46 protein-coding genes and 2 tRNA genes (2 of these 48 running past the window's edge) are annotated in these 57,671 nt (G+C 59.8%); 34 read left to right on the top strand and 14 right to left on the bottom strand.

Translation table 11 applies throughout. The features are described from left to right. Both ppc and BLW36_RS15455 read left to right on the top strand, forming a co-directional pair. Positions 1–1,735, top strand: partial view of a phosphoenolpyruvate carboxylase gene (ppc, locus tag BLW36_RS15460; protein WP_091390804.1) — the 3' portion only. Its footprint begins 929 nt before the window's first position; 1,735 of the gene's 2,664 nt are visible here — the last part of the coding sequence; its start codon lies beyond the left edge, outside the window; it ends in the stop codon at positions 1,733–1,735. 270 nt (positions 1,736–2,005) lie between these two features. Beyond that, positions 2,006–6,253 (top strand): hypothetical protein, encoded by a 4,248-nt coding sequence (locus BLW36_RS15455; protein ID WP_091390801.1) that lies wholly within the window; start codon positions 2,006–2,008, stop codon positions 6,251–6,253. Between the two features lie 103 nt (positions 6,254–6,356). On the opposite strand, the gene BLW36_RS15450 is transcribed toward BLW36_RS15455, so the two are convergent. Both BLW36_RS15450 and BLW36_RS15445 read right to left on the bottom strand, forming a co-directional pair. Then, positions 6,357–6,443: transfer RNA gene (locus BLW36_RS15450), tRNA-Leu, on the bottom strand. A gap of 184 nt (positions 6,444–6,627) precedes the next feature. Continuing rightward, positions 6,628–6,714: transfer RNA gene (locus BLW36_RS15445), tRNA-Leu, on the bottom strand. 246 nt (positions 6,715–6,960) lie between these two features. Here BLW36_RS15445 and rnr point away from each other — a divergent pair. Both rnr and rlmB read left to right on the top strand, forming a co-directional pair. Beyond that, positions 6,961–9,648, top strand: coding sequence for a ribonuclease R (gene rnr, locus BLW36_RS15440; protein WP_091390799.1), 2,688 nt, complete (start codon positions 6,961–6,963; stop codon positions 9,646–9,648). Between the two features lie 12 nt (positions 9,649–9,660). Then, complete coding sequence (gene rlmB / locus BLW36_RS15435) at positions 9,661–10,416, top strand: 23S rRNA (guanosine(2251)-2'-O)-methyltransferase RlmB (RefSeq protein ID WP_091390797.1); 756 nt, start codon at positions 9,661–9,663, stop codon at positions 10,414–10,416. Between the two features lie 217 nt (positions 10,417–10,633). Here the strand turns inward: rlmB and BLW36_RS15430 are convergent, their stop codons facing one another. Both BLW36_RS15430 and BLW36_RS15425 read right to left on the bottom strand, forming a co-directional pair. Continuing rightward, a complete protein-coding gene (locus BLW36_RS15430; RefSeq protein ID WP_091390785.1) occupies positions 10,634–11,341 on the bottom strand; it encodes a 2OG-Fe(II) oxygenase in 708 nt (235 codons plus the stop codon). 107 nt (positions 11,342–11,448) lie between these two features. Further along, positions 11,449–12,300, bottom strand: a complete 852-nt coding sequence (locus BLW36_RS15425) for an alpha/beta fold hydrolase (RefSeq protein WP_091390783.1) — start codon at positions 12,298–12,300, stop codon at positions 11,449–11,451. 285 nt (positions 12,301–12,585) lie between these two features. Here BLW36_RS15425 and rpsF point away from each other — a divergent pair, with 285 nt between their 5' ends. From rpsF to BLW36_RS15395, 6 genes are all read left to right on the top strand, one after another. Beyond that, positions 12,586–13,038 (top strand): 30S ribosomal protein S6, encoded by a 453-nt coding sequence (gene rpsF, locus BLW36_RS15420; protein WP_091390782.1) that lies wholly within the window; start codon positions 12,586–12,588, stop codon positions 13,036–13,038. 12 nt (positions 13,039–13,050) lie between these two features. Further along, positions 13,051–13,281 (top strand): 30S ribosomal protein S18, encoded by a 231-nt coding sequence (rpsR, locus tag BLW36_RS15415; protein WP_067084304.1) that lies wholly within the window; start codon positions 13,051–13,053, stop codon positions 13,279–13,281. A 54-nt stretch (positions 13,282–13,335) separates the two neighbouring features. After that, entirely contained in the window at positions 13,336–14,166 is an 831-nt protein-coding gene (locus tag BLW36_RS15410; RefSeq protein WP_091390781.1) for a hypothetical protein, read from the top strand. Positions 14,167–14,203: 37 nt separating this feature from the next. After that, positions 14,204–14,650 carry a 50S ribosomal protein L9 gene (gene rplI / locus BLW36_RS15405; protein ID WP_091390779.1) on the top strand — a complete coding sequence of 149 codons (447 nt, stop codon included), beginning with the start codon at positions 14,204–14,206 and terminating at the stop codon, positions 14,648–14,650. Positions 14,651–14,762: 112 nt separating this feature from the next. Next, on the top strand, positions 14,763–16,205 hold the full coding sequence (dnaB, locus tag BLW36_RS15400; protein WP_091390776.1) for a replicative DNA helicase: 1,443 nt from the start codon (positions 14,763–14,765) through the stop codon (positions 16,203–16,205). A 20-nt stretch (positions 16,206–16,225) separates the two neighbouring features. Continuing rightward, positions 16,226–17,302: a winged helix-turn-helix domain-containing protein gene (locus BLW36_RS15395; protein ID WP_091390773.1), complete on the top strand. Its 1,077-nt coding sequence runs from the start codon at positions 16,226–16,228 to the stop codon at positions 17,300–17,302. Here BLW36_RS15395 and BLW36_RS15390 read toward each other — a convergent pair whose 3' ends face one another. From BLW36_RS15390 to BLW36_RS15365, 6 genes are all read right to left on the bottom strand, one after another. Next, complete coding sequence (locus BLW36_RS15390) at positions 17,303–17,968, bottom strand: DUF6515 family protein (RefSeq protein ID WP_091390770.1); 666 nt, start codon at positions 17,966–17,968, stop codon at positions 17,303–17,305. 122 nt (positions 17,969–18,090) lie between these two features. Continuing rightward, positions 18,091–18,969, bottom strand: coding sequence for an agmatinase (speB, locus tag BLW36_RS15385; protein ID WP_091390768.1), 879 nt, complete (start codon positions 18,967–18,969; stop codon positions 18,091–18,093). A 51-nt stretch (positions 18,970–19,020) separates the two neighbouring features. Continuing rightward, positions 19,021–20,277 carry a carboxynorspermidine decarboxylase gene (nspC, locus tag BLW36_RS15380; RefSeq protein ID WP_091390766.1) on the bottom strand — a complete coding sequence of 419 codons (1,257 nt, stop codon included), beginning with the start codon at positions 20,275–20,277 and terminating at the stop codon, positions 19,021–19,023. Positions 20,278–20,466: 189 nt separating this feature from the next. Then, positions 20,467–21,660: a saccharopine dehydrogenase family protein gene (locus BLW36_RS15375; protein WP_091390764.1), complete on the bottom strand. Its 1,194-nt coding sequence runs from the start codon at positions 21,658–21,660 to the stop codon at positions 20,467–20,469. Between the two features lie 108 nt (positions 21,661–21,768). Continuing rightward, entirely contained in the window at positions 21,769–23,691 is a 1,923-nt protein-coding gene (gene speA, locus BLW36_RS15370; protein ID WP_091390763.1) for a biosynthetic arginine decarboxylase, read from the bottom strand. A 280-nt stretch (positions 23,692–23,971) separates the two neighbouring features. Further along, positions 23,972–24,796 (bottom strand): DUF6515 family protein, encoded by an 825-nt coding sequence (locus BLW36_RS15365; RefSeq protein WP_091390761.1) that lies wholly within the window; start codon positions 24,794–24,796, stop codon positions 23,972–23,974. A gap of 373 nt (positions 24,797–25,169) precedes the next feature. Between BLW36_RS15365 and panC the strand changes: the two genes are divergently transcribed. From panC to BLW36_RS15345, 4 genes are all read left to right on the top strand, one after another. Next, the gene (gene panC / locus BLW36_RS15360) at positions 25,170–26,018 is read left to right on the top strand and encodes a pantoate--beta-alanine ligase (protein ID WP_091390834.1); all 849 of its coding nucleotides are present in this window, start codon (positions 25,170–25,172) and stop codon (positions 26,016–26,018) included. A gap of 11 nt (positions 26,019–26,029) precedes the next feature. Then, positions 26,030–26,416 (top strand): aspartate 1-decarboxylase, encoded by a 387-nt coding sequence (gene panD / locus BLW36_RS15355; RefSeq protein ID WP_091390758.1) that lies wholly within the window; start codon positions 26,030–26,032, stop codon positions 26,414–26,416. A gap of 179 nt (positions 26,417–26,595) precedes the next feature. Beyond that, positions 26,596–28,458 carry a bifunctional acetyl-CoA hydrolase/transferase family protein/GNAT family N-acetyltransferase gene (locus tag BLW36_RS15350; protein WP_091390756.1) on the top strand — a complete coding sequence of 621 codons (1,863 nt, stop codon included), beginning with the start codon at positions 26,596–26,598 and terminating at the stop codon, positions 28,456–28,458. Positions 28,459–28,734: 276 nt separating this feature from the next. Further along, on the top strand, positions 28,735–29,661 hold the full coding sequence (locus BLW36_RS15345) for a histone deacetylase family protein (RefSeq protein ID WP_170833239.1): 927 nt from the start codon (positions 28,735–28,737) through the stop codon (positions 29,659–29,661). Between the two features lie 25 nt (positions 29,662–29,686). Here BLW36_RS15345 and BLW36_RS15340 read toward each other — a convergent pair whose 3' ends face one another. Then, entirely contained in the window at positions 29,687–30,040 is a 354-nt protein-coding gene (locus BLW36_RS15340) for a cupin domain-containing protein (protein WP_091390752.1), read from the bottom strand. Positions 30,041–30,350: 310 nt separating this feature from the next. On the opposite strand from BLW36_RS15340, the gene acs reads away from it, so the two are divergent. The 9 genes from acs to eutB all read left to right on the top strand — a co-directional run bounded on the left by acs (position 30,351) and on the right by eutB (position 41,076). Next, complete coding sequence (gene acs, locus BLW36_RS15335; protein WP_091390750.1) at positions 30,351–32,288, top strand: acetate--CoA ligase; 1,938 nt, start codon at positions 30,351–30,353, stop codon at positions 32,286–32,288. A 201-nt stretch (positions 32,289–32,489) separates the two neighbouring features. After that, complete coding sequence (locus BLW36_RS15330) at positions 32,490–33,182, top strand: DUF3592 domain-containing protein (protein ID WP_170833238.1); 693 nt, start codon at positions 32,490–32,492, stop codon at positions 33,180–33,182. A 74-nt stretch (positions 33,183–33,256) separates the two neighbouring features. After that, entirely contained in the window at positions 33,257–33,673 is a 417-nt protein-coding gene (locus BLW36_RS15325; protein WP_091390746.1) for a RipA family octameric membrane protein, read from the top strand. After that, positions 33,670–34,263, top strand: a complete 594-nt coding sequence (locus BLW36_RS15320; protein WP_091390744.1) for a GNAT family N-acetyltransferase — start codon at positions 33,670–33,672, stop codon at positions 34,261–34,263. The genes BLW36_RS15325 and BLW36_RS15320 overlap by 4 nt, the downstream gene beginning before the upstream one ends. 587 nt (positions 34,264–34,850) lie before the next feature. Beyond that, a complete protein-coding gene (locus tag BLW36_RS15315) occupies positions 34,851–36,470 on the top strand; it encodes a GMC family oxidoreductase (protein WP_091390741.1) in 1,620 nt (539 codons plus the stop codon). Between the two features lie 44 nt (positions 36,471–36,514). Next, complete coding sequence (locus BLW36_RS15310) at positions 36,515–38,032, top strand: aldehyde dehydrogenase family protein (protein ID WP_091390830.1); 1,518 nt, start codon at positions 36,515–36,517, stop codon at positions 38,030–38,032. A 37-nt stretch (positions 38,033–38,069) separates the two neighbouring features. Next, positions 38,070–38,420: a cupin domain-containing protein gene (locus tag BLW36_RS15305; RefSeq protein WP_091390738.1), complete on the top strand. Its 351-nt coding sequence runs from the start codon at positions 38,070–38,072 to the stop codon at positions 38,418–38,420. 377 nt (positions 38,421–38,797) lie between these two features. After that, the gene (locus BLW36_RS15300) at positions 38,798–39,955 is read left to right on the top strand and encodes a M24 family metallopeptidase (protein ID WP_091390735.1); all 1,158 of its coding nucleotides are present in this window, start codon (positions 38,798–38,800) and stop codon (positions 39,953–39,955) included. A gap of 101 nt (positions 39,956–40,056) precedes the next feature. Continuing rightward, complete coding sequence (gene eutB, locus BLW36_RS15295) at positions 40,057–41,076, top strand: hydroxyectoine utilization dehydratase EutB (RefSeq protein WP_091390733.1); 1,020 nt, start codon at positions 40,057–40,059, stop codon at positions 41,074–41,076. Positions 41,077–41,215: 139 nt separating this feature from the next. Here the strand turns inward: eutB and BLW36_RS15290 are convergent, their stop codons facing one another. Then, complete coding sequence (locus BLW36_RS15290; RefSeq protein WP_170833237.1) at positions 41,216–42,427, bottom strand: MFS transporter; 1,212 nt, start codon at positions 42,425–42,427, stop codon at positions 41,216–41,218. A gap of 124 nt (positions 42,428–42,551) precedes the next feature. Beyond that, positions 42,552–43,544 (bottom strand): LysR family transcriptional regulator, encoded by a 993-nt coding sequence (locus BLW36_RS15285; protein WP_091390729.1) that lies wholly within the window; start codon positions 43,542–43,544, stop codon positions 42,552–42,554. Positions 43,545–44,114: 570 nt separating this feature from the next. Here BLW36_RS15285 and BLW36_RS15280 point away from each other — a divergent pair. The 11 genes from BLW36_RS15280 (at position 44,115) to BLW36_RS15230 (ending at position 57,320) form a co-directional block, all read left to right on the top strand. Continuing rightward, positions 44,115–45,359: a Zn-dependent hydrolase gene (locus tag BLW36_RS15280; protein WP_170833236.1), complete on the top strand. Its 1,245-nt coding sequence runs from the start codon at positions 44,115–44,117 to the stop codon at positions 45,357–45,359. Between the two features lie 77 nt (positions 45,360–45,436). Further along, a complete protein-coding gene (locus BLW36_RS15275; protein WP_091390725.1) occupies positions 45,437–47,026 on the top strand; it encodes an NAD-dependent succinate-semialdehyde dehydrogenase in 1,590 nt (529 codons plus the stop codon). A 47-nt stretch (positions 47,027–47,073) separates the two neighbouring features. Then, positions 47,074–48,489, top strand: a complete 1,416-nt coding sequence (locus BLW36_RS15270) for an aminotransferase (protein WP_091390723.1) — start codon at positions 47,074–47,076, stop codon at positions 48,487–48,489. 15 nt (positions 48,490–48,504) lie between these two features. Continuing rightward, a complete protein-coding gene (locus BLW36_RS15265) occupies positions 48,505–49,413 on the top strand; it encodes an EamA family transporter (RefSeq protein WP_091390720.1) in 909 nt (302 codons plus the stop codon). Between the two features lie 239 nt (positions 49,414–49,652). Then, positions 49,653–50,645, top strand: a complete 993-nt coding sequence (locus BLW36_RS15260; protein ID WP_091390718.1) for a cyclodeaminase — start codon at positions 49,653–49,655, stop codon at positions 50,643–50,645. Positions 50,646–51,035: 390 nt separating this feature from the next. Then, positions 51,036–51,266, top strand: coding sequence for a hypothetical protein (locus BLW36_RS15255; RefSeq protein ID WP_139304925.1), 231 nt, complete (start codon positions 51,036–51,038; stop codon positions 51,264–51,266). A 33-nt stretch (positions 51,267–51,299) separates the two neighbouring features. After that, complete coding sequence (locus BLW36_RS15250) at positions 51,300–51,959, top strand: TetR/AcrR family transcriptional regulator (protein ID WP_091390715.1); 660 nt, start codon at positions 51,300–51,302, stop codon at positions 51,957–51,959. 999 nt (positions 51,960–52,958) lie between these two features. Then, positions 52,959–55,031, top strand: coding sequence for a TonB-dependent receptor (locus BLW36_RS15245; RefSeq protein WP_170833235.1), 2,073 nt, complete (start codon positions 52,959–52,961; stop codon positions 55,029–55,031). 750 nt (positions 55,032–55,781) lie between these two features. Further along, entirely contained in the window at positions 55,782–56,285 is a 504-nt protein-coding gene (locus BLW36_RS15240) for a DNA-deoxyinosine glycosylase (RefSeq protein ID WP_091390711.1), read from the top strand. Between the two features lie 222 nt (positions 56,286–56,507). Continuing rightward, positions 56,508–56,885: a VOC family protein gene (locus BLW36_RS15235; protein WP_091390710.1), complete on the top strand. Its 378-nt coding sequence runs from the start codon at positions 56,508–56,510 to the stop codon at positions 56,883–56,885. A 51-nt stretch (positions 56,886–56,936) separates the two neighbouring features. Next, entirely contained in the window at positions 56,937–57,320 is a 384-nt protein-coding gene (locus BLW36_RS15230; protein WP_091390708.1) for a DUF6632 domain-containing protein, read from the top strand. 39 nt (positions 57,321–57,359) lie between these two features. On the opposite strand, the gene BLW36_RS15225 is transcribed toward BLW36_RS15230, so the two are convergent. After that, positions 57,360–57,671 carry the end of a DUF3298 and DUF4163 domain-containing protein gene (locus BLW36_RS15225; RefSeq protein WP_091390706.1) on the bottom strand. It continues 492 nt past the right edge of the window, so only the last 312 of its 804 coding nucleotides appear in the window; the start codon falls outside the window, past its right edge; the stop codon is at positions 57,360–57,362.

Genomic DNA, 57,671 nt, shown 5'->3' with positions numbered 1-57,671 from the left:
TCCCAGTCATGAGCCCTACCGGGTGATACTGCGTCAGGTACGCGATCGCCTGCGTACGACCCGCGCGCAGATGGAGGCGCGCGTCAGCGGCCAGCCGGAAGCGGCGGGCGAGGGTTATAGCAGCGGCCGGCAACTGTTCGATGCGCTGAGCCTGATCGACCGCTCTCTGCGCGAGGTGGGCCTGTCGGCCATCGCCGACGGTCAGCTCAAGGACACCTTGCGCCGACTCAACTGTTTCGGCATCACACTGCTGCGCCTCGACATCCGCCAGGAATCCACCCGCCACATGGACGCGCTGGATGCAATCACCCGCTATCTGGGGCTGGGCGGCTACGCAGACTGGGATGAGGATGAGAAGCAGAAGTTCCTGCTGGCCGAGTTGGAAAGCCGCCGGCCGCTGGTGGACGAAGGTTTCTACCACAGCGAGCTCTGCGATGAAGATGTCAGGCAGGTGCTGGAGACCTGCAAAGTGATCGCGGAACAGGGGCCAGAAGGGCTCGGCGCCTATGTGATCTCCATGGCGAGGACATCATCCGACGTGCTCGCGGTGATGCTGTTGCAGAAGATTGCCGGCGTCAGCCAGCCGATGCGCGTGGTGCCGCTGTTTGAAACCCTGGACGACCTCGATAATGCCGGCGACACCATGAGTGCGCTGCTGAATATTCCGCTGTACAAGCAGCGGGTGCTCGACGGTCAGGAAGTGATGATCGGCTATTCGGATTCTGCCAAGGATGCCGGCTTCCTTGGCGCCGCCTGGGCCCAGTTCCGTACCCAGGAAAAGCTCACCGCAATTTTCAAGAACCACGGCATTCCGCTGACCCTGTTCCACGGCCGCGGCGGTTCCATATCCCGTGGCGGTTCGCCGACGCGCATGGCGCTGCTATCACAACCACCGGGTTCCGTAGCCGGCCGTATCCGCGTCACGGAGCAGGGCGAGATGATCCGCTTCAAATACGGTCGCCCGTCGGTGGCGGCCTATAACCTCGAGCAGTATGTGGCCGCGACCCTGGAGGCCACATTGATGCCGCCGGCGGAACCGCGCCCGGAGTGGCGTGCGGAAATGGATCGCCTCACCGATGTATCGGTGGACGGCTATCGACAGGTGGTGCGCGACGATCCGGCGCTGGTGGCCTACTTGCGCACGGTGACCCCGGAAACCGAACTCAGCCGCCTGGCACTGGGCAGCCGGCCGGCGCGGCGCAAGCCCGGCGGCGGCGTCGAAACCCTGCGCGCGATTCCGTGGGTGTTTGCCTGGACGCAGATCCGCCTGATGCTGCCCGCCTGGCTTGGTACCGGTGCGGCGCTGGAGAGTGCACTCGAACACGGCGATGAGACCGACAGATTGCGGGTGATGAGCGAGCAGTGGCCCTTCTTCCAGGGGGTCGTGGATATGCTGGAGATGGTGCTTGCCAAGACCGACACCCGCGTCGCGTCCTGGTACGAGGAGCGGCTCACCGATGAGCCCGAGTTGATCCAGCTCGGCGACACACTGCGCGAGCGTCTGGCCCGCACGGTGAGCGCACTGCAGCAACTGACCGGTCGGGACAGCCTGCTCGACAACAATCCTGTCATGCGCTGGTCGATCCGCGTGCGCGATCCCTACACCGATCCGCTGCATCTACTGCAGGCCGAGCTGATGGCACGCCTGCGTGAGCGGGAAACTGACTCGGTGCTGGAGAGTGCCCTGATGGTGACCATCGCCGGTATCGCCGCGGGTATGCGCAATACCGGATGATGCTGTCGGAGTTATACCGCTAAATGGATTTTTATTGATTTAAAAAATCATTAGGCCCCAATCTGTAGTGAGCGCGCACGCTGCGGATTTCGGGGTCACAACTGAATTTGCCTGCAGCACCCGAGGCCTATCGGCCCTCTTCCTAGCCAACTCCACACCCTTGCACTAGTCTGGAATTGCGATGTCGTCGCTACATGCCGTTTTTGACTAGTGACGCCCGGACAAAGTTCGGGGGACACGCTATTTGGAGGGTTTTGTGAGGCAAGGGATATGGCTGCCAAGCGGAAGGATGAGAACGCTGAATCAGGGCCTCCCACCAGATTGACAAAAGGGTGGGTCGTCGTGCTGGCGGTGGTGTCGCTGGTAGTCTTCTATTTCTACCACCGCTACCAACAACAGCAGGAAGTCTTTATCAACACCCATTACTTTCGCACGCTGCAGGAGGCGGCCGAGAATTTCAACAATAGGCTCGATCAACTAGTCAGCCTGCATAAATGGGGGGAAAGTTTCACTACCACGATTGCTATTTTTCCAAGCTACCAATGGAACTGGGAAAACACTAAAAGTGATAAGTCGCAACACACCTGTTCGGAGGGGGCCAATAAGGACGAAAAGCGTACTCTGACTCCGCAGGAAAGCTTCAGATATTCTCTGGAATTCAATCAAGTGGAGATCCATTGCGGCTCTGCAGAAGTATCCCGCGTGTTGATTGGAGATATCCTCCCAAAACCCCGTAATGACTTTGCACTCTATATGATTGCCGATGCCGAGGGGCGTGTGCTGGGCAGTACCGGCGGGCTTTCCGGTCTGTTTGTGGCTGATACAAAGGAAATCAGCCGTCAGGTTCAGGAGCTTCGCGGGCGCCGTTGGGCGAATCTGTTGTCCCGTGAAGGTGCAGAAAAAGAACAAATAGATGAGCCATTGCCGGGACACAGCCACTACGTCGATATGGAATTGAGTTCAGGATCCTCACGGCTATTCATTCAACCGTTTCGCTTGCGCGACAAAATAACTCTGCAGGTCGCGGCGACGCCTGAAAATGAAGAAGGCGCGCCGCAAAAGAACGAAGTAGGTTCGCCGGATCAGTTCCTGTATCTGATTGGTGTGTTGCCAGACCGGTTGATCGCCCTGAAAGAGAGCAAACGCTGGAATCTGAGCCTGTTGCTTTTGTCGGTGCTGATCCTGATTTCCTGCTGGATCGTAGCTCGCCTGGTGATGCTGTCGAGAAACGAGCCGCTGAGAAGGGTGTTTTTCGGTACTACGCTGGTCTGCACCTATGCGGCCTTCATCATGATCGTTGCCGTGTGGATTGCCTATGGGGAAAGAGAGGCGGAGATTGACCGCAAGCAGGGAAAAGCGGCGCAGATGATAGATGTTATGCGGCGCGAGCTTGAGAAAGAGCTGTACTGGGTGTTTCGCGAGCTTGCGAGCTTTCATCGTTACTACTGGCTGAGAGTCAGTCATTTCGAACAAGAAGGGGAAGATGGCGGCGAGGTAGATCTTCTACCTCTTCCTGAAGAATGCATGGAATGTCCGTCGAGCAAGTCCCGGCGGATTGATGCTATCTGGGCGCGTAACAAGACGACGTACGAAAGACTGCACGGGATACCGCCGGATTTGAAATTAAAAGAAGGACTCTCCTACATCAGCCTCTTTGGTCGGGGGGCACGTTTTGCGAAGCGGGAAGATTCGCAAAAGGGCGGGGAAGACCCGCGCGTGCCGGGAGTTTGGTTTGATCCCGATGAGATGCGGCGATTGCGAGAGGGGCCAAAACTGATTGATGTTTTTCTGATGAATAAAAAAGGGCATCAAGTGTTGCCCAAATTCTATTTCATGGAGAGCAACAAACCACCTAACAGCTACGATCTCGCCTACAGGGACTATTTCAGTAAGGTGCGGACGCAGCAGGGGTGGAGTGGCGCGACGGTCTGTAATCCCGAGAGCGTTGGCCTGAGTGCCGCCCAGTGCGTCGTAGTGGACAATTTCTACATTCAGCGACTTCGCTATATGACCAGCGGTATAAAGGGCAGTGTGGTGAGTATGCCGCTGAAATTTCCGCCGTGGAAATCGCCTGCTACAGAAGAAGCACCCTGGCCGGTCGGAGATTATATTGTCGCAGCCGACGTCCTGCTGCCTTCTCTGTCACTGACTGAGTGGCGCGACCCTCTGTTGCTGCAGGATATGGTTGTCATGGTTGTCGACCGTGTTTCCGGCGAGGTCCTGTTCCATATGGATCACGAACGCTCGATGGTGGAGAACCTTTTTCACCCGGGGCAGGGCACAGCTGCCATCCGTCATGCTATCCGGTCCGGTATGTTCAGGGGAAAGACCATACCCGGGTACTACCAGGGCCGGTCCGGGGACTTTAAAGCGGGTACCCTGCCGGTGAGCCAGTGGGTCGCGGTGGTATTTATTCCCGACGACAATACCGACGAGCTGATGACGAATTTTTTCCTCGCAACCAGTGCGGGGATGGGGGCTGTCCTGCTGCTCGTTGCCGCTTTGCTCTACCTGATGCCGAATAGCATTCCAGGGCGCGCCCTAGCAAAATGGCTGTATATTCCCGAGGGGATAAATCGCAATTACGTCTTGGTGTTCAGCGCAATATTTATTGCCAGTGTGTTTCTGGGATTTCGTATCGGCTCCACACTGGAGCGTGAACTTGATTGGCGTGGCGCTTCCGAATACTTGTCCATTTTCGCCCTGCTGGTGCCCCTGGGCTGGGGGTGCAGGTCGTACCTCAAGCTGCGCGCCAGTGCGGCGGGCAGCGGCAGGAGCTCCATCCCTCCGGACAAGGGCTCCACAATCCTGGTGCTCCTGTTCCTCGCCGTCGGGCTGGCGGTCATTGTCCAGCTACACCGTGTGGGCGACCAGCCGCTAAAAGCGATGGAGTGGTACTACACAGGGAACCTCCACCAGGCCAGGCTCAGCAAGGAGTTGCAGGAACTGCAGGAGATCGCGTTGACCCGTTACCCGAATTCAATCAAACGCTATGGGGTCGATCCGCTGCAGCTGATGCCTATTTCGGACGAATGGCGATCGGACCTGACCTGCACCCGGGAGAGAATAGCGTCGGGTAAGCGGCATCTGCTGCCGGAAAATATCGGTTCCTTCGGTCAGCTCACTACCAGTACCCGGGTGGCTTCATGGGTTGACTGGTATTTGCTGGGCCTGCCGAAAAATTTTCCAAAATCTGAAGATTGTTACGAGAGAGGCGCAACTGGCGGTAAAGGCGGTGGCGCCGGCCGGTTTCTCCGAGGGCTATTGTACGTTGCGATCCAGGTCGTCGTGTTTGTACTTATCTGCCGCTTCTGGCTGATGTTTTACCGGAGAGTGATCATACCGCGGATGCTGGGTACCCCGGCCTTCCTGGCACATCTGGAACGCCTAGCGGAGCCTGAAGACCTGGGGCCCGGTTTCGCCCCCGATACTCGCCTTGTTATCGACCTGCGCGGAAACCCGCCGTCAGCCGACAACCTCAATGCAGTGCTACAACGGGCTGCCGATAATGAGTCCCAGAATGCCCGGGCACTGAACACGCTTGTCAGGAACTGCCCGGTGCTGCAGTCGGAAGAAAAACCGGATGCGTCTTTTCCCGGCGTCAGAATCAGTTGCCGGACGGACGGGCAGGGCATCTCGGTGTCACTCTCGCGACTGGATAACTGCTTCGCCCAGGCCGGCGATCGCGCGCATTTACTGTTGCTGATCGAGCAGCTGAAAGCAATGGTGTTGGCGCAGCAGCTTGACGAGCTCAGGGTGTGTTTCGAGTGCCACAGCTACGAAATATTGCTACTTGATGCCCACACTCTGGCTCCGGAGCTGCCGCAGCTCAGCAGTCTGGAAATGGCTCGCTGGTCCGAAGTGTTGATGGATTTCCGCGTGGAGCTGCCGGGCAGGCTGACCGAAAACCTCGATCCCGCGTTTATATACGACGAGTGCCGGGCCTCCGGGCAGTTGCGCTACCTGCTTCCGGAATTGGTCCCCGATGCGCCTCCCGAAGTCGTTACAGGCAAAATTAGGCGGCGCTGGCGGAAAATGTATGACCGGCATAAATCCGGCCAGGAGTGGGCATCGATCAATTGCATACTGCTCAAGGCCGGCGCCCTGTTCCGCTACCACTGGGAGGCCTGTTCCAGTTCCGGGAAGTTGGCCCTGTACTATCTGGCGAAAGGGAAGCGCGTCAACCCTGCCAACACGCAGTTGCTGGAGCAACTGGCAGTGTTCGGGTTGATCAGGATGGAGCAGGGTCGAATCCAGATTATCAACAACAGCTTCGCCTATTTCGTCCGACACGCCGAGAGTACGGAAAGCTTGGAGCGACTGTTAAAGAGTGGCCAGGAGGGGACCTGGACAAGCTACCGGTTGCCGGTAACTCTGATAGTACTGTTCCTAATGGGAGCTATCGCCGTCACCTCGGGCAATTCGATTTACCTGATTGCCGCATCGCTGATGGGACTCTTGGGTGCCGTCGGCAGCCTGGTCAGCAGCACACGGTTGATTCACGAGAGTCTAAAATAGCCGCTGCGAGGAGAGACCTGCTGCCTGGCCGGTACGCCCCTGCGGATCTGCGCCCCGCAAAACAAAAAAGGCCGACTCGCGAGAGTCGGCCTTTTTGCGGATATGGTGCCCAGGAGAAGACTTGAACTTCCACGACCGTAAGGTCACTAGCACCTGAAGCTAGCGCGTCTACCAATTCCGCCACCTGGGCAAGTCAACGGTGTTCGCCGTTGAGGACGCGCACTATAGAGATTTTCCGGAAGGTGTCAATTGTTCGTCGTGACTGCCCGACCGGGCGATGCCTTCGGCGTCAGTGTCCGCGGAGTGGGTGGCTGATTGGAGGGCGGAAGCACAAATAAAAAAGGCCGACTCTCGCGAGTCGGCCTTTTTGGAATTGGTGCCCAGGAGAAGACTTGAACTTCCACGACCTTTCGGTCACTAGCACCTGAAGCTAGCGCGTCTACCAATTCCGCCACCTGGGCAAATCAACGTGTGCTTCGTTGAGGACGCGCACTATAGAGATATGGCCTGGGGGTGTCAACGGTGCGCCTGCGCTTTTTTCAACTTTTTTCGCGGTGGTCGGGAAATGCACCGAAATCGCTTATACTGCGTGCAGTAGCGACTCTCCCTGAACCGGTAGTCACCGGTGCCAGTCGCCAGTCCAATTGCCGGATTCCCTCCGGAAGCCGCCGAAGCATGTGCGGCTACCTCGAACAACGGATGCTGTTTTGACTCAAAAGAAAACCTCAATTCACGATCTCGCCGATCCGCACGCGGAGCGCGAGGCGGAGAAATACGACAAACCTGTTCCCAGTCGGGAATTCCTGCTGCAACTGCTCGAGCAGCAGCCGGGCCCGGTGCCCTGGGAGACAGTCGCCGACCTGCTGGAAATCGAAGACGAAGATCGCCGCGAAGGCGTCCGCCGGCGTCTGATTGCCATGTCCCGCGACGGCCAGATCGCCAGTAACCGCGCCGGCGACTTCGGTGTGCTGGACAAGATGAGCCTGGTGCGCGGCCGCGTGATCGGTCACCGCGACGGCTTCGGTTTCGTGTCTCCTCGGGACGGCGGCGACGACCTGTACCTGTCCCACCGGCAGATGCGCAAGGTATTCGACGGCGACGAGGTGCTGGTGCGCGAGACCCCCGGCGGCTTCCGCGGCAAGCGCGAGGCGGCGGTGATCCGCGTCATCAAGCACAACACCACCGAGCTGGCCGGACGCCTGTTCCGCGAGAACGGCATCTGTTTCGTGCGCCCCGACAACCCGCGCATCAACCTCGACGTCATGGTGGCGGCCGAGCATTCCGCCGGTGCCGGTCACGGCCAGTACGTGGTGGTCAGGATCGTCACCCAGCCGAGCCGCGACACGCTGCCCCAGGGCGAAGTCACCGAGGTACTCGGCGACCACCTGGCACCGGGGATGGAGATCGATGTCGCCATCCGCAACTACGGCATACCCCACACGTGGCCGGCGGCACTGCAGGGGGAAGTGGACGAGATTCCCGACCAGGTAGAGGAAGCGGACAAGAAGGCACGTGTCGACCTGCGCCAGTTGCCGCTGGTCACCATCGACGGCGAGGATGCCCGGGATTTCGACGACGCGGTCTTCTGCGAGCTGCTGCCCGACGACAGCTGGAAACTGCTGGTGGCCATCGCCGACGTGTCCCACTACGTACGCCCGGGCACGGCACTGGACGAGGAGGCGCACGGCCGCGGCAACTCGGTCTACTTCCCCGATTTCGTCGTGCCGATGCTGCCGGAGAAACTGTCCAATGGCCTCTGTTCCCTGAACCCGGAGGTGGATCGGCTGTGTATGGTGTGCGAGATGCATATCGACCGCAGTGGCCAGATTCGCGACTTCCGCTTCTTCGAGGGCGTCATGCGCAGCCATGCGCGCCTGACCTACACCCAGGTGGGGCAGGTGCTCGACGAGCGTGACAACCGCGCTTCCGGTTTGCGCAAACATTACGCTGCGCTGGTTCCGCACCTGGATAACCTGCACGACCTGTACAAGGCACTGCGCGGTGCCCGCGACCGCCGCGGCGCCATCGATTTCGAAACCACCGAAACGCGCATTATTTTCGACGCCAACCGCAAGATTGAGCGGATTGTGCCGGTGACCCGCAACGATGCCCATAAGCTGATCGAGGAGTGCATGCTCGCCGCCAATGTCTGTGCGGCAGAGCTGATGGAGCTGTCGGAGCTGCCGGCACTCTACCGCGTGCATGATTCGCCCAAAGAGGAGAAGCTCAGCAACCTGCGCGAATATCTCGGCGAACTGGGCCTGCGCCTGCCCGGCGGCAGCGAGCCGCAGCCGAGCGACTTCCAGATGCTGCTGGAGCAGGTCGAGGGGCGCGCCGATGCCCATATCATTCAGATGATGATGCTGCGCTCGATGAACCAGGCGGTGTACCAGCCGGAGAATCGCGGCCACTTCGGGCTCGATTACCGCGCCTATGCCCACTTTACCTCGCCGATCCGCCGTTACCCGGATCTGCTGCTGCACCGTGCCTTGCGCTGGCTGATCCGCAACGGCAGCGCCAATGAGCGCGCGGTGGCGAAAAAGGTGCATTCGGTACCCGGTGCCGAGGCGATCGAGCGCGAGCAGATACTGCCTTACGACACGCCGGCGATGGTGCAGCTGGGCGAGCACTGCTCCATGACCGAGCGCCGCGCCGATGACGCCACCCGCGATGTGGTCAGCTGGCTGAAGTGCGAATACCTGCAAGACCATGTCGGCGAGGTCTATCCGGGCGTGATCAGTGCGGTGACCGGCTTCGGCCTGTTTGTCGAACTGGACGATCTCTATGTCGAGGGGCTGATCCATGTCACCGCTTTGCCAAAGGATTATTACCGCTTCGAGCAGGCCCACCAGCGCCTGATCGGCGAGCGCAGTGGCAAGCGCTATCACCTGGGCGATTCGGTTACCGTGCAGGTGGCGCGCGTCGACCTGGAAGAGCGCAAGGTGGATTTCACGCTGGAGGAACTGGTGCCGAGAGCCAAGCGCGAGTCGACCAAAGTGAGTGCGCGCGCGATGGAGATGGCGGTGGCGCATCAGCAGGAACGCGAGCGCCGCGGCAAGGCGGCTGCGGAAAAGAAAGACACGAGCCAGAAACGCAGCACTAGCCCCTGGGCGCGACATGCGGAAACGCCTGCCGGGGAAACGCCGTTCCGCAAGCGCAAGGTCGGTTCCACCGAGGCGGTGCCGGTTGCCGCCCAGCCGGAGAAGCCGGCGGAGGCGACAGAGGAAGAGGCGCCGAAGAAGCGCCGTGGTCCCAGGCGCACGCCGCCGCGCAAGGGCGGCAAGCGCCCGGCGGTGGCAGCACGCAAGGCGGCACACAAGGCCGCCAAAGCCAACACCAAGGCGAAAAATGGCAAGAAGAAAAAGTCTTCTGCCAAAGGTAAAAAGAAAAAGTAGTCGAGGGATAGTTTGAGCCAACAACTGGTTTACGGCCTGCACGCGGTGCAGGCACTGCTGAAGGGCTCCCCGCAGCAGGTGCGGGAATTACTGCTGCTGCGCGGGCGCAAAGATCAGCGCCTGCAGAAAATCATCCAGCAGGCGGAAAAAAATGATATCGCCGTGCGTTTCGTCGATCGCCGCGCACTGGACGAAAAAGTCGGCGACGACGGCAACCACCAGGGTGTGGTGGCGGTGTGCGCCGGCCAGACCAAGGTCCATGATGAGCGCTTCCTGCAGGAGCTGCTGCAGCAACTGGAGGAGAGCAGTGAGGCACCATTCCTGCTGGTGCTCGACGGTGTTACCGACCCCCACAACCTCGGCGCCTGCCTGCGTTCGGCGGAGGCCGCGGGCGTGCACGCGGTCATCGCACCGAAGGACAAATCCGCGGGACTGACACCGACGGCGCGCAAGGTCGCCTGCGGTGCCGCGGAGGTGCTGCCGTTTGTCACCGTCACCAACCTCGCGCGCACCCTGCAGCAGCTACAGCAGGCCGGCGTGTGGATATTCGGCGCCGCCGGTGAGGCCGAACAGGATATTTACCAGAGCCAGTTGACCGGACCGATGGCGCTGGTGATGGGAGCTGAGGGCAGCGGGCTGCGCCGGCTGACCCGCGAACACTGCGACCATCTGATAAAGATTCCGATGGCCGGTGAGGTCAGCAGCCTGAACGTGTCCGTGGCGACCGGCGTGTGCCTGTTCGAAGCGGTGCGCCAGCGCAACGGCTGACGCGGCATTTCTCCCGCGGCTGTCTGCAGTCGCGGCTAGGGCCGTGCACGAGTCTTTTATGGTGCCGGGATGATCTATCACCCGGCATTTTATTTTTCCGCCTCGCCAAACATTTATTTGCGGTAATCGCTGCCCGCAGTCAGACCCCTCGACACTAAAAAATTCCACTAGATCACAGGATAAAAACTGCGGGTCGCGGCAATCTTTCCTCGTGCCGTTATTGGGGTGTGCCGTACAGCGCGCTGGCCGGCCGGTACATGACCCAGGAGGTGAGAATGTATTTGTCATGCGACTGCGGAACATTGCCGCGGTGTGTATGGGTAAAGCCACAGGGGGAAAGTATCAGGCTGCCTCTGCGCGGTTTGATCTTGGCGCCCTGATAGTGAAACTCGGTTTCCCCGCCTTCTTCGACATCGTTCAGGTACAGCAGCCAGAACAGGACTCGGTGCAGGGATTTCTGCGCGGGATCGCTGGGGTGCGGGTAGTGCTCGGAGTGCCAGTGATGGTAGCCACCCCGCGCCTTTTCATAATGTTGAAAGTTGATGCTGTCCAGCTGGTAGATGCCCGTAACCAGCATCTGTAGCTGCCGCTCGTTCAGATTGCCGATATCCTCGCTGTGCAGATTGCGCGGCTGGCCGCTGGTCTCGTCGAGGATGGTCGGCGACAGGGCGCCGGTCAGCATGTGTGGGTAGCGCCGGCAGTATTCCATCAGGCCGCGAACCACCATGTTGTTGATGGTCGCGCATTCGTCGCGCCAGGATTCCAGCCCGGAGATCATTAGGTCGGAACTGGTTTTCTTGCTTTGATCGACGCCGGAGCCAGTGCGGCCCGGTTGTTTTTCCGCAGATTCGTCAAAGCGCTCAATCAGCCGGTCGCACATCTCCGCCGGCATGGCATTCTCGAACAGGCAAATCAGTGAATCCATTTCTCCATCCTGGGTAGCAAATTAACGCAGCGCAACGGCGGCTACCATAACAAGACGAATCAGCTCGGGATCACTGCAATAGCGCGCCGCCAGACAGCGTGCAGGCGCTAGCCGGTTACGGTCGCGGCTGGTTTCGCTACTCCTCCCGGTTCCAGCCATTCGTCGACCGCTGCGGCAACCGGTCCCGGATTCTTGATCCAGCTCAGGTGGGGGTTGCCCTTCGGGTAGGTCGCCGGCAGTTGCCGGGCTTCGCCACCGGTAATCGCCGCAAGCCTGCGCGTGGCCTGCAGCGGGGCAAACGGGTCTCCGTGCAGCGCGATATGCAGCGTCGGCTGCGCGCCCTGCGGCGCCGTAGAAAAGCGCTTCTCCGGCGCGAACTGCCCGCTGAAGATCGAGCGCGACCAGTCTGTCATCAGGCCTCGGGCTTCGCGTCCGCCGAAACCGAGCCGTGCGCCGGGGAAGTAGCCGAGCAGGTTGGCGACGATACCGGCCAGCGCTGCGGCCCCGAGCAGCTGCAACCGCTGTGCCCCCCGCCAGCAGCGGTAGTGGATATGTCCCGCGGCGACGCTGACGATCCTGGCGTCGCCGGTCAGTCCGGCCCTGGCCGCCAGCGTCGCGGTCTGGCCGCCGATGCTGTGGCCGAGAATCAGCGCCGGCCCGCGGCCGAACTGCTGTTGCAGCAACCGCAGCAGCTGCGGAATAAAGGTGAGCACCAGGTCGCTGTAACCGTAGTCGGCGCCGCGGTGGGGTCGGGGATGGCTGCCTCCCGTGCCGGGCAGCTCGGTGACCGCGGTGTGGTAGCCGCGCTCGTGCAGCTCCTGTTGCAGCAGCGCATATTTGGCCGCCGGCACGCCCAGAGCCGGCAGGATCAGTGCCAGTGGGCCGTCGCCATTGAGGTGGCTGACACTGACCGGCACCTGAAATGGGCCAAACTTGAGGCTGAGGGTCCGCTGGTGCATCGCGTTTCTCGCAGTGGTGGCCGGATACTATAGCCAGTGGCGCCCCGCGCCCGGATGACCGATTCGCTCGTCCCGGTAGCCGTTTCCTCGCAAGGGGCGAGCGCCGCTCGATCCGCCGCTGGCCGGCCCGGCAGCGGTGTCGGGCCTGGGGGGATTGGTTAACTTGCAACCAAGAGGGCAAGTGCCTAGAATACGCCGCCCGCAATGTGCCCCCGCAAGTCGGCACGTTGCTCTCCTTGCCTCACCGGATTGCCCGGGAGGCTGTTTAACCCGTAAGGAGCGAAAATGCGTCATTACGAAATTGTATTCCTGGTCCACCCGGATCAGAGCGAGCAGGTCCCCGGTATGGTGGAGCGTTACACCGCTACCATCAAAGACAGCGGTGGCCAGGTTCACCGTCTGGAAGATTGGGGCCGTCGCCGTCTGGCTTACCCGATCAACAAGATCCACAAAGCGCACTACGTGCTGCTGAACGTCGAGTGCACGGAAGAGGCTCTGGAAGAGCTGACTACCAACTTCCGTTACAACGACGCGGTTCTGCGCAACCTGGTGATTCGCGAAGACGAAGCGATCACCGAAGAAAGCCCGATCATGAAGGCGGAAAAAGAGAGCCGCGAGCGCAAAGCTGCCCGCGCCGAGCGCGCTGAGCGCTCCGAACGTCGCGAGCGCTCCGAGCAGGAGTCCGATGACGAATCCGCGGAAGAGCAATCTTCCGATAACGCCGAAAGCGAAGAGTAAGGGGATTATCTGATGGCACGTTTTTTCCGTCGTCGTAAGTTCTGCCGTTTCACCGCTGAAGGCGTAAAGCGTATCGACTACAAAGATCTCGATACCCTGAAAGCCTACGTTTCTGAAACTGGCAAGATTGTTCCGAGCCGTATCACTGGCACCAAAGCCAAGTATCAGCGCCAGCTGGCCACTGCGGTCAAGCGCGCTCGCTACCTGGCCCTGCTGCCGTACACGGACAGCCACGAAGCCTAAGCCCAGAACTTAGGTTTTTGTGCTTAGACGCTTTACAAGAGAAGCTATCTAGAAGTGCGTGCCCTGGCTGAATTCATTATGCGCGGGCGCGTGCGGGCGGTGCTCATCACCATGGTGGGCATACCGCTGATCAGCCCGGCGGCGCTGGCTCTGGTGAGTCTGCGCCGCGGCAGCAGCGACGGCCTGATGGTTGTGGCCTGGGCCCTGCTGCCGGTGGTTGCCGCGGGCATGAGCGGCTATATGTCGCCGCTGATGACCGGCCTGGCGGCCAGCCATTTCGCCGCGGTTTTCTGCGGCGCGCTGGTACTGCGCAGCTCGCGCTCCTGGGGCGCTGCCCTGGTGGCGGTGACCGCGGTGGCCGCGGCGGGCATTCTGCTCACCGCCCAGTTCAGTGGCGGCCTGTTGCAGAGCCTGTTGCAGGCGGCGGAGGAATCCGGCGGCGGCCAGGCGGAACAGATGCAGCAGATATTCGGCAGCGAGCCGCTCGCGACCGGGTACCTGAGCTGGATCTCGGCCATTACGGCAACCCTGGCCCTGGTGCTGGGGCGCTACTGGCAGGCGCTGCTGTACAACCCCGGCGGTTTCCGCCAGGAGTTTCACCAGCTGCGCATGCCGCTACCGCTGGCGGCGGTTTGCATGCTGGTGTGGGTGTACAGCCTGGTGACCCAGGACTATGTGTTCTGGGGCGCGGTGATCGCCTTCCCGATGGTGGTGGCCGGCATCGCGCTGATTCACTGGCTGGTGGCCAGCCGCGGCTGGGGCCGCGGCCCACTGGTGGCGATGTACGTCATGCTGGTGATCGCGGCACTGCCACTGGCCGGATTCCTGTGCGGATTGGCACTGGTAGATAGCTGGATAGATATTCGCGGGCGCTCCGCTAAATAGGCGCGATCCGCACAAAACTGAAATTGAGGAAACCGAGATGGAAGTTATTCTGCTCGACAAAGTAGGCAAACTGGGCAATGTGGGCGACCGCGTTGAAGTCAAAGCCGGTTTTGGCCGCAACTTCCTGCTGCCGACTGGCAAGGCGATTCCGGCTACTGCAGCCAACGTCGCTGAGTTCGAAGCCAAGCGCGCTGAGCTGGAAGCTGCCGCAGCTGCCAAGGTGGCCGAGGCCGAGAGCCGCGCTACCAAGCTGGCTGACCTGGTTGTGACCATCACCGCCAATGCCGGTGACGAAGGCAAGCTGTTCGGCTCCATCGGCACCCGCGACATCGCCGATGCGATCACCGCTGGCGGCGTCGAAGTTGCCAAGGCCGAAGTGAAACTGCCGGAAGGCGCGCTGCGCGAAGTGGGCGAGTACGACGTTGACGTACAGCTGCACTCCGACGTAATCGCTACCGTTAAGGTAGTCATCGAAGCCGAATAAGGCTTTGATAGCTCGCGGCTGCTGCCGGATGGCGCCAGCCGCGCTACAATCGGGCGCTGGATTCCTGAGAGGATTCAGCGCCTGTTTTGTTTCTGGTAGCCAGTAAAGCCGCATGAACGACGAATACGCCGTCCCCGACGCAGAATTGCAGACCGAAGAGACCTCGCCACTGCCCCACTCAGTGGAGGCGGAACAGTCTGTGCTGGGCGGCCTGATGCTGGATCCGGGCCGCATCGATGCCGTCGCCGAACAGCTCAGCGAGGAGGACTTCTTCGTCGCCAGTCACCGCAAGATCTTTGCGGTCATGGGCGCGCTGACCGATGGCGAGCAACCGCTCGATATCGTCACCCTGGCGGAAGCCCTGGCCAGCCGCGACCTGCTGGCCGAGGTCGGCGGCCCCGCCTACCTGGCCGAACTGGCCGAGAATACCCCGTCCGCGGCGAATATCGTCGCCTACGCCAAGATAGTGCGCGAGCGCTCCATGCTGCGCCAGCTGATCGCCGCCGCCGGTGAGATCAGCCGCACCAGCTTCAACCCCGGCGGCCTCGCCTCCGCCGATCTGCTGCAGATGGCCGAGCGCCGCGTCACCGAGATCGCCGAGGGGCGCGCGAAAGACGGCGGCTTCGTCGGCGTCGACGCGCTGCTGAAGCAGACCGTCGAGCGCATCGACGAGCTGTTCAAGACCGAGGGCGATATCACCGGCCTCAGTACCGGCCTCACCGAGCTGGACCAGCGCACGTCCGGCTGGCAGCCGGGCGAACTGATCATCCTCGCCGCGCGTCCGTCGATGGGTAAGACCGCGCTGGCGCTGAACTTTATCGAAGCGGCGATGCTGAGCCAGGAGCGCCCGACGATGATCTTCAGTATGGAGATGCCGTCTGACAGCCTGGTCATGCGGATGCTGTCGTCCATCGGCCGCATCGACCAGGGCCGCATCAGGAACGGCAAGCTGCAGGAAGAGGACTGGCCCAAGCTGTCCAGCGCGGTGCAGAAGATGAAGGGCAAGGCCCTGTACATCGATGACACCCCGGCGCTGAGCCCGAGCGAGGTGCGGGCGCGGGTCAAGCGCACGGTGCGCGACCACACCAACAAGCTGATGCGCGACAACCCGCAGATGACCCGTGAGGAAGCCGAGGCCAAGAGCATGCCGGCGATGGTCATGCTCGACTACCTGCAGCTGATGCAGGTGAAAGGCTCCACCGAGGGCCGCACCCAGGAGATCTCCGAGATCTCGCGCTCGCTGAAGGGGCTGGCGAAGGAATACAACTGTCCGGTGATCGCGCTGTCGCAGCTGAACCGCGGCGTGGAACAGCGCCCGAACAAGCGGCCGATGAACTCCGACCTGCGGGAATCCGGCGCCATCGAGCAGGACGCCGACGTGATCCTGTTCATCTACCGCGACGAGTACTACAACGAGGACAGTCCGGACAAGGGCATGGCCGAACTGATTATCGGCAAGCAGCGTAACGGTGAGATCGGCACCTGCCGCGCCGCTTTCGTCGGCAAGTACACCCGCTTCGACAACCTGGCGCCGGAATACTACCAGGGGGATTGATCCCAGTTAGAGGGGCAGGCTTGCTTTCCGACAAAGAAATCTGCGCGCTGCTGATCGAGCGCCAGTACATCCACCGCCCCTGGCGCGGCGACCTGGCATCCCTGGTCCGCCACCTCGGCGCGCTGCAGCTAGATGCGATCCAGCGCATTACCCGCGCCCACCATCACCAGCTCTACAACCGCCTGCCGCGCTACCGGGAATCGCACCTGGCACAGGCGGAGCAGCGCCGCGAGATCTTCGAATACTGGTCCCACGCCGCCGCCTACCTGCCGATGGAACACTATCGCTTTGCCCGCGTGCGCATGGACCGCATCCGCGACGGACAGCGGCACTGGTTCGAAAAGAACGCCAAACTCTGCCGCTATGTGCTGGATCGGGTGCGCGCCGAGGGGCAGTTGAAGGCCAGCGATTTCGTGCGCGCGAAAGGCGGCTGGTGGGAGTGGTCGGATGAAAAGAAGGCCCTGGAGCAGCTGTTCCACGAGGGCGAGCTGATGGTCAGTCACCGCGCCGGTTTTCAGAAGGTATTCGACCTGCCGGAGCGGTTGCTACCGTCCGATATCCAGACGGACACCGCCAGCGACCTGGACTACGGTCGCCATCTGGTGCGGACTTTCCTGCGCTGCCATGGTGTCGGGCGGCTGGAGGAAATCGCCTACCTGCGCCGCCACGACAGACCACTGGTCGCCGCCGCGGTCGAGCAGATGCTGCGCAGCGGCGAACTGATCCCGCAGGGCAGCGAGTTGATGCTGGCCGAAGAGTCGTCGCCGCCGGCGCGGGTGCCGCGCCGGGTGCGCCTGTTGTCGCCGTTCGACCCGCTGGTGCTGCAGCGCAAGCGCCTGAAGCGGCTGTTCGGCTTCGATTACCAGCTGGAGTGCTATCTGCCGGCGCCGAAACGCCGCTACGGCTACTTCTGCCTGCCGATTCTCTATGGCGACCGCTTTGCCGGGGTCGTGGACCTGAAGGCGGACCGGGAAGGGGGACTGCTGCGCGTCGAGGCGCTGCACTGGAGTGCGAAGCCCGGTGCGGCGCTGCTGGCCAGTTTCAACCGGGCAGTGGGGCAGTTCGCCCGCTTTCACGGGCTGGCAGCGGCGCGCTGACTAGAGCCGCACCACCACGTACACCTCGCGGCCGTCCCGCTGGGTCGGCATGAAGTAGTCATTGCCGTAGCGGTAGTACTGCACGCCGTTGATCACCTCGGCCGTATAGCCGGGAGGCAGGGACTCGAGCACCTCGCCCGGCGCATAGCCCGACGGTCCACCGGCTACCGGCGCGCCGCCCGCCGGCGGCGGGGCCGCGACCGGGGCGCCGGCGGGCGGCGGTACCACCACATAGGCGCGGTGGGCGGGATGCCATTGATAATAGGCGTCGGCGTACTGGTAATAGGTGAAGCCGCCGATCTGTATTTGCACGGCACTGGCGGGCAGGGACAGCACGGACGCCCCCAGCGGCGCCGACACCACGACGTAGCCGGACGGGGCCGGGCGGTAGAAATAGCCACCATGGTAGTAGTAAGGGTTGCCGCCCACGGCCAGGCTGATATAGCCGGCCGGCAATATCGGCGCGACGAAGCCGATAGAGATGCGCGGGCCCCGGCGGTAGCGGGGGCCGTGATGGTGGTGTCGCTTCCAGTGCTTGTACGGGTGGTGATAGCCGCTCCCGCCGCGCTCATAGCCGCGCGGCGCCGCATCGGCCGGGGGGCTGAAGGCGAATGCCGCCAGCGCGAGCAGGCCCAGGGCGCCGAGCAGGGCTTTTAGTGTTTTCACAGCCTCTCCCGCGAAGTGATTACTTACATAGGTTAAATTTTAACCCTTGTGGCGAGGCTTTGGCCACGCCCGCGCGTTAAGAAGTGTCAAACGACGCCGCGATCAGCGGCGCCTGCGCCGTGCTAAGCCTTTCTGGTGCGTTGCACTATGCCCATCAGCTTGTAGAGCAGCTGCGCGGCGGCGAAATCGTAGGCGTGGAAGCCCTCGATCGGCGCGAATTCCAGCAGATCGAACCCGATGATCTCACGCTGCTTTGCCACCGATTCGAACAGGTTCAGGGTCTGGTACCAGCCGAGGCCACCGGGTACCGGCGTGCCGGTGGAGGGGAAGACCGACGGGTCGATACCGTCCACGTCCAGCGTGAAGAACACCTTGGACGGGAAGTCGGCCGGTAGCTCGAACTCCTGCACATTGGTCGGCACCAGTTGGTGGGCGTCCAGGTAGTGCACACCGTATTTGTCCCGCGCGCCCATTTCCTCCTCGCAGTAGGCGCGGATGCCGAGCTGGAACAGCGGGATTCCCGCCTCCACTACCAGCCGCATCACGCTGGCGTGGCTGTGCTTCTGGCCTTCATAGCGGTCGCGCAGGTCGGCGTGGGCGTCTATCTGCACTACGCCGAAGTCCTCGATCCCGGCGTCCAGGTAGCCTTTGATCACGCCCCAAGTGACCGAATGTTCGCCGCCGATACCCACCGGCATCTTGCCCGCCTCGAGGATCTCCCGTGTGGCAGCGGCGATATTGTCCATCACCTGCTCGGGCGCACCGCTGACATTGACCGGCGAACGGGTGTAAATACCCAGCTCGCAGGGGGAGGAGAAGTTGTCGAACGTTTCCAGCTGCCACGAGGCCTCGAGGATTGCCGCCGGCCCTTTGCCGGTGCCGCCGCCGTAGGACACGGTTTCCTCGTAGGGGATGGGTACTACGTGGAAAAAAGCGTCTTCCGGTTTCGGCTGCTCGATTTCGGAGCCGAGGAATATGGGATAGTCGTTTTCTGACAGCATTCTTTTACACCTGGTAATACGGGGCGGCCCCAATCTCTGGAGCGGATTAAGTTAAGCACATCCGCCATCTGTACCGGCAGGCGCGCTTCGGGGTTCCACCGGCTGTGGATTCGGGCCGGACAGCCGCCCTTTGAAATCCTCGTAGCCGAATTCCTTGACGATTTTCAGCTCGTCGGTGCTGGAGTTCCACAGCGCGATCGCCGGCAGCGGGATACCGTTGAAGGTGTTGGTCTTGACCATCGTGTAGTAGGCCATCTCCTCGAACACCAGGCGGTCGCCGACCTTGAGCGGATCGTTGAAGCTGTACTCGCCGATACTGTCACCGGCCAGGCAGCTCTGGCCGCCAAGACGGTAGTCGTGCGGCAGTTCGCCCGGGCGGGCGGCACCGGTGATCTCGGGGCGATAGGGCATCTCCAGCACATCCGGCATATGGCAGGTGGCGGATGCGTCGAGTATCGCCTGGTTCTCGCCGTTCCAGGCGATATCCACCACCTCGGCTACCAGTATGCCGGCAAACAGCGAGATGGCCTCGCCCGGCTCCAGGTAGACCTGCACATCGTGCTTGTCGGAAAAGGCGCGCACCGCATCCACCAGTTCGTCCACCTGGTAGTCGCGACGGGTGATATGGTGGCCGCCGCCGAAGTTGATCCACTCCATCTGCGGAATCAGGTCGCCGAATTTCTCCTCCACCGCCGCGATGGTGCGTTCCAGCGGTTTGAAATCCTGCTCGCACAGGGTGTGGAAATGCAGGCCGCTGATACCGTCGAGATCCTCGCCGTCAAACAGCGAGCGCACTATGCCGAGGCGCGAACAGGGCGCGCAGGGATCGTAGAGTTCCGTGTGTCCCTCGGAATGCTCGGGATTGATACGCAAGCCGAAGCGCAGTTCCGGACGCTGCTGCTGCGCTTCCAGGCACAGGCTCTTGTAGCGCTTCCACTGGGAGAAGGAATTGAAAATCACGTGGTGGGCGAACTGCAGAATCTCCTTCAGTTCGTCCTCCTTGTAGCCGGCGCTGAATACGTGCACCTCTTTGCCGAGATCCTTGCCGCCGTACTCCTCGTAACCGAGCTTGGCCTCGTATAGGCCGCTGGCGCAGGTGCCGGACAGGTACTCGGCCACGATAGGCCCGGTGCTCCACATCGAGAACGCCTTCAGTGCCGCCAGTACCTTGGCGCCGCTGCGCTGTTGCACATCCGCGAGTAATTCTAGGTTGTCGCGCAGCGCCCGTTCGTCGACGACGAAACAGGGCGATGGGACACGCTTGGGGTCGAAACTGCCGAAATAGTCGATACGCGGAGTTAGATCCATAGATTCACTCGTTGATTGCGTTATGTTTTGCGCGCGCAATAGGAAGATGCGAAGGGGATGATGCCAGGCTCTCTTTGCGGGGCTGTCTGCGAGAGGGATCTCGCAGACAAGCCTACAGGGATGTATTTACGGCGCGGCCCGCAAAGAGAGCCTGGCAGCAGTCCCGCCCGGCATTCGCCATGTAATATATTATTTGAACGGCTTGTCCAGCCAGGTTTCCTGCCACGGCAGGCCGTACTTGTTCAGGTCTTCCATAAACGGATCGGGATCCAGCTGTTCCATATTCCAGACCCCCGGCTTCATCCACTTGCCCTCGAGCATCATCTTGGCACCGATCATGGCCGGCACACCGGTAGTGTAGGAGATGGCCTGGGACTGCACTTCCTTGTAACACTCCTGGTGATCGCTGATGTTGTAGACGTAGTAGATCTTCTCTTCGCCATCTTTGGTACCGCGAATGATATTGCCGATACAGGTCTTGCCCTTGGTCAGCGGGCCGAGGCTGGCCGGATCCGGCAGCAGTGCCTTCAGGAACTGGATCGGTACAATCTCCTGGCCCTGAAATTCGATCGGCTCGATGCTGGTCATGCCGACATTCTGCAGCACTTCGAGGTGCTTCAGGTAACTGGCGCCGAAGGTCATCCAGAAACGCGCGCGCTCGATTTCCGGGAAGTGCTTTGACAGCGATTCCAGCTCCTCATGGTAGAGCAGGTAGATGTCCTTCTCGCCGATGCCGGCGGGGAAATCGAACACACGCTTCTCTTCCATCGGCTTGGTGGTTACCCACTCGCCGTTTTCCCAGTAGCGACCGTTAGCGGTGATCTCGCGAATATTGATCTCCGGGTTGAAATTGGTCGCGAACGGCAGGCCGTGATCGCCGGCGTTGCAGTCGATGATATCCAGGGTCTTGATGCGGTCGAAGTGGTGCTTCTTCGCATAGGCGGTGAACACACTGGTCACCCCTGGATCGAAACCACTGCCGAGCAGTGCCATCAGGCCGGCCTTCTCGAATTTATCCTGATAGGCCCACTGCCACTTGTACTCGAACTTGGCCTCTTCCGGCGGCTCGTAGTTGGCGGTATCCAGGTAGTGCACGCCGGTTTCCAGGCAGGCATCCATGATGTGCAGATCCTGGTAGGGCAGGGCGACGTTGATCACCATGTCCGGCTTCACTTTTTCGATCAGCTTGACCAGCTCCGGCACATTGTCCGCGTCCACTTCCGCGGTGTCGATTTTGCGCGGTAGCATCGCGGCGATCTTGTCGCACTTGCTCTTGGTGCGGCTGGCGAGGGTGATATTTTCAAATACTTCCGGTACCTGGGCGCACTTGTGTGCCACCACCTGACCGACGCCGCCGGCGCCGATGATCAGTACATTGGCCATTAAAATCTCCTTATTTTTGCGGTTCGGAAACCGCCGCTATTTTCAAAAGGCGTTGCGGATCTGTTCATCGAAGGTACCGCAGCCCTATTTTTCGAAGGCGCTGCGGACTTACTTTTCAAAATAGGTGTAGCCGCTCATGCTGGCGGTGTACGTGTGCAGTATCTGTTTGCGCTGCTGGGCGCTGATGCGCCCTTCTTTCACCGCCCGCTCCGCGAGTTTGCGGAAGCGCTCAAACAATTCCTGCGGCCGATACTCCACATAACTCAGCACATCGGAAATGCTGTCGCCGTGGATTTCGCGGCTGTAATCGAAGCTGCCATCCTCGTGAATGCGCACACTGACGACGTTGGTATCGCCGAACAGGTTGTGCAGGTCGCCCAGCGTCTCCTGGTAAGCACCGACCAGGAAAGTGCCGAGGATATAGTCCTCGTCGTCCTTGAGCTGGTGCAGCGGCAGTGTCTTCTGCTCTTCCTGGCGGCCGATAAAGCGGTCGATCTTGCCATCGCAGTCACAGGTGATGTCGGCGATGATCGCCGAGCGCGTCGGCGCCTCGTCCAGCCGGTGAATCGGCACCAGTGGAAACACCTGATCGATCGCCCACATGTCCGGCAGCGACTGGAACACACTCATATTCGCATAATAGATATCCGACAGCACTTCCGGCAGCGCCTGCAGGTCTACCGGAATTTCTTCCGCCTCATCGAGCAGCTTGCGTATCCGCTGCGCGCCCTGCAGGAACAGGTTTTCCGCATTGGCGCGTTCGCGCAGGCTGACCTGGCCGTGCAGGTACAGGGAGCGTACCTCATCGCGGTAGTAGAGCGCATCGTTGTAGCTCTCCTGCAGGTTCTTCGCGCTGACATTGTTCACCGCGTCCTGCAGGTTCAGCAGCATCTGGTGATCGTCCTCGGCGACCTTTGTGTGCTCGAGTTCGATCGGCTCGAAACGGGTGGTATCGAGAATATCGAACAGCAGCACCGAGGAATAGGCAACGGTGGCGCGGCCGGACTCGGTAATGATCACCGGGTGCGCGACGCCCTCGCTGTCCAGCGTGCCCATGATGGCTTCGACCACATCCACGCAATACTCGTCCAGGGAGTAGTTTTTCGAGTGGGTGTAATTGGTCTTGGAACCGTCGTAATCCACTGCCAGGCCGCCGCCGAGATCCAGGTAGCCCATGGCCGCACCTTCCTCTACCAGATCGGCGTAATAGCGGCAGGCCTCCAGCACGCCGGTGCGGATATCGCGAATATTCGGCACCTGGGATCCGAGGTGGTAGTGCAGCAGCTTCAGGCAGTCGAGCATGTCGTGGTTGCGCAGCTGATCGACCATCGCGATCAGGTCGTTACTGCCGAGACCGAAGATGCTGCGGTCGCCGCTGGTAGCATTCCAGTAGCCGCCGACTTTCGAAGCGAGCTTTACCCGCGCACCAATATTGGGGCGCACCTGTTCGCGCTCCGCGCAGCGGATAATGGTCTCGACTTCCGACGGTGTCTCGACGACGAAAAATACCTGCACGCCGAGGCGCTGCGCCTGTAGGCCCAGGTTGATGAACTCTTCATCCTTGTAGCCGTTGCAGACGATCAGCGATTCGGTGTTGTCCAGAATCGACAGCGCCGCGATCAGTTCCGCCTTGCTGCCGGCCTCGAGACCGTGATTGAACTTGCGCCCGGCGGTGGCGATTTCCTCGATCACCTGGCACTGCTGGTTTACCTTGATCGGGAAGACGCCGCGGAACACGTTGCCGTAGCCGCAGTCCTCGATGGCGCGGGCGAAGGATTCGTTGATGCGCGCAATCTGTGCGTCGAGGAGGTTTTCGATACGCAGCAGCAGTGGCAGGCCGAGACCGCGCTCAGTCGCGCCGTGGGCGATATCCATCAGCGAAACGCTGTGGGTTTCTCCGGCGGTATTTTCCACGCGCACGGTGATCTCGCCGGCCTCGTTTAAATCAAAATAACCGGCACCCCAGTTACGGATTCCGTAGAGCTCGGCCGAGTCTTCGCACGTCCAGTCTTGTACTTGTTGCTGTTTCATGGCGCCTGTTCAGTTGGTCATTGGCGGGGGCGCGAATGTTGGGCCCAGTCAGGCCGGAAAGCAATAACTATAGATAACAAAAACGCTATTTTTTAGCAGGTAAAAATTAAATTTTTATTCGGTTTGTGGCGCGCAGATTTTCTAGTTTGTGCAGTTGTTTTGGTTTTGAAGTTTTGTTCGGCTTTTGCCGGGGCGGGAAAATTTTTGTCCGAACCACAACAACAAAAAAAGCGGCCCGGAGGCCGCTGAGGTTTGGGTGGCAAATTGCGTGACAGACTGATCAATAAAAGCCGGGGTTGGCGACGACACGGTAGCCGCCGCGGTAGCCGTCCCACAGATAGTAGGTATCGTAGGCCACGTAATAATGAAGACCGCCGAAAACCAGAGCCACTGCAGAGCCGGGAAGGCTGTGCACCACGGCACCGACCGGCGGAGCTGCTACCACATAGCCATAGCTGGCCGGGCGGTAAAAGATCCCGTCGCTATAGAAGAAGCTCAGGGCGCCGACGCTGATGCTGACAAAACTGCGCGGCAGGTGTCTCCAGCGATAGCCGTAGTGGTAGTGCGCCGGACGCCAGCGCGGTTTGTGCGCGTGATAGTCAGGGCGATAGTAGGGGCGGCGAGGCTTGTGGTGCGGGCGCTTGTGGCCCCAGTCATGACTGTATTTGTATCCGTGCTTGTAGCCGTGTTTGTAGCCGCGCTCGTAGCCCCGGTCGTAGCGGCGCTCGCCCTTGTGATAGTCGCGCCCTTTGTCGTGTTTGGCGTGGCGCCGGTTGTGGTCGCGATCGTAGTTTTCGCCCTGGTGATTACCCCTGTCGTGGCCTTTCCTGCGGCCATAGTCGTGATCCTTCCCGTGCCCCTTGTCGTGGCGCTTGCCGCGGTCGTTGCTGTGGCGGTCGCCGCGATATTCGGGGCGGTGGTCGCCGCGGCGCTCGCGCCACTCTTCGCGGCTTTTGGCGCGTTCCTTGTTGTAGGCTTTGCGGAACGCCGAGCCGCTGACATCGGAATCCTGCTTGCCGCGATAGTGGTGGCGGTCTTCGGCGAGCGCCGGTCCGGCGAGCAGCAGCACGCTGGCGGTGGCGATGGCGGTGATTATTTGTTTCATGGCGTTTTCTCCTGAGCCCAGGGCTCTTACTAGAGCCATGTGGCTCTTTCATAGAGCTCTGAGGGCTCTACAGCGCCGCCGGGGCGGCCTTTTCGTACTGTGGGAGGCAGTTTGCCCGGCGCGGGCTGAATCTTTCCTGAACCGGTGGCAATTAATTCGTTCGGCCTGGCCGGGGCCTTCGGGGAGTGGGGAGGGGGCGGGGACGAAAAAAACCGAACGATGATTCTGGTTTTCGGGTTTTTGCAGCAGATCGCGCCCTGTTTGCGGCTTTTCGGTCGAAATTGACTGTAAACAGGCACTCTGGCGATATTGAGGCGCACCATCGCAGAGAGTATGATGCCGCGCTGATTAACTCAAAGCGGTAGTGATCGCGATGCAAGTCTTCCACCACGTGGCCAGCCTGCGCGAGGCGCTGGCGAAGGCCCGCAAAGACGGCAAGACCGTCGGCTTCGTGCCCACCATGGGCAATCTGCACGACGCCCATATAGAGCTGGTCAAAACGGCGCAACAGCACTGCGATCTGGTGGTGGTGTCCATTTTCGTCAATCGCCTGCAGTTCGGCCTGAACGAGGACTGGGACAAGTACCCGCGCACCATGGAGCGGGACATGGCGAAGCTGCGCGAGGCCGATTGCGATTTCCTGTTCCACCCGGACGAGAGCGAGATCTACCCGAACGGCATGGACCAGCAGACTCGCGTGATCTGCCCGGCGATGACCGACGTGCTCTGCGGCGCCAGCCGCCCGGGCCACTTCGAAGGGGTGACCACTGTGGTCACCAAGCTGTTCAATATCGTGCAGCCGGACAAGGCCGTGTTCGGTATCAAGGATTTCCAGCAGCTGGCGGTGATCCGCCGGATGGTCGAGGACCTGTGTATCCCGGTCGAGATTATTGCCGCGCCGGTGCACCGTGAGGCCGATGGCCTGGCGATGAGTTCCCGCAACGGCTACATCACCCCGCAGGAGCGCCCGAAGGTCGCGGTGCTGAACCAGTCACTGAACTGGGTGAAGGGTGAAATCGAGGGCGGCCGCCGCGATTTCGCTGAGCTGGAAGGCGAGGCTAAGAAACGTATCGAGAAGGCGGGCTTCCGCGTGGACTATTTCTCGATCTGCAACAGCAAGGACCTGCAGCCGGCGGCCGATGACGACCGCCAGATCACGATTCTCGGCGCCATGTATACCAGTGCCGCGCGCCTGATCGACAACGTATCCCTGGAGTTGTGAGGAGGGGAACAATGCAAATCGAAATGCTGAAGTGCAAGTTGCATATGGCGGCAGTGACCCAGGCCGAGCTCTGGTACGACGGCTCCTGTGCGATTGACCAGGATCTGGTCGAGCTGGCCGGCCTGCGCGAATTCGAGAAGATCGATATCTACAACGTCAGCAACGGCGAGCGCTTCCACACCTATGTGATCCTGGCGGAGCGCGGTTCGGGCATCATTTCGATGAACGGCGCCGCCGCGCGGCGGGTGCAGGTCGGCGACCGCATCATCATCGCATCCTATGCGCAGATGACCGAGCAGGAAGCCGACAGCTTCCAGCCGAAGCTGGTCTACCTGGACGAAAACAACCGCGTCGAGCGCAGCACCAATACCATTCCGGTACAGCTGGCCGAGGCCTGATCCGCCGGGTATCTCTCTCTTCCTGTCTCTCTGCCGCAGCGGTCGGCCGTAGCTCGCCCCGGGCGGGCCGCCGCTGCAGATTCCCTTCTGTTTATCGAGCCGCTGTGCGGCGCCGAGTTGGCGCGCGCCAGTGCAGTGACTACCATGTCTGCGTCGTCCGCGAACCGACAGGCATCATTATGCTCAGCTGTCCGAAAACCGCCGCGGAGGTGCAGTGGCGAGACCTGCTGAAGTCCGGTTGCCGCATCTTTATCGGCTCCAATGCCGCCGTTCCCAATGCGCTGGTCGCCGACCTGATCGAGCACAGCCGCGGCCTGCACGATATCGAGGTCACCCATATCCTGACACTGTCGGACAATGTCTGGGCGACACCGCGTTTCCGTGACAAGTTCAAGGTCAATTCGCTGTTCATAGGCGGTGCCAATGTGCGCGAGGCCATTGCCGAGGGCCGCGCCGATTACACCCCCTGCTTCCTGTCGGAAATCCCGCGCATGTTCAGTGACCATACGCTGCCGCTGGATGCGGCGCTGGTGATGGTCAGTCCGCCGGACGAATTCGGTTACTGCTCGCTCGGTGTCAGTGTCGACGTGGTGTCGGCGGCGGTCCGCTATGCCCGCAAGGTGGTAGCCCAGGTGAATCCGCGCATGCCGCGCACCAACGGTCACAGCTTCGTGCATATCCAGCAGATCGATGCTTGGCTGGAGGCGGCGGAGGAGCTGCCGGAACTGGAACCACCGGAACTGGACCAGGTTACCGAACAGATCGGCCAGTATGTGTCGCTGTTGATCGGCAACGGGGCGACACTGCAGCTGGGCATCGGCAAGATACCGGATGCGGTACTGCGCTATCTCGGCAACCACCGCGACCTCGGCATTCACTCCGAAATGATCTCCGACGGCATCATCGACCTGGTGAAAAGCGGCGTGGTCAACAACCGCAAGAAGACGTTTCACCGCGGCAAGGCAGTCGCCACTTTCTGTATGGGCACCCGGCGCCTGTACGATTTTGTCGACGGCAACCCGCACGTGGAGTTCTACCCGGCCGAGCATGTCAATTCGCCGACCAAAATCGCCCGCAACGACAAGATGGTGTCGATCAACGGTGCCATCGAGGTGGACCTGACCGGACAGGTGGTCTCCGATTCCATCGGCAGCCGCTTTTACAGCGGCATCGGCGGTCAGGTGGACTTTATCCGCGGCGCGGCCCTGAGCCGCGGCGGCAAACCGGTGATCGCGCTGCCGTCGACGACGAAGGACGGCGCGCGCTCGCGCATCGTCACCACGCTGACCCCGGGCGGCGGCGTCGTGACTTCGCGGGGGCATGTGCACTATGTCGTCACCGAGTACGGTATCGCCTCGCTGCACGGCAAGACGATCCGCGAGCGGGCGCTGGAGCTGATCCGTATCGCCCATCCGAAATTCCGCCGCGCCCTGCTCGATGAGGTGCGCCAGTTGTACTGGGTGCCGGAATACCAGGAGCAGGCGCCGACGTCGGTACCGGAACTGGGGCCGGTGGAATCCAAGACCTTTACCTTCGACGGTATCGAATACACGCTGCGCCCGTTGCGGCCCGCCGATGAAAGGCGCCTGCAGGAGTTTTTCTATACCCACAACAAGGAAACCCTGCTGATGCGCTACAACCACCATGTGACGCAGATGTCGCGGGAGAAGTCCTGCAGCCTGGTCAGCGTGGATCAGCGCCGCGACCTGGCGCTGTGCTTTACCGACCGCGAGGGGCAGGCCGAGGTGATCCAGGGGGTCGGGCGCTATTACTACAATCCGGCCGACAACAGCTGCGAGGTGGCCTTCGTGATCAAGGAGAGCCGCCGCGGCAAGGGGATCGCGTCGGCGCTGTTGAAGGAGATGGAGGCGATCGCGCGCGCCCGTGGCATCGAGCGCATGGTGGCCTGTGTGCGCCGCGACAACCGCCCGATGCTGGCGGTGTTCGACAACTGCGGCTTCGTCACCACACCGGGGGCGGAAATGGACGAGGTTCTGCTGACACTGGATCTTCGCGACGCCATCAACCCGGCGACCAAATAGATCATCCTTGATCTATTTGGTCGTCGCCCTTGAACTATGGGCGCACAAAATCGCCGGGAGCGGTTTTGGTCAGCTTTAGCTGACCCGCAGGGCGAAGCCCATGGATGGGCTTCGCAATTGCGCGGAATTGCTTGTAATTCAAGGGCTCGCGCCGGCCTCTGGCCAGCGGCGGCACGTCCCTGTGCCGCATTAACCCGTCAACCTATTTGGTTGCCGGGTTAATAACAGGGCATAGTTGGTGTTCGCCAAGGCCATCTCGACGCCCGGAGTTCAGCCATGTCTATCGGATATATCACCAGCCCCGCCTGCGCCGGCCACGACATGGGCGCCGGCCACCCGGAGCGGCCGGCGCGGCTCGATGCGATTCAGGATCAGCTGCTGAGCAGCGGCCTGGATTTCGTGCTGCGCCACTTTGACGCGCCGTTGGCGACCCGCGAGCAACTGGCGCTGGTGCACGACCCGGATTACGTCGACTCGATTTTTGCGCGCGCACCGGAGGAGGGCATGCTGGTGCTGGACGAGGACACGTCCATGTGTCCCGGCTCACTCGACGCTGCGCTGCATGCCGCCGGCGCCGTCGTGTCGGCGGTGGATCGGGTGATGGCAGGGGAGGTGCCGTCGGCCTTCTGCGCCGTGCGCCCGCCGGGCCACCATGCCGAGCGGGCCAGGGCCATGGGCTTCTGCCTGTTCAACAATATCGCCATCGGCGCGGCCTGGGCGCGGCAGCATCACGGCCTGGAGCGGGTGGCGATCGTCGACTTCGACGTGCACCACGGCAACGGCACCGAGGAGTTCGTGCGCGACCGCGACGGCTACCTGCTGTGTTCCAGTTTCCAGCACCCCTTCTACCCATTCAGCGGCACCGGCGAGCTGCCGGCGCATATCGTCAATACGCCGCTGGAACCGGGCGCCGGCGGCGACGAATTCCGCCGCGCGGTGGAGGAGAAGTGGCTGCCGGCGCTGGAGCAGTTCCGGCCGCAGATGATCTTTATTTCCGCGGGCTTCGACGGCCATATCGAAGATGAGATGGCGCAGCTGCGGCTGGTGGAACAGGATTACCGCTGGGTGACCGATGTCGTGCGCGAACTGGCCGGGCGCCATGCGGGCGGGCGCATTGTCTCGGCGCTGGAAGGGGGCTACGCCCTCGGAGCCCTCGGGCGCAGCGTGGTGGCTCACCTGAACGGCCTGATCGGCCACGGATGAGTCGGCCGGATAATAATCTTCCCGTTTATTCCTCGTAGATCGCGTAGAACTTCTTCACGGTGCCAACGGTTTCCCAGGTACCCTCGAATCCGGCCGGGATGCAGAAGGCATCGCCGGCGACGACCCGCTCGCTGTGGCCGTCCGCGTCGGTGATCACCGCCTCGCCGTCGATGATGTAGCAGAACTCGTCCTCGCTATAAGTGAGTGTCCACTTGCCCTCGTCGGAAGACCAGATGCCGCAGAAGAAGTTTTCCTTCGCGTTGGTGAAGAAGTGCTCGGTCAGCTGCTGCGGCTGGCCCGCCAGTAACTTCTCCGGCGCCACCGGCCCTGCATCCCGTTCGCCTTTGCCCTCTGAAATCCGTAACAGTTTCGCGCCCATGGCTCACCTCTGTTGTTATCAAAATGTGATCACTTTTTCTCGGGGCTATTCTGCACCGACCCGGAAAAAATGGCACGTGATTCCGTGGCGGGTGCTGGGAATCGGATTTGCCGGCGCGTTATGATGAGGTGAATGTCATTTTGACAGCGTTGTCATCTGTCCGCTGCCGGTGGTATAACTGGTCGGGATCGCGGGTAGTGCGCAATCTGCGGCGGCTGTCCGCCAGTGCACACCCATCTCGGCTATGCTCTAGCGCAAAGCCAGCTACCGGGGCCCGCAACGCCCGATAATACTAATAAGGGAGAAAACGATGTCTGAAGTGCACACCCGTCCCGTGCCCACCGAATTCGCCGCCGACGCGCATATCCGCGCGGACGACTACGAAAAGATGTACCGCCAGTCCGTCGAGGATCCGCAGGCCTTCTGGTCGCAGCAGGCCAAGGATTTCCTGCAGTGGCACAGGCCGTTCACCCGGGTGGTGGACGAGGATCTGAATAAGGGGCACGCGACCTGGTTCGCCGACGGCGAGCTGAATGTCACCGTCAACTGCATCGACCGCCACCTGCCAACCCGTGCAGAGCAGACCGCCTTTATCTGGGAGGGCGATGATCCCGCCGACAGCAGGCACATCACCTACGCCGAGCTGCACGAGCAGGTCTGCCGGCTGTCGAATCTGCTGAAAGCCCGCGGCGTCAACAAGGGCGACCGCGTCTGCATCTATATGCCGATGATCCCCGAGGCCGCCTATGCAATGCTTGCCTGTGCCCGCATCGGCGCCGTGCACTCGGTCGTCTTCGGCGGCTTCTCTCCGGACTCACTGAAAGACCGCATCCTCGACTCGGACTGCCGACTTGTAATCACTGCCGACGAGGGCGTGCGTGGCGGCCGCAAGATACCGCTGAAGGCCAACGTGGACAAAGCCCTGGCCAGCTGCCCGAACGTGCACACCGCGATCGTCGTCAAGCGCACCGGCGCCAATATCGATTGGCACAGCAAGCGGGATATCTGGTATGCCGAGTCGGTCGCCGAGCAGGGCACAGACTGCGAGCCGGAAGTGATGAACGCGGAAGACCCGCTGTTTATCCTCTATACGTCCGGCTCTACCGGCAAGCCGAAAGGCGTGCTGCACACCACCGCCGGCTACCTGTTGATGTCGGCGATGACCTTCAAGTACACCTTCGATTACAAGGAGGGTGATGTCTTCTGGTGTACCGCCGATGTGGGCTGGATTACCGGGCACAGCTATATCGTCTATGGCCCTCTGGCCGTCGGCGCCATCTCGCTGATGTTCGAGGGGGTGCCCACCTACCCGGATGCGTCCCGCTGCTGGCAGGTGGTGGACAAGCACAAGGTCAATATTTTCTACACGGCGCCGACCGCGATCCGCGCATTGATGGGCGCGGGCGATGACTATGTCACCTGCACCGATCGCAGTTCACTGAAATTGCTGGGCACCGTGGGCGAGCCGATCAACCCTGAAGCCTGGGAGTGGTATTACAAGGTGGTCGGCGGCGAGCACTGCCCGATCGTCGATACCTGGTGGCAGACCGAGACCGGTGCGCACCTGATCACGCCGCTGCCCGGCGCCATCGCGATGAAACCCGGCTCTGCCACCAGGCCCTTCTTTGGCGTGCAGCCGGCGTTGCTCGATGAAAAGGGCCAGGAAATCGAAGGCGAGGGTGAGGGCGCGCTGGTGATGAAGGCCAGCTGGCCGAGCATGATCCGCTCGGTATTTGGCGATCACCAGCGCATGATCGACACCTATTTTTCCACCTTCCCCGGCTACTACTTTACCGGCGACGGCGCGCGCCGCGACAAGGACGGCGATTACTGGATTACCGGCCGCATCGACGACGTACTCAATGTCTCCGGCCACCGCCTCGGTACCGCGGAAATCGAGAGCGCGATCGTGCTGCACGACGATACCGCCGAGGCGGCAGTGGTGGGCTATCCGCACGATATCAAGGGGCAGGGCATCTATGCCTACGTCACGTTGAAGGCCGGCCACGAGCCGTCGGACAAACTGCGCCAGGAACTGATCGACCTGTGCGTCAAAGAGATTGGTCCGATCGCCAAGCCGGATATTATTCAATGGGCGCCCAGTCTGCCGAAAACCCGCTCCGGTAAGATCATGCGCCGCATCCTGCGCAAGATCGCCGCCAACGAACTGGAGAATCTCGGCGATACCTCGACGCTTGCGGATCCGTCCGTCGTCGACGAGCTGATCGAGAGCCGTGCGAATAAATGACGCCCCCCAGCGGTGAAAGGCCGGGCACTGCCCGGCTTTTTTGTGCCCGCTGATTCTGCTATCAATTTTGGGTGATCCGGCGGTCATATTGCCCAATGCGCCGCAATGGCATCGTGGCAAAGCCGCGTAAAATATTGATAATGGAACACCGCAAAGTTGAATAATAAAAAGCCGAGATAACGGCTGCACATGGAGGTGACGATGAGAAGACCGGCGTGGGCTTCCTGGTTGTTTCTGCTCATGGGTATGGCAATGCTCGCAGGGGCAGCGAACGAATGGCGTCAAACACGGGCGATGCTCGACAGCGCCGATCGCGTGCAGGGCGAAGTGATCGACATGGCGCGCAGCCCCGGCAGTACCACCTATGCACCGCATGTGCGCTTTACTGCCCGCAGCGGCGCAGAGTACGAATTCACCTCCTCGACGAGCAGCAATCCGCCGGAGTTCTCCAGCGGGGATATAGTCGAAGTGTTATACGACCCGGCCAGCCCCGAGGACGCCATCATTAACAGCTTCATGCAGCTGTGGTTCGGTGCCCTGCTCCTCGGCGGTATGGGCACGATATTTTTCAGTATCGGTCTCTTTCTGGTCACCGCAAACCTGCGTGCCCGCCGCAGGATCAGCCGTCTGCAAGCCACCGGCAAACCGGTGCTCGCCGATTATCAGTGTGTGGAGCTGAATACATCACTGGTCGTAAACGGGCGCAGCCCCTATCGGCTAGTGGCACAGTGGCAGAATCCGCGTACTAGGAAAATACATATCTTCAAGAGTGAAAACCTCTGGTTCAATCCGGAGAAATATGTAGATCGGCAGCAGGTAAGTGTACTGGTGGATCCGAAGAAGCTGGCGCGCTACTACATGGATATTTCGTTTCTGCCGGAAACGGTGGAATAAAGGCGGAGTCGCGCTGCAGTCTCGCGTGATGCTACTGCGGCCGGTATCTGGCGGTAACTGATTGGGAGAGTTCGGTGGACGAACACCAGTATCTGTGTGAACACTATCGCTTCAACGCGGAACAGCGTCTGAAGGGTTTCAATTTCTTCGTGGTGCTCAGCATGTTTGCCGAGGGTGGGATTTTCACTGCGGTCGAGAAGGGCTTTCATCCGCTGATCCTGGCTCTGCTCGGCGGCTTCGTCGTGATCCTGTCGGCCGTATTCTGGCTTGTCGACACGCGCAGCCGACAACTACTGAGCCTGGCGGTGCCGGGGCTGAGATTGCTGGAGCAGCAGCTGCCGGAGAAGAGCCGGATTTTCACCCGGGACCGGGCGAACAGGGGATCGGTAGCGCGCTACACCTTCGCGATTCGCGCGCTGCTGATCGGACAGTTTATCTTCGGGACCGGCGTCGCCTGCTACGGTCTCTATCACTGGATTTTCGCACCGTGAATCCCGATCAACTGGGCACGCAGCTGCCGACTCTGACCGGGGATGGCGTGATGCTGCGCTGGTTGACCGACGCGGACCTGCCGGCGCTGGAAGCAATTTTTGCCGACCCGCAGGTAGTGCGCTATATGGCCACCGAGCCGCTTAATACGCGCGCTGCGGCGGAGCAATACCTGCAGTCTATCCGCGAGGGTTTTCTCGAGGGCAGTCTTTACCAGTGGGGGATCGAGTGCGATGGAGAAATTGTCGGTACCTGCACCCTGGCCGCTATCGACCGGCAGAACCGCCATGCGCAGATCGGCTTTGCACTCAAGCGGCAATACTGGGGGCAGGGGCTGACACTGAAAGCGGTGCCGGCCGTGATCGAATTCGCCTTCGCACGCCTGCAATTACACCGCATCGGTGCCGATGCGGATCCGCGTAATATCGCTTCGATACGCGTGCTGGAGAAACTCGGCTTCCAGCGCGAGGGCCTGTTGCGCGAGTGCTATTTTCATATGGGTGAAATCCAGGACGCACTGTTATTCGGACTGTTGCAGCGCGACTGGTCCGCCTCCGCCTGCCGTCACAATGACGAGCCCCGTTCCGTTTAACTCGTTGACTAAACATCACAGCAGTCGGACTGGCCGGCAACAGCCGGTCAGTTTACTGTAATATAAGAGGGCGAGGCGGTAGGGCGTTACACGGGCTGTCTGTGACTGCGATACCCGCCGCGTTTCCGATCATTCTACCCACAAAGAGCGCTTGACATGTCGCCCGGCGCGGGCGGGAATTTTTACGGCGAGCATGTATTCCGAACGGCCTGGTATAAAAACATACTGCTAGCGTGAATTGCGGAAAATTTATTCCTCCGGCCGCCATCAAATTGTCGCCGCGATCTTCTCACTCCATTGATGCAAGATGTTTTCCGTCTATTTCCCCACGGTTACGTCTTGTCGAGTCATGCAAAATCTTAGTTCGCTGTTCATTGAAGCAAACTTTGATCGGTGCCTATGGATCTGGTCATACACAGGACTTACTGTTTTTACCCCCAAAGGCTTTAGCCCTCTGGTACTGTTACGGGTTAATAACCACTACTCTATGCCCAGCGAGAATTATCTGATTCGAGTGGCGCTACGATTAGTCATCCCGATCGTGACCGAGTGCTTCGCAGGTAAACCGAACAGACGAGACCGTGTGAATGACTGACATCTCTACTTTCGACTACATCATCGTCGGCGCTGGCTCAGCGGGTTGTGCAATCGCCCACCGACTGACGAGCAACCCCGCCATCAATGTTCTGCTGCTGGAGGCCGGGGGGAGTGATATCAACCCATTCGTCGCGTCTCCGCTCGGCGAGACGGCCATGCTCGAAAGCAAGTGGGACTGGGATTTCCCCGGTGAGCCCGAGCCGATGTTGAACAACAGTGCGCTGAAACTGGCCCGCGGCAAAGTGCTGGGCGGTTCTTCCTCTATCAATGGACAGCTCGCTTTCCGCGGCCACCCTGAGGACTACAACGCCTGGGAAGAAATGGGCAATCCCGGCTGGGGTTACAAAGACGTGCTGCCACTGTTCAAACGCATGGAGACCTACGAGGGTGGCGAGAGCGAGCAGCGTGGTGGAAACGGTCCGCTGTCCGTTGTGAATTCCACCTACTCCCACCCGCTGTGGGACGCCTTTATCGAGGCGGGTGAAGAGATGGGTTTCAAGCGTATCGACGACTTCAACAGCGGTGATATGGACGGTTTCGGCTACTGCCAGCATACCCACTACAAGTATCCGCTGCTGCGCTGTTCATCGTCCTACGCCTACCTGCTGAAAGAGCGCCGTCGTCCGAACCTGGCTATTCGCAAGCACTCCGAGGTGCAGCGCCTGATCATCGAAGACGGTGTCGCCAAGGGTGTCACCTACAAGAGAAAAGGTGTGCTGCACAAAGCCTACGCTGCCCGCGAACTCATTCTGAGTGCCGGTGCCTATATGAGTTCCAAGCTTCTGCTGCTTTCCGGTATCGGTCCGAAGGCGGAAATCGAATCCGTCGGCGTGCAGTGCATTAACGATCTGCCGGGCGTCGGCAAAAACCTGAAGGATCAGATCGGCACCTTTGTGCAGCACTACTGCAAAGAGCCGATTTCCTACTTCAAGTACACGAAACTGCACAACCAGATTGTCGGCGCACTGGAGTGGATGGTGCTGGGCAAGGGGCCGCTCACGGTATTCCCGATGAACTGCTCTGCCTTCCTGCGTTCGCGGGAGGACCTGAAACAGCCGGATGTACAGTTCTACATGTTCCCGGTAGCGGTGAACGAGCACAAAGACGATACCTACGATACCAAGTTCCACGGCTTCAATATTCACTGGGGCGCGATACATCCGGAATCTTCCGGTGAGATTACGCTGCGCTCGAATAACCCGGACGACAAGCCGCGCATCATCAACAACTTCTTCACCAACGAGAAGGACCGGGAACTGAATCGCTGGGCCTACCGCAAGGCCCGCGAGATGATGGAGACATCCGCGCTGAGCAAGTTCAGTGCCGGTGAGCAGACTCCGGTTTGCGAGACCGATGAGGAGATCGACGAGCTCACCAGCCGCTACTTTGCCAATCACTATCACGCCGCCGGCAGTAACAAGATGGGCCCGAAAAGCGACCCGATGGCGGTGGTCGACCACGAGTTGAAGGTACATGGTATCCGCAACCTGCGCGTGGCCGATGTGTCCATCATGCCGCGGATGGTGAGTGGCGGCTTCAATATCCCGACCACCATGATCGGTGAAAAGTGCTCCGATATGGTATTGGCCGATTACGACAAGACTGCGTGATCATATTCTGTAAACAGGAATTAATGGTGAGGTAAATGGTGAATATGGATCAGCGCGTTTTTGATTATCTAAATACCTACGGCATTCGAGCTGATACCCGGGCATTCCTCGAGCAGGAAAAGAAAATGCTGATCGGGGAAAAATGGGTCGGTGCCGGTGACCGCGAGACTTTCGATGTTATCGAATTCTCCACCGGTGGTGTGGTCACACAGATCCCAAAAGGCACGGCTGAGGATGTGGATGCCGCGGTCACGGCGGCCCGCTATCAGTTTGAGCAGGGCGAGTGGTCAAAGCTGAGTGGTCTGCAGCGGGAGCAGTTGATCAATCGCCTCGCCGACCTGATGGAAGAGAACCTGGAACAGCTGGCTGAGATCGAGTCAATCGATGTCGGTCGCAACCGCGAGATTTCCCAGGAGGCGGATGTGCAGGGATCGATTGACACCCTGCGTTACTTTGCCGGCTGGGCGTCGAAGATCTCCGGTCGCGTCGGCGAGCCATGCTCATTGCCGGGCAGTTACCTGACCTACACGATGAAGGAGCCGGTCGGTGTCGTCGGCTCGATCGCGCCGTGGAATTTCCCGCTCAACACGACCTGCTGGAAACTCGGTGCCACGCTGGCCACCGGCTGTACCACGGTAATCAAGCCGGCAGAGCTGACTTCGCTGTCTAGTCTGCGACTGGGCGAGCTGGCACTGGAGGCCGGTATCCCGGCCGGGGTCGTCAACGTGGTGACTGGTGCGGGTTCGGTTGTCGGCCGTGCCATTGCCGAGCATCCCGGTGTCGACAAGCTGACCTTCACCGGATCCACTCCGGTGGGCAAGTCGGTTGGACTGGCGGCCATCAACAAACTGAATCACCTTACCCTCGAGCTGGGCGGCAAGTCTCCGGTCATCGTGCTGGAAGACGTCGATATCAAGAGCGCCGCCGCCAAGGTCGCCGAGGGTGTGTTCTTTAACGCCGGGCAGGTCTGCGATGCAGGCACGCGGGCCTATATCCACGAAAGCATCTACGACGAGTTCGTGGCCGAAGTGGCAGCCTGTGCCAAGGCAATGAAGATTGGCCCGGGCCTGGCTTCGGATAGCTTTATTCCGCCGCTGGTCGGGCGCAAGCAGTTCGACTCGGTGGTTAAACATATCCAGCGTGGTATCGAGGAGGGCGCAGAACTGGCCTGCGGCGGCCTGCCGGAGGACATTGTCAACGGTGTCTATGTCGAGCCGACCGTCTTCAAGAATTGCCGCAATGATATGTCGATCGTGCGCGAAGAGATCTTCGGCCCGGTATTGGTCACGGCGCCGTTCAGTACCGATGACGAAGCGATCGAACTGGCGAATGATTCTGAGTATGGATTGGCGTCCTGCATCTACGGTTCCGATATCACCCGCGTGCTGAAGATCGCACCGCGTATCCAGGCTGGCTCGGTAAAAATCAACGGCGATGGCATGGTCGATCCCGCAATGCCGTTTGGTGGTTACAAGCAGAGTGGCGTCGGCAAGGATCTGGGACAGGAGCAGCTGGAGCACTTCCTGGAAACCAAGACGATCTTTATCAATTTGAACGACTAAAGGTGCGTTCGCCTTTATAGGATTAACAGGGGTTGATATGACAGAAGTTGTCAATCTGAATCAGAATATTACGTTGAACCATTCGAATGAGATTGATCCCACCACGATCATCTCGGGCAGTCCGAATGAGCGGCTGGCGAGTCTGTTCAATATTCCCGCCGGCGGCGAACTCGAGGTAGGTATCTGGGAGTCGGATGCGTACGAGGAGCAGATCGACAACTACCCGGTCAACGAGATCATGGTGGTGCTCAGTGGTGGCGCTACCATGATCTCCGCGTCAGGGGTCAAAACCGATCTGAAGCCGGGCGATACTGTGTATCTGCCCAAAGGCTGGTCGGGCAAATGGATACAGACAGAGACCATTCGCAAGATCACCCTGGTCGTGTAACCCGCCTGTGACGCACGGTTTTACAAGGGCCGTGCGTATTCCCTCCCCGCTGGGCGCGCATTTTGCAGCTATCCCTGCATCTCAGTCGATGAAGACTGGGTTCAGTGCTCCGTGCCTTCTACTCGGACCCTTAATCACTCGTTGCAGCGATACTCGCGGCTGGCATTCGTTTCGAAGTGACTCTCTTCCCTGGCCTGAGTTGTCGCCGTGACTTCGCGTGCTGTACCAATCCCAACCCCGTCATCGTCGCAATTCCGGTGACGCTCTGTTTACATCGTCCCCGATCAAAATGTGTTTTGTATTTCCGATATTTTTCCGGGTGTGGGCTACCCCTATATTGCCGCTATCGCCGTAAGAGTTTTTTTAGGAGATAGCGAATGGCAAATCCACAACATGGGGACCTGGTGTTTCCGATCGAGGAATATCAGGAGCGAGTAAGAAAGCTTCGCGAGTCCATGGCTGCGAAGGGTATGGATGCGGTCATCCTGGCGATGCCGCAGGACCTGTTCTATCTCACCGGTTACCAGACGCCGGGATACTACTGGTTCCAGGTACTGGTCGTGCCTCTCGAGAAAGAGCCGTTCATGGTGACCCGCCTGCTGGAGTCCAGCAACATTCCGGCGCGTACCTGGATCAAGAACAGCCGCCCCTACGCCGACCACGAGGATCCCACCAAGATCCTGGCGGACGCGATCAAGGAATTTGGTCTGGATCGCGCAACAATCGGTTACGATCGCGACGCCTATTTCTTCCGTGCTTTCGAGCAGGAAGGTGTGATCTCCAAGCTGCCGAATGCAAAGTTCAAGAACTGCACTGGCATCGTCGAGCAGCTGCGCATGATCAAGTCGCCGCTTGAAATCGATCGTATGGAACGCGCCGCGCGCGCTGCCGACGCCGGCATGATCGCCGGTATCAATGCCGTACGGGCCGGTGTCAACGAAGACGAGATCGCCGCGGAAATTCACAACGCGATGTTCCGCGCCGGCTCCGAATGGCCGGCCATGTCTCCGTTTGTTGCCACTGGATGGCGCGGCGCGGTCGGTCATATGACCTGGGAGCACCGCACTGTCGAAGAGCAGGACTATGTCTTCCTGGAAGTGGCCGGCTGTTACAACCGCTATCACGCGGCGCTGATGCGTACCGTCACCGTTGGTGAAACACCGCAGCGCATCAAGGATGGTGAGAAAGTCTGTCTGGACGCGATGGCCGCCTGTCTCGAGGCGATCAAGCCCGGCGTTCCGGCTTCGGAAGTCGATACCCTGGCCCGCGGCATCATTGCCAAGGCCGATGTAGAACAGGCGGCACGCACCGCCTATTCCATCGGTATCGCCTTCCCGCCGGACTGGGGCGAGGGTCACATCATTTCCATGCGCCAGGGTCATGACATGCCGCTGCAGGCCGGTATGACCTTCCACCTGATCCCGTGGGTACAGGTGCCCGGCCACGGCGGTGTCGGCATTACCGAGACCATCGTCGTAACCGATGATGGCTGTCGCGTACTGACCAACGTAGACCGCAAAGTCTTCTCTGCCTAAACGGCTAAGCGGACTGTCAGAGCTGCTGTTCGCTCCGCGAGCAGCGGCTTTTTTTTTGAACCCTGAATTTAATTCCAACGGCGCTGCCGGGGAACAGTGATATGAATATACCTACCGTCGCCGACGTACTGGCGGCAAGAAAAGCCATTGCCGGTACTGCCCGCCGCACGCCGCTGATCACCTCGGCGCTATCGGAGCAGGTCGAGCAGGACATCTGCCTGAAACTGGAAACACTGCAGCCGACTGGTGCTTTCAAATTGCGCGGCGCGACCAATGCCATTGCCGCACTCAGTGATGAGCAGAAGGCCAATGGCGTCGTCTGCTGCTCGACCGGCAACCACGGTCGCGCGGTGGCCTTCGCCGCGAAGCAGCTGGGCGTGCGGGCGACTGTGTGCCTGTCCAAACTGGTGCCCATGGTCAAAGTTAAAGGCATCGAAGCGCTCGGTGCCGAGGTGGTGCGGATCGGTGACTCCCAGGACGATGCCGGTGCGGAAGCAGAACGACTCGTCAAAGAAAAGGGCATGACCAACATCCATCCGTTCGATGATAGAAATGTCATCGCCGGCCAGGGCACCATCGCGCTGGAACTGCTCGAGGAGCGCCCGGATCTCGACACCCTGATCGTGCCCCTGTCGGGAGGTGGTTTGATTTCCGGCATCGCGTTGGCGGCGAAGGCCATCAAACCGGACATTCGTATTGTCGGTGTCAGTATGGATCGCGGTGCGGCAATGGCGGCAAGCCTGGTAGCGGGAAAGCCGATTGAAGTTGAGGAAGTGGCGTCACTCGCGGATTCTCTCGGCGGCGGTATCGGTCTCCACAATCGCTACACTTTCCCTATCTGCCGGGAGCTGGTGGACGAAGTGAGATTGCTGACCGAGCAGGAAATCTACACCGGTATGCAGGCGCTCTATGGGATGGATCAGCTGGTCGCCGAGGGCGCGTCCGCCGTCGGCCACGCGGCCATTCTCAGTGGCAAGGTACAAATCACCGGCCCGACGGCGCTGATCATAACCGGTCGCAATGTTGATATGCAGCAGTTCTCTGCCGTCATTGCCGGCGATGCGGTGAAGCTGGGAGACGTCATCGTCTCGGGGAAGGATAAGGTTGCCGTAGACGCATAGCGCAGAGTGGCCTCGCGGCCACTCGCTTTTATCTTTTTGTCAGGGAAGTAGAAGTGTCTTGAGGAATCGCCGGCTCCGGTCTATGCGAGCATCACTAAAACAGTTTGGTGACGCTCCATAGACCGGGGCGATCAATTTCTCAGGCGGGCGTTGCAGCTTCTGCAACGTCCGCCGGTTTGGCGTTGCCGCGGCGATCGAGCAGGATGGATACCGGCAGAATGATCGCTGCAGCGGCCAGGCATATCATGCCGGAGGCGATGATGATTTCCGATGCCGACAGCTGATAGGCGAGCAGGCCGCCGAGGCCCGGTCCGAGCCCGTAGGTCAGCATGGTCATGCCGCCGGCGATGGTGGCGATGCGGCCGCGGGAATCCATGCTGGATGCGGTGCCGATGAAGAAAGCCATGACGAAAAGCTCGAATATGCCGAGGGCGAAAGTGGAAATCAGCAGCAGCAGTTCCACTTCTACCAGGGCCACAGTGAAGCAAGCCGCAGTACACGAAGTCAGTGCCACGCAAAAAGGCAGCATACGACCGAAGCGGTGTCCGATCAGTCCGGCAATACCGCTGCCGATCACGCCGCCGAGCGGTAACGCCGCGAGAACCATGCCGATTGCCGCCGGTTCGAGATGCAATTCATCCGCGCGCAGTTCCAGGAACCCCCACATCATGCCGATGCCGACGTTAAAGCAGGTGAGCGCGAGGAAGAAGAAAAACAGGAAGCCGCGCGAAACCATATTCGAATCGCGGTTGGTGTCATCGTCGCTATGCCGTACCAGGCTTTCGGGCATTTTCATTAACAGCGGGGCGAAGGCCAGGGCCAGTACGGCCAGGGCCAGGAAAACGCCGCTCTGCTGTCCGAATTGTGCAGTGAAGGGTAGGGTAACCAGCATTGCGGCGAGCGCCGTCTGACCCAGTGCGATTCCCCAGGCCAGCATCTGATCGCCGCGCGGATGACCGGCAATCGCTGCGCAGGCAGCGCCATAGATAAAGCCCGCACCTGCACCCACGGCCAACCGGCAGCCAGCCAGTAGCGGAAAATTTGTCGCGACGGATGACAGTGCCTGTCCGGCTATGACCAGCACTGCGCCGAAGATCGCCACGTGCGGCTTGGACCACCTGCCAATGCGCAGCGCGAGCAGAATCGGAACGAGTGCCATGGTGGTGATTTCAAGCGTGCCCAGAAAGCTGGAGCGTTGCTCGCTGAATCCGAGCCCCCTGATCAGCGAGCCAATTTGAATCGGCACAGCCATGACGCCCTGCCAGCTGATAAATATCGCAGCAGCGAGGGCGAGCACATAGATGGGCTTGCCGCCCAATATATTGAGAACGGAGTTGTTGTTATTGTTCATGGCTTGACCCACCTGTAAACCGGAGGCTTGTCGGCTCTCTGTAGTAATAATGGATTTCGACAGAAATCCATCATGGAGCATTCGGATGGGTATTGGAATCGAACCATGTAGCGCAGAATCAAAGTTAACTTTGCTCTGCCTCTAAGTATTGTTGCGTTCCTATCCTGTTCGTGAAATTGGCGGACTGTTGATGCCAGAGTTTGTCCGGGGATTCCGGACAACGGTTGGCGCGCAACAGGTCTGCGAGAAATAGTCGCGCTTGTCTGGTCAGTGAACTCCGCTGGCGAGTGATCACGCCGTGCGGTGAAAGGTAAGCGTATTCGGGAGCGTTGAGTTCGTGTAACTGCCCGGATTCAACCCAGGGCCTGGCGTAGTTACGCGGCAGGAAACCGAGATAGCAACCGCTCAGCAGCATAGTCAGTTGCGCTTCCATATCGAGGACGGTGGCGCGCCGATTATAGGCCTCCAGGCGTTCGCAATCGTCGACTGTCGAGAACCCCCGTACACTGATCGGCAGGTCGACTATGTCGTCGTTGCGGATCTCGCGCTCCAGGCCAAACAGCGGATGGCCAGCGCCGCAGTACAGCATATGTTCTTCGTCGTACAAGGGCGTAAATACGATACCGCTGTAATTGGTGGCGAAAAAACCGATCGCCATATCGTACTTGCCTTCGAGGACCGCTTTTTCCAGATCTTGCCGATACTCGATGTGCATAAATATCTGCACACTGTTATCGCGCTGATTGAAACGTTTGACGGCGTCACTGATCAACCTGCTGCCAGCGGCGGTGATGGCATCTTCTACGCCGATATTCAGCTTGCCGCCCAGGTTGGCGGTGAGTGAGCGGGAGATGCTGGTAAACCGCTCCATGGCGTTGCGCAGCAGAATGGCCTCTTCGTAAATCCGTTGCCCTTCCTCGGTCAGGCTGAAACCCGCTCTGCCGCGGCGACACAGCTGCGTACCGAGGCGGCTTTCGAGGGATTTCATGTGAGCGCTGATGGTGGCTACGCCGATATTCAGCTTTGCCTGTGCCGCGGAGTAACCGCCGGCTTCGACGACCTTGATAAATACATATAACCAGCGCAGGTCGATGTCTGATATGCGTCCGATAGCCATGTCGCGATGTACCTCCCGTCGCCGAAATGCTCGACAACATGCGATGCAGAAAAACCAGCGTGAATATGTCTCCTCGGGCTATCCATATCCATGCCGATCGGCAAGCGGGGGGCATATCCTGTGTGGCTGGTGGTGAAAAAGTTTTGTCGATGACTCACATAACCGTCGGTGTCAGCCGGCGACTATTTGCGACCACGGCGCGCATGACAGTCTGATCCTGCCGGGTGAGTACAGATCCAAAATGACTGGCGCTTTGCGGGCGACCGGTTCTCGGAATCCATGACTTTGCGAAGCTGATCCTCGCGTCTTTTCGATAATTGGTCAAGTAAACTCAGAAAACCTCTGATATATCCACTTGCGCCCGGTTGTTAGATTTACGCCAACTGTCAGGGCCCTGTCTGGGTTGGCGCTGTCTGCGCTGACTAAAAATAGGTAGTGAGCCCGGTGAAGACATTACTGAGCATACTCAAAAATAGGTATTGGCGCGGTGAAAACACTTGGTGATTTCTCGGGAGTCCAGCTTCCCGGTCAGGCTGTCCTATCGCCACTGTTGGTAGAGAGGCCATGCTGATGACAGGCGTTAGTGATCTGCGCATCAATTCCGCGCGACTGATGGGCGACCTGGAGTCGCTCGCTGCGATCGGTCGGGCGAGCGAGGGCGGCATCCATCGCGCGGCATTTTCCGATGCCTATCGGCAGGCGGTGGACTGGCTGATAGATCGTATGCAGGCGGCGGGTATGGAAACGCGCATCGATGCGGTCGGCAATGTGATTGGTCGTATGGGGCCGGCCGACGGCGCCGTGATCATGACCGGCTCTCATATCGATACGGTGCGCAACGGCGGACCGCTGGATGGCGCGCTCGGCGTGCTTGCCGGTATCGAGGTCGCCCGCGTCCTCAGCGAAAACAAGGTTGTGCTGGGCGCCCCCTATGAAGTGGTTGCGTTTAACGACGAGGAGGGTGCGTTTCTGAGCCTTATGGGCGCAATGGCACTGTCCGGCACCATTCGCGACGAAGACCTGCAGTCGGCGGCCAACGCGGAAGGCGTGCGATTGATCGATGCGATGCGCGAGTCGGGACTCGACCCGGATCGATACCACCAGGCGGCCTATCCGGCGGAATCAATCGCGAAGTACCTGGAACTTCATATCGAGCAGGGCCCGGTTCTGGAGAACCTTGATCTCGAGATCGGCGTTGTGGACGGAATTGTTTGTCAGCGCAACATCGAATACACGTTTCGCGGACAGTCGAACCACGCGGGCACGACGCCGATGAACATGCGCCGCGACACATTCCGTGCCGCTGCGGAGTTCGTTACCCATTCCTATGCCCTGCTGGATCAAGGTTACGCGAACGAGTCGACCCGGATGACCTTCGGTACCTGTGCCATCGCGCCGGGCTATTCGAACGTGATTCCGCGCGAGACGACGGTACGCCTCGACAATCGGGATCTCGATGAATCCAGCAGTGCCCGGTTGGTGGAGCGGGTTGCGCAAATTGCCGTAGAAACGGCGGACAAATACAACGTCGAAATCGATATCAACGAGCGTTGCACCAATCCGGCGGCGCTGATGGACGGGGGCCTGATCGAATCGTTGCAGGCGGTTGCCCGTGATCTGGGCTACAGCCATCAGGTGATGCCATCTGGTGCCGGCCACGATGCACAGGCAATGGCGCTGATCTGCAAGGCGGGCATGATCTTTGTGCCGAGTCGGCGTGGGTTGAGCCACCATCCCGATGAATGGACCGCGCCGGAGCTGCTGGCGAAAGGTGTGAACGTTCTGTTGCAGGCGTTACTGCGGGAACTGAGTTGAACAATATGGTCGATCGAGCGGGTAGCGTCCCGTGGAGCGACCTTGTAGTTGGTGAGAATTAAGTAGTGGGGGAAGCAATGAGTGAGCTTAAGGAAGATGTAATCGTAAGCGAGCCGCAAGCAGCCGGGGGGCTGCGAGCCAATGCGTTGATCAACGGCTCCTGGGTGAAAGGGGAGGGAACTACTCACTCGGTATTAGCCAGCGACCTGATCGTCGCCGATCTGCAGTCATCGGGATTACTGCGGACGAAAGGCTTCATCAATGGCGCCTGGGTAAATGGGGATGGCAGTACGCACGCGGTATCGAATCCGGCCACCGGCGAGACGGTAGCCGAGGTGGAAAACCTCAGTGCCGACCAGGCCGTGCAGGCGGTCGACGCGGCCGATGCCGCGTTCGCTGAGTTCCGCGCGCTGTTGCCGCAGGAGCGTTCGCGTCTGCTGATGCAGTGGCACGAGCAGATTGTGACCCACCGGGAGCAGCTGGCGCTGATCATCTCCCTGGAGCAGGGCAAGAGCCTGGAAGAGAGTCGCGGCGAAGTCGACTATGGTGCGGGATTTGTCGAGTGGTTTGCCGAAGAGGCCAAGCGCCTCAACGGTGAAACCATCGCTTCGCACCTGAAAGACAAACACCTGCTGAGCACGCGCGTTCCCGTTGGCGTGGCGGCCCTGGTGACACCGTGGAATTTCCCACTGGCGATGCTGACGCGCAAAGCGGCGGCGGCACTCGCGGCGGGCTGCACGGTGGTGGCCTACCAGTCGATGGAGACACCGCTGACGGCGCTGGCGCTCGCGCGCCTGGCCGAGTGCGCCGGTTTCGCACCGGGCGTATTCAACGTTATCTGCGGTAAATCCCGCGTGCTGGTTACCGAGCTTACGCGCCACCCGAAGGTGCGTGCATTCTCGTTCACCGGCTCGACCCAGGTCGGACGCATTCTGAATGAGCAGTGTGCGTCGACGATCAAAAAGGTTTCGCTGGAGCTGGGTGGCCATGCGCCGTTTATTGGCTTCGCCGACGTCGGTGTGGACAACCTGGTCAAGGGCGCGCTGGATGCGAAGTTTGCGACTTCGGGACAGGACTGCCTCGCGGCAAACCGCATTTATATTCAGCGCGAAATCTATGACGAGTTTGTCGAGCGGTTTGCCTCGGCGGTAGCCGGGCTGCGAATCGGCAATGGTTTGCAGGACGTAGATATAGGCCCACTGCAGCACGAAAACCAGGTGCTCAAATCCATCGAGCATGTGGAAGATGCGGTAGCCAAGGGCGCGCGACTGCTGATCGGCGGTGACCGCGATGTCCAGGGGCCGCTGTTCTACCAGCCCACGGTGCTGGCAGACGTGACTCCCGATATGGCCATCTACCGCGAGGAGACTTTCGGTCCGGTAGCCGCGGTGATTCCCTTCGACTCCGAAGAGGAAGTACTGGCGGAGGCGAACGATACCGAGTACGGCCTGGCGTCCTACGTTTACACCCGGGATGTGGAGCGCATCTGGAAATTCACCGACGGACTCGAGTACGGCATGGTCGCCGTCAACAGCGTGAAGATGACCGGTCCGCCGATTCCTTTCGGCGGAGTCAAACAGTCCGGCCTGGGTCGCGAAGGCTCGATGCACGGCATCGATGAATATACCGAGACCAAGTACATATGCATGGGAACACTGCCGCTGTAGCAGCGGCCCGTTCCAGTTAGATTTTCATCCTGTTCAGGAGCCAGATTATGAGTAAGAAGTTTGATCCCAGCCTCAGCCTGGAAGAATTGGATCGCCGCACGATTTTTCACGCGTCGACGCCTCTGAAGCACCACGCCAGTGGCGAACTCGGTTCGCCGCGCATCATCGACAGCGGCAGTGGTATTCGCATCACCGATACCAAGGGTGTATCCACCATCGATGCGTTCGCCGGTCTCTACTGTGTGAACGTTGGATACGGCCGCACGGAAATTGCCGATGCGATCCACGAGCAGGCGAAGAAGCTGGCCTACTACCACACTTACGTGGGCCACTCGAACCAGCCGCTGATTGAACTGTCACGCCGCGTGATCGAAATGGCACCGGAAGGCATGAGCAAGATCTACTACGGCATGTCAGGTTCCGACGCCAACGAGACGAATATCAAGCTCGTGTGGCACTACTGGAACGTGAAGAATCAGCCGCGCAAGCGCAAGATTATTTCCCGTATGCGCGGCTATCACGGTTCCGGCATTATGACCGGCTCCATGACCGGACTGCCGGCATTCCACACCAGTTTCAACCTGCCGATGGACGACATCAAGCACACCGTCGCGCCGCACTTCTACTGGGAGGCAGAGGCGGGCATGAGCGAGCGCGAGTTCTCGCGTTTCTGCGCCGACCAACTGGAGCGCAAGATTCTGGAGGAGAACCCGGAGACGATAGCGGCCTTTATTGGTGAGCCGGTGCTGGGCACCGGCGGTATCGTGCCGCCGCCGGAAGGCTACTGGGAAGAGATCCAGGCGGTGCTGGCGAAGTACGACATCCTGTTGATTGCCGATGAGGTGGTATGTGGTTTCGGTCGCGTGGGCCATAACTTCGGCTCCGATCGCTACGGCATCAAGCCGGATATCATGACCGTCGCCAAAGGACTGACCTCCGGCTACCTGCCGCTGTCCGGTTCCATCGTCGGTGAAAAGGTCTGGTCGGTACTCGAGGACGGCACCGACAAGTATGGTCCGATCGGCCACGGCTGGACCTACTCGGGCCACGCTCTGGGTGCCGCCGCGGCCCTGGCCAACCTGGATATCATCGAGAAAGAGGACCTCATTACCAACACCAATGTGGTCGGTGAGTACTTCCAGGCGAAAATGCACGAAGCCTTCGACAATCACCCGCTGGTCGGCGAATACCGCGGCGTGGCGCTGTTGGGCGCGATTGAATTTGTCGCGGACAAGGATGCAAGGCAGCGCTTTGCCCCCGATCTGAAGGTCGGGCCGCGCATCTCCGCGCAGGCACTCAAGAACGGCATGATCGCGCGCGCTATGCCGCACCAGGATACGCTGGGCTTTGCGCCGCCGATGGTGACAACCAAGGATGAGGTCGACGAGATCGTTGCCATCGCCGAGCAGTCCGTCAACGAAGTGATGGACCAGCTGTTCAAGGAAGGCGCCTGGAAGGGTTGATACCGTGGTAGCGCTGTGAATGGTATTCCCCTGGCGCCGATGGATCTGGCGAGGGCGCTGGGGGTCACGTTCCTGTGGGGGCTGAATTTCAGCCTGATCAAGGTTTGCCTCACCTGGTTTGACCCGTTCACGCTGTCGGGAATCCGCTTCCTGCTCTGTGCACTGCCGCTGATTTTCTTCGTGCCGCGCCCGGATGTGTCGCCAATCTGGGTAGTGGCCTACGGCCTGTGTTTTGGTATCGGTACCTGGGGGCTGGTCAACTGGGGAGTGCAATCCGGTTCCGCGCCCGGTGTCAGTTCGATTGTCTTGCAGACCAGTGCGCTGTTTAGTGCCGTATTCGGTATCGTGCTGTTTGCCGAAAGGCCCACACCCGGGAAAATGATCGGTTTGTTAGTGGCTGCTATCGGTCTCGGCATTTTGTCCCGGTTGCAGGACGGGTCTGTCACCGCCGAAGGTGTCGCACTGGTGATAGCGGGCGCTTTCTTTATGGGGGTGGCCAACAGCCTGGTAAAGGCCGCCGCACCGCGTCGTCACTTATCCTTTCTGGCCTGGTCCAGCCTGATATCGCCGCTGCCGCTATTCGCGCTCGGCTATCTGCAGTTCGGCGGCGTGCCGCTGGTGCCGGTTGCAGAGGCGAAAACCCTGGCGATCGTCTGTGCCTATCTGCTGATTTCTTCCTATCTGGCGACGCTCTACAGTTACTACGTATGGAACCGCCTTATCCATCGCTATGAACTGTCGCAGGTAGCGCCGCTGTCGCTGGTAGTGCCGGTATTCGGCATCACCATCTCCCACTTCGTATTCGCCGAGCCATTCGGCGGCGACAAACTGCTGGCTTGCGTATTGGTGATGCTCGGGCTGCTCATCGCCGGCTTGCTGGATCGCTACCTCGACCGCTACGCCGCATGTCAGGGGCAGAGCTGAGCGCCGATGATTACTTAGCGATACCTGCAATTTAGCTTTGATCGTTGCATATATATACGCGTTTCGATCCGGTGCTAACCTGCCTGCAACCAGTTCCATTCGCGTAGTAAAGGTGTGCGGGCACTGGTGCGCCGCTTCGCTTCCTGGCCACAGCCGCGCAGGCCCTACTGCACTCAGCAACCGGAACACCCGTTAACGCTATTGTGGTCTCACAGGACCGATTTTTAGGAAATTCTCCCATGCCGACGATCAAAATCCTGACCGAAACTGAACTGCGCCAGGCCGTGCCCCTGGACCTGGATGCGATTGAATGTGTGGAGGAAGCCTTTCGCTCGCTGGTGACCGACAAGGTGGTGATGCCGCCGATCCTGTCGCTGCCCGTCGCGGAGCAGAATGGCGATGTCTGCATCAAGACCGCCTACAATCCGAAGTTTGATTCGTTCGCGATAAAGATTTCCCCCGGGTTCTTCAACAACTACAAACTGGGCTTGCCTAGCAGTACCGGACTGATGGTGGTGCACTCGAGCCTGACCGGAATTGTGCAGGGGCTGCTGCTGGATAACGGCTACCTGACCGATGTCCGAACCGCCGCCGCGGGTGCGGTTTCGGCGCGCCACATGGCCCGTGAAGATGCGGCGAGCGTCGCCGTGATCGGCACCGGAGTCCAGGCCCGGCTGCAGTTGAAGGCGATCTGTCTGGTACGACCGATTATCCGCGCGATCATTTGCGGCCGCGATCAGCAGCGGACCGAAGCGGTCGCGCGCGAGCTCAGCGACGAACTGAATATTCCGGTCGCAGCGACCACCGACCGGGAGCAGGCCGTCGCCGGTGCCGATATTGTCGTGACGACGACACCGTCGAAAGAGCCGATTATCAAGGCCGAGTGGCTGCAGCCAGGGCAGCATGTCATTGCCATGGGCTCCGACCAGAGCGACAAGGTCGAGCTCGAGGCCGAATGTGTGCTGCGGGCCGATGTGTTTGCCGTCGATCGGCGCCAGCAATCGGCAGCTCAGGGCGAGTTGCGCCATGCGATCGCCAGCGGGGTGGTAGCGGATAGCGCGCAATTTCCGGAGCTCGGCGAAATCATTGCGCGCGGGACCGGCGGGCGCCCTGCCGCAGAGTCGATCACCATCTGCGATCTGACCGGTATGGGGGTGCAGGATACGGCGATCGCGAATCTCGCCGATCAGCGCGCAGCGCACATGGGCATCGGCACCAGTATCGCCAGCTGATGGAACCTTGCCCGAACGGGTTTGGCTGAAGCGCGGGCGGTTATTCTCGGCGCAACTGCCGTACTGCCGGCGTCTTCATCGACGCCGGACTTACCTTGCCCTTCCAATTTTTACTACATGGCCGTTACACCTGAGCGGTTCGAATGCAGCGGCGCCGTGTAGAAGGGGCGTATCGTCAATTGTGACCGGGCCCGAGCCGTGGTCGGCACTGAGTGCCCGCTGTTCTAGGCGATTCGCGGACGTTTCCCATACGTTACGCTGATACCCCGGCACCACCGTTAAGCATCTCATGATGGCCGACCTTATCGGCAGGCAGGGGTATGGCAGAACCCAGCGCGCGCGATTGCCTGGTCGATGCTGTCCTTTGCATTTCCCTAGGGTGCGACCTCGGTGCACCTCAGCATTGCTAGCCTGTTCATCCCGTTCATGGTACAAAACGTCTACCTCGCGCCGGTGCTCGCACTCGAGCAGGGGCTGGTATCCCTGCGGATGCATGCGGTGGCCGGTGCGGTCTTCCTGCTGATCCTGCATACGATCGGCCCGGCACTTCTGGCGGGCGAGCCGGACGATCGAATCCGACCTGGAGTCTGCCGAGCGCTGAACCCGGGTCAAGCCAGATAATTTGTCACAACAATAAGTCGAATCATTATTTCAATGCCTACTGCAGTGCAACAAGCCAAGCCCGCAGGTCTCCGCGAGCGCAAGAAACTGCGAACGCGGCAGGACCTGCTGAAGGTTGCGGAACGACTGTTCAGCGAAAATGAGTTCGCCGATGTCACGGTCGAGCAGATCGTCGAGCTGGCGAATGTCAGTCAGAAGACGTTCTTTAATTATTTTCAGAACAAGTCGCAGTTTCTGTCCGAATTTATAATGGACTGGTTGCTGACGATCGGCTTTTGGTCATTCGAGGACAGCCCGATTGTTGATTGTCGCTCCGCCATAGTGCCGACTGATGCATCGCAGACTATTGAGTGGATTATCGGCCATCGCCGTATCTGGAAGATGGCGATGCAGCATACCGACTTCTTCGACTACATTTACAAGCTCGACGAGGGCTCGGACGAATTCGACCCTGCGCTGCATGCGGCGGTGCGCGCGCATCGACAAAAGCGCGTGGCGTTGGCCCAATCCCAGGGGTTGGTGCGCAGCGATATCTCCGCGGCGGAAGTCTGCCGGTTGTATGACACTCTGCGCATCGATTCGGTGCGACGCTGGCTCTATCTCAGCGAGGAAAGTGCCACACCGGAAAAGCTGCACGAGCTGTTCGCAGTATGCGTCGATGCGCTGATCAAAGGCATTGAAAAGCGGGACTGACCCCGCCTTCCTGTACCGCTCTTCTTCCCGGCGGGGCACCACCGCCAGCTCTGTAGTTGGATATGCCGCACCGATTTGAGAAGCAGCGGGGAATAGTCTGACCATCGCCCATATTCCCGGGTACTGTTATTTCCGCGATTGCGACCGGGTTCCGCTGCGCATTCTGTCAGTGCAATTATGAATACCTTCCGCTGCGGCAAAATTTCTTTCAGAAAACTTGCTGCCCAACCCACCTGTTCACCTGCCCCGACACAGATCCCTGCAACGGCCCATCTGCTAGATTCGCGCCGCATTCAAACGGTTGTTTGAATGCGACGGCAAGCGCGGCCACGTATCGCAATTCGGTCATTTATTCAGGTGTTGCCGCTCCCGTGTAGCTCTCTAGCTCGCCGATCGCATCAAAACGCGCCAAATCCGCTCTGTCGAGGCACTTCACTCATCGATAACTTATTGATTTTAGGGAATATTTTTCCCGCCATAAAAATACTCGCACACGATATTTACACGGGGTGTACTTTTTGGTTAGATTTGAGTGAAATTTGAACAGAGAAGGCCGCCGTGAACCCATCACGATAGTAAGTCAGTTCGGCGTCTACTTACTCGATGTTTGTCATTCGCGCCGTTGTCATCCGGTTGTGCGAAAGCGCCGGACGCGAAACAGCAAAGCGGAATGTGCGTTTAAGTGAAGGAAGGTAAGAGGACAGTCATTTGTCCGCGAATCCGATCATGCGGCAATCGATTGGCATTTTACCAGTAGAGATATTGGGCGCTCACGAGGCGCACCCGTAGATAAGATTAATAACTGGCACGCGAAATTTTTAGCATCAGCGATACATAAAAAATAAGCCGGTAGAGAAATTTCGGAGGAGAACAACGATGTTTACAAAAAAATCACTAGCACTTGCGGTATCCGTATCTGCAATGTTTTCAGGTCAGGCACTGGCTTCTGATTGGGCCCTTGAGGAAGTTACCGTAACGGCCCAGAAACGCGCGCAAAGCATGAACGACATCGGTGTCGCCGTGAGTGCATTCACCGGCGACCAGGCTGAAAGGCTGGGCATGTCGACGGCCAAGGATATCGCGATGCAGACGCCGGGCTTGAACACCGCCAACGCGGTGTCCGGTGGTGCGCCGGTATTCGCTATCCGCGGCGTTGGCCTGGAGGACTTCAACCTGAACAACTCATCCGGTGTCGGCGTCTACGTGGATGATGTCTATGCATCCTCGCCCGCATTCCTGAATGGCCAGATGTTTGATGTGGAACGTATCGAGGTACTGAAAGGCCCGCAGGGCACGCTGTACGGGCGCAACACCACTGGCGGTGCAATCACGGTCGTATCGCGCAAGCCGACCGAGGATTTCGAGGCTTCGATTTCCACCAGCTACGATAGCTTGAGCCGCGTAGAGACTACCGGCGTAGTCAGTGGCGCGGTCGCGGATAATGTACAGGGCCGTATCGCCGTTAACGTGATCGATCAGAACAAGGGTATTCAGAAGGACATCCATACCGGGCAGGATCTGCAAAAGGATGAAAAGCAATCCTTCCGCGCCCTGCTGGCCTGGCAGCCTACCGACAACAGCGATATTTTGTTCAATATCCATGGCTCCAACGACGATTCCATTTCCGAAAGCCCGCTGAACACCGGGATCCCGGAAACCGATCGACGCCATGTGAGTATATCGCGCCTGCCGCAGCGGGATGAGAAGGGCGCCGGCGGATCCATTATCGCCAACATTGATTTCGATGCCTTTACGTTGACCTCGGTCACCGCCTATGACAAATACGATCGCAGTGTTTTCGACAATGTCGATGGCGACGTGCTGGAACTCAATGACAACACCCCCGATGCACAGGTGAACCAGACTTCCCAGGAGTTTCGCCTTACCTCGAATAGCGATGGCAACCTGAGCTGGATTGCCGGCCTGACTGCATCACAAGAGGAATACAGTGGTGCTACCGCGGTGCTGCTGCGCAACACCGTAGATCTGTTCGTGGGCGCCCCGCTGGGTACAGCCTCGGGTGCGATCGATACGGCGTCAGAGCAGCGGACTCAGTCGCTGGGTGCCTATCTGCACACCGAAACCCAGCTCAGTGACGAGTTCAAGCTGACCGCCGGCGTACGCTACTCCGACGATAAGATCGACTACGAGGGTTCAGTAACCGATAACACCGATATTGATCCACACAACATTCTCGACGCTGGCCTGAGTGGCATCGGCGCTTTTGCCTTCGCGCCGACCGGCACCGTTCTCGATAGCGTGTCGGAGTCCAATCGATCCGACAATGTGAGTGGCCGGCTGGCACTGGACTACACACCCACCGACAATCTGCTGCTGTATACCTCGGTGGCTAGCGGTTACAAGGGCGGCCGTCACTACGGCTTTGCGGTCACGCAGCCGGGCGCGCTGGGCTATGTCGACGATGAGGAGCTGATCAGTTATGAGCTCGGTATCAAGGCGACCCTGCTGGACAATACCATGCAGCTCAATGCCGCTACCTTCCATACCGACTACAAAAATCGTCAAAGCCTGGTCGTGCTGGACGATCTGTCGCAGACCCTGATGAACGTGCCGGAATCCGAGATGTCCGGTGCCGAAATTGACATCACCTGGCGTCCAACCGAGCGACTGGATATCTTCGCCGGTGCATCGTATCTCGATACCGAAATCACCAAGGGGCCGGGCACGAAAGAACGGCGCGGATTGACGCTGTTTGAGCCGATTGCCGGTTCTAAACTGCCGCAGTCGCCGAAGTGGCAGTACAACGCGATGGCGACCTATACCATCCCGCTGGGCGACAGGGATCTGTTCACGCAGCTGGATTATGCTTGGGAAGACCAGTCTTTTTCCCAGCTGGCCGACCCCAAGGCGCTCAATGAAAGCCACGGTAGCCTGAACGGCCGCATAGGCCTGGCCGACCAGGCCGGAGTCTGGGAAGTGGCACTCTGGGGCAGAAACCTGACCGATGAGGATGCGAAAATTTACGGCTTCCCGGACTTCCTCGGCAGACAAGTGGGGTATTCCCAGGAGCCCCGGAGCTTTGGCATTACCGCTAAATACTATTTCTTCTGATGTTGTGTTGTAGTCGCTTTTGACTTTGCCGGGGACTTGTCCCCGGTTTTTTTTTGCTTTGCGGTAAATCGCCGTTTGTGCACGTAATTCTGTCACGTAATGGATGCGCGCCGGGAACGGCATGTAACCGACTCACTTTATGAGTATCGGTAATGAATGCAGGCGAAGTATGTTGAAATTGAGCGGGGCGGGATGGTCGCAGCAAATGCCGGCCAGACAATGTGCACTGGGCCGCACTAAAAATAGGAATAGCTTTAAAGCATAAAAAAGCCAGCGCTGACAGTCAGACGCTGGCACAAACGTTCCACGAAAAAGCGCGTGTTACGATTTGGTATAGCGTCGTATCTGGCTCATATACACCTCGGCCACTTCATGCTGGGACAGTTCGCCGGTCGGCGGCTGGCCCTGCAGGTATTTCTATTATTGTTGCTAGCTACACGGTGGCCGATGAGCCGGCCAACGTGTTAGCAAAGTAGTTGTTAGTCCTCACTAACAATTAAAATACAGCTGCTGTAAGGTTTGGTCAAGCATAAAGTGGTTTTTCGCCGGTAATGCCCGTCGGAGACGGTCGCTGCAATCAAATCAGCGATATATTATTTCGGTATGATTGACCTCCTACAGGGTGATCCGGTGGTAAGCTGTTGCCGCATCACGGGTCGGGCGAGATATTTAGGCTCACTTTGTTGTGTAGATTGGTCTGGCTCGTGCTTGAATCCGATGCCATACGTCGGCCGAAATCGAGAGAAAGCGATGACCTGCGTGCATAGTTTTGCCCCGATCGCCGCCGCCGATGCGACGCACCTGATCCTCGGATCCATGCCCGGTGTCGCGTCGCTGCGCGCGCAGCAATACTATGCGCACCCGCGCAACGCCTTCTGGAAGATTATTGAAACGCTGCTGCAGCTGGACACCGGACTCGACTACGGGCAACGCTGTAGGGCGCTGATCGAGCATCGCATCGCCCTGTGGGATGTATTAAAAACCTGCACCCGCTCGGGCAGCCTCGACTCGGCTATTGAGGAGGCGTCAATAGTGCCGAACGACTTCACCACCTTCCTCCGGCAGCACCCGCTGATTACACGGCTCTACTTCAACGGTGCCAAGGCTGAGCAGATGTATCGGCGTTATGTGCTGCCGGATCTGCCGTCACCGTTGTGTAACATTCCAACCGAGCGATTGCCGTCTACCAGCCCCGCCCATGCATCGCTGACCTTCGCCGCGAAGCTGGCCCGCTGGCGCGCGATTATCGAATAACCTGCGATTACCAGAATGGTCTGCTCCGGCAGGATAGTGATTCTTCGCCCGGCACCGTCTGCACTCGGCGCGGCGAGCGCTAGCGGGAAAACAGGCGGAGACTTTTTATTACCGGTTGCTGTCTTGTCAGCCGCGCAGCGGGGCGGTGTGCATAGGGAAAATCCACTACGCTGTAAATCGAACCGTGCTACTGAACTCGATTTTGGCGGAGAAACATCAGCGATGTTGGATCATATTGGCGTTCATGTTCACAGTTACGAGCGCAGCAAGGAGTTTTACCGGCTGGCGCTGGCGCCGCTGGGTTACGAGCTGATCCTCGAATACGCCGACTGGGCCGGCTTCGGCTGGGCCGACAAGCCGGACCTGTGGATCAAGGGCGGCAAGAGTACCGCGCCGAATATCCATATCGCGTTTCGGGCAGAAGACCGGCAAACCGTACGCGACTTTTACCGCATCGCACTCGAGGCCGGTGGCAAGGACAACGGTGGGCCGGGTGTACGCGAACAGTATCATGCCGATTACTACGCGGCCTATGTACTGGATCCGGACGGGCACAATATCGAAGTGGTCTGCCATATCCCGGGGGACCTGGAAGACTAATACGCAGGCAAACGTTTGACCGACGAGTGCCACCTATCAAGGTAGAACCTCATGGACGCTGCAACTCGCAACCGCTATCTGAAAGTTTTCCTGGTCGTCTTCGGGCTGATATTTGTCGTCGGTATCTTTCCGATGATGATGTGGATCTTCCCGTCCGGCTGGGGCTGGACACCGCGACAGCCGGAATACGAACAGATGATCATGGGTATCTACGCGACCCTGGGTGTATTCCTGATTCTCGCCGCCCGGGATCCCGCCGCCAACGCCAGCCTGATCTGGTTCACGATCTGGTCGAGCATCGTACACGGCGGCATTATGCTGGTGCAGGCGCTGGTGGACCCGACAGAGCGGAGCAACTTGCTCGGCGATGTACCGGCGCTGTTTCTGGTGGCGGCGGTGCTCTGGTATCTGATGCCGAAGAAGCGGCCGGGATAATTCTTTCGTGCACCCGTCGTCACGCGCTTGACCGGAGTTTTACTGGGTCTGCGGCAGGTAGCGATCGCGTATCACGCCGCGTAACTCCTGCCACGGAATCGTCAGCTGCACCGGGCCCATTGCATAGGGGCCCAGCGCATAGACGCCGTAGCGCAATACGAGGCCGTCGTCGTTAAAACGAAAATCCTCGCTGCGCTGGAACGGCCAGGTATCGCCATACTCCGCATCAGTACCGCTCTGCTGATCGAGCCAGCGTTGGTACGCCGCCTCGGCCAGTTCCCAGAATTTTGCCTGTTGGCCCGCGGCGATAACCTGTTGCAGCGACAGGCGCTCGCCCGTGGACAGATCCCA

The sequence above is a fragment of the Microbulbifer marinus genome (genome assembly GCF_900107725.1).
Classification (GTDB): Bacteria; Pseudomonadota; Gammaproteobacteria; order Pseudomonadales; family Cellvibrionaceae; genus Microbulbifer; species Microbulbifer marinus.
The sequence above is the reverse complement of the archived record's forward strand: the minus strand, read 5'-3'. Positions and strand labels throughout refer to the sequence as shown.

What these genes read in the sequence shown, in the direction of transcription:
- BLW36_RS15430 (WP_091390785.1), bottom strand. Translation starts at nt 11,341, where the DNA reads ATGGATTCACTGATTTGCCTGTTCGAGAATGCCATGCCGGCGGAGATG.
- panD (WP_091390758.1), top strand. Translation starts at nt 26,030, where the DNA reads ATGCAAATCGAAATGCTGAAGTGCAAGTTGCATATGGCGGCAGTGACC.
- BLW36_RS15240 (WP_091390711.1), top strand. Translation starts at nt 55,782, where the DNA reads ATGACCTGCGTGCATAGTTTTGCCCCGATCGCCGCCGCCGATGCGACG.
- BLW36_RS15230 (WP_091390708.1), top strand. Translation starts at nt 56,937, where the DNA reads ATGGACGCTGCAACTCGCAACCGCTATCTGAAAGTTTTCCTGGTCGTC.
- rpsR (WP_067084304.1), top strand. Translation starts at nt 13,051, where the DNA reads ATGGCACGTTTTTTCCGTCGTCGTAAGTTCTGCCGTTTCACCGCTGAA.
- BLW36_RS15350 (WP_091390756.1), top strand. Translation starts at nt 26,596, where the DNA reads ATGCTCAGCTGTCCGAAAACCGCCGCGGAGGTGCAGTGGCGAGACCTG.
- BLW36_RS15425 (WP_091390783.1), bottom strand. Translation starts at nt 12,300, where the DNA reads ATGCACCAGCGGACCCTCAGCCTCAAGTTTGGCCCATTTCAGGTGCCG.
- acs (WP_091390750.1), top strand. Translation starts at nt 30,351, where the DNA reads ATGTCTGAAGTGCACACCCGTCCCGTGCCCACCGAATTCGCCGCCGAC.
- speB (WP_091390768.1), bottom strand. Translation starts at nt 18,969, where the DNA reads ATGCTGTCAGAAAACGACTATCCCATATTCCTCGGCTCCGAAATCGAG.
- BLW36_RS15290 (WP_170833237.1), bottom strand. Translation starts at nt 42,427, where the DNA reads ATGAACAATAACAACAACTCCGTTCTCAATATATTGGGCGGCAAGCCC.
- BLW36_RS15245 (WP_170833235.1), top strand. Translation starts at nt 52,959, where the DNA reads ATGAACGACATCGGTGTCGCCGTGAGTGCATTCACCGGCGACCAGGCT.
- BLW36_RS15235 (WP_091390710.1), top strand. Translation starts at nt 56,508, where the DNA reads ATGTTGGATCATATTGGCGTTCATGTTCACAGTTACGAGCGCAGCAAG.
- speA (WP_091390763.1), bottom strand. Translation starts at nt 23,691, where the DNA reads ATGAAACAGCAACAAGTACAAGACTGGACGTGCGAAGACTCGGCCGAG.
- BLW36_RS15310 (WP_091390830.1), top strand. Translation starts at nt 36,515, where the DNA reads ATGGATCAGCGCGTTTTTGATTATCTAAATACCTACGGCATTCGAGCT.
- BLW36_RS15260 (WP_091390718.1), top strand. Translation starts at nt 49,653, where the DNA reads ATGCCGACGATCAAAATCCTGACCGAAACTGAACTGCGCCAGGCCGTG.
- rplI (WP_091390779.1), top strand. Translation starts at nt 14,204, where the DNA reads ATGGAAGTTATTCTGCTCGACAAAGTAGGCAAACTGGGCAATGTGGGC.
- BLW36_RS15315 (WP_091390741.1), top strand. Translation starts at nt 34,851, where the DNA reads ATGACTGACATCTCTACTTTCGACTACATCATCGTCGGCGCTGGCTCA.
- nspC (WP_091390766.1), bottom strand. Translation starts at nt 20,277, where the DNA reads ATGGATCTAACTCCGCGTATCGACTATTTCGGCAGTTTCGACCCCAAG.
- BLW36_RS15250 (WP_091390715.1), top strand. Translation starts at nt 51,300, where the DNA reads ATGCCTACTGCAGTGCAACAAGCCAAGCCCGCAGGTCTCCGCGAGCGC.
- BLW36_RS15270 (WP_091390723.1), top strand. Translation starts at nt 47,074, where the DNA reads ATGAGTAAGAAGTTTGATCCCAGCCTCAGCCTGGAAGAATTGGATCGC.
- BLW36_RS15365 (WP_091390761.1), bottom strand. Translation starts at nt 24,796, where the DNA reads ATGAAACAAATAATCACCGCCATCGCCACCGCCAGCGTGCTGCTGCTC.
- BLW36_RS15300 (WP_091390735.1), top strand. Translation starts at nt 38,798, where the DNA reads ATGGCAAATCCACAACATGGGGACCTGGTGTTTCCGATCGAGGAATAT.
- rpsF (WP_091390782.1), top strand. Translation starts at nt 12,586, where the DNA reads ATGCGTCATTACGAAATTGTATTCCTGGTCCACCCGGATCAGAGCGAG.
- panC (WP_091390834.1), top strand. Translation starts at nt 25,170, where the DNA reads ATGCAAGTCTTCCACCACGTGGCCAGCCTGCGCGAGGCGCTGGCGAAG.
- BLW36_RS15345 (WP_170833239.1), top strand. Translation starts at nt 28,735, where the DNA reads ATGTCTATCGGATATATCACCAGCCCCGCCTGCGCCGGCCACGACATG.
- BLW36_RS15280 (WP_170833236.1), top strand. Translation starts at nt 44,115, where the DNA reads ATGACAGGCGTTAGTGATCTGCGCATCAATTCCGCGCGACTGATGGGC.
- BLW36_RS15330 (WP_170833238.1), top strand. Translation starts at nt 32,490, where the DNA reads ATGAGAAGACCGGCGTGGGCTTCCTGGTTGTTTCTGCTCATGGGTATG.
- BLW36_RS15305 (WP_091390738.1), top strand. Translation starts at nt 38,070, where the DNA reads ATGACAGAAGTTGTCAATCTGAATCAGAATATTACGTTGAACCATTCG.
- eutB (WP_091390733.1), top strand. Translation starts at nt 40,057, where the DNA reads ATGAATATACCTACCGTCGCCGACGTACTGGCGGCAAGAAAAGCCATT.
- BLW36_RS15285 (WP_091390729.1), bottom strand. Translation starts at nt 43,544, where the DNA reads ATGGCTATCGGACGCATATCAGACATCGACCTGCGCTGGTTATATGTA.
- BLW36_RS15375 (WP_091390764.1), bottom strand. Translation starts at nt 21,660, where the DNA reads ATGGCCAATGTACTGATCATCGGCGCCGGCGGCGTCGGTCAGGTGGTG.
- BLW36_RS15455 (WP_091390801.1), top strand. Translation starts at nt 2,006, where the DNA reads ATGGCTGCCAAGCGGAAGGATGAGAACGCTGAATCAGGGCCTCCCACC.
- BLW36_RS15340 (WP_091390752.1), bottom strand. Translation starts at nt 30,040, where the DNA reads ATGGGCGCGAAACTGTTACGGATTTCAGAGGGCAAAGGCGAACGGGAT.
- dnaB (WP_091390776.1), top strand. Translation starts at nt 14,763, where the DNA reads ATGAACGACGAATACGCCGTCCCCGACGCAGAATTGCAGACCGAAGAG.
- BLW36_RS15275 (WP_091390725.1), top strand. Translation starts at nt 45,437, where the DNA reads ATGAGTGAGCTTAAGGAAGATGTAATCGTAAGCGAGCCGCAAGCAGCC.